At 67.0% G+C, this 57,671-nt stretch carries 55 protein-coding genes, 1 tRNA gene and 1 other RNA gene (1 of these 57 running past the window's edge); 14 read left to right on the top strand and 43 right to left on the bottom strand.

Annotated elements, in window-relative coordinates:
• The 3 genes from EDL96_RS12155 to EDL96_RS12145 all read right to left on the bottom strand — a co-directional run.
• Positions 1-54: the start of a hypothetical protein gene (locus tag EDL96_RS12155; protein WP_123826505.1), read on the bottom strand. It extends 732 nt beyond the left edge of the window; the window shows 54 of its 786 coding nt (coding positions 1-54); the start codon lies at positions 52-54; the stop codon falls past the left edge of the window.
• Positions 55-205: 151 nt separating this feature from the next.
• Positions 206-1,018: a shikimate 5-dehydrogenase gene (locus EDL96_RS12150; RefSeq protein ID WP_123826504.1), complete on the bottom strand. Its 813-nt coding sequence runs from the start codon at positions 1,016-1,018 to the stop codon at positions 206-208.
• Positions 1,019-1,094: 76 nt separating this feature from the next.
• Complete coding sequence (locus EDL96_RS12145; RefSeq protein WP_123826503.1) at positions 1,095-1,478, bottom strand: arginase family protein; 384 nt, start codon at positions 1,476-1,478, stop codon at positions 1,095-1,097.
• A 239-nt stretch (positions 1,479-1,717) separates the two neighbouring features.
• Between EDL96_RS12145 and EDL96_RS12140 the strand changes: the two genes are divergently transcribed.
• Entirely contained in the window at positions 1,718-2,368 is a 651-nt protein-coding gene (locus tag EDL96_RS12140) for a hypothetical protein (RefSeq protein WP_123826502.1), read from the top strand.
• 46 nt (positions 2,369-2,414) lie between these two features.
• On the opposite strand, the gene EDL96_RS12135 is transcribed toward EDL96_RS12140, so the two are convergent.
• The 3 genes from EDL96_RS12135 to EDL96_RS12125 are packed head-to-tail and all read right to left on the bottom strand — an operon-like array spanning position 2,415 to position 6,698.
• A complete protein-coding gene (locus tag EDL96_RS12135; protein WP_233568876.1) occupies positions 2,415-3,896 on the bottom strand; it encodes a type III PLP-dependent enzyme domain-containing protein in 1,482 nt (493 codons plus the stop codon).
• Between the two features lie 8 nt (positions 3,897-3,904).
• Positions 3,905-5,680, bottom strand: coding sequence for an FAD/NAD(P)-binding protein (locus EDL96_RS12130; protein WP_158609612.1), 1,776 nt, complete (start codon positions 5,678-5,680; stop codon positions 3,905-3,907).
• Positions 5,673-6,698, bottom strand: coding sequence for a pyridoxal-phosphate dependent enzyme (locus EDL96_RS12125; protein WP_233568875.1), 1,026 nt, complete (start codon positions 6,696-6,698; stop codon positions 5,673-5,675). Before EDL96_RS12125 ends, EDL96_RS12130 begins: the two co-directional genes overlap by 8 nt.
• Before the next feature lie 124 nt (positions 6,699-6,822).
• Here EDL96_RS12125 and def point away from each other — a divergent pair, with 124 nt between their 5' ends.
• Entirely contained in the window at positions 6,823-7,401 is a 579-nt protein-coding gene (gene def, locus EDL96_RS12120) for a peptide deformylase (protein ID WP_123826498.1), read from the top strand.
• Between the two features lie 12 nt (positions 7,402-7,413).
• Here the strand turns inward: def and EDL96_RS12115 are convergent, their stop codons facing one another.
• On the bottom strand, positions 7,414-8,205 hold the full coding sequence (locus tag EDL96_RS12115; RefSeq protein ID WP_158609611.1) for a YaaA family protein: 792 nt from the start codon (positions 8,203-8,205) through the stop codon (positions 7,414-7,416).
• Between the two features lie 48 nt (positions 8,206-8,253).
• Here EDL96_RS12115 and rnpB point away from each other — a divergent pair.
• Positions 8,254-8,638: RNase P RNA component class A (rnpB, locus tag EDL96_RS12110), an RNA gene on the top strand.
• 107 nt (positions 8,639-8,745) lie between these two features.
• On the opposite strand, the gene EDL96_RS12105 is transcribed toward rnpB, so the two are convergent.
• Complete coding sequence (locus EDL96_RS12105; protein WP_123826494.1) at positions 8,746-9,474, bottom strand: zinc ribbon domain-containing protein; 729 nt, start codon at positions 9,472-9,474, stop codon at positions 8,746-8,748.
• A gap of 60 nt (positions 9,475-9,534) precedes the next feature.
• Complete coding sequence (locus EDL96_RS12100) at positions 9,535-10,494, bottom strand: Nif3-like dinuclear metal center hexameric protein (RefSeq protein ID WP_123826492.1); 960 nt, start codon at positions 10,492-10,494, stop codon at positions 9,535-9,537.
• Between the two features lie 53 nt (positions 10,495-10,547).
• On the opposite strand from EDL96_RS12100, the gene msrA reads away from it, so the two are divergent.
• The 3 genes from msrA (at position 10,548) to epsC (ending at position 12,929) form a co-directional block, all read left to right on the top strand.
• On the top strand, positions 10,548-11,111 hold the full coding sequence (gene msrA, locus EDL96_RS12095; RefSeq protein WP_123826490.1) for a peptide-methionine (S)-S-oxide reductase MsrA: 564 nt from the start codon (positions 10,548-10,550) through the stop codon (positions 11,109-11,111).
• Positions 11,112-11,204: 93 nt separating this feature from the next.
• Entirely contained in the window at positions 11,205-12,140 is a 936-nt protein-coding gene (cysK, locus tag EDL96_RS12090) for a cysteine synthase A (RefSeq protein WP_123826488.1), read from the top strand.
• Positions 12,141-12,344: 204 nt separating this feature from the next.
• Entirely contained in the window at positions 12,345-12,929 is a 585-nt protein-coding gene (epsC, locus tag EDL96_RS12085; RefSeq protein WP_123826486.1) for a serine O-acetyltransferase EpsC, read from the top strand.
• Between the two features lie 97 nt (positions 12,930-13,026).
• Here epsC and gndA read toward each other — a convergent pair whose 3' ends face one another.
• The 3 genes from gndA to EDL96_RS12070 form a co-directional block, all read right to left on the bottom strand.
• A complete protein-coding gene (gene gndA, locus EDL96_RS12080) occupies positions 13,027-14,478 on the bottom strand; it encodes an NADP-dependent phosphogluconate dehydrogenase (protein ID WP_123826484.1) in 1,452 nt (483 codons plus the stop codon).
• 69 nt (positions 14,479-14,547) lie between these two features.
• Positions 14,548-17,298 carry a multicopper oxidase domain-containing protein gene (locus EDL96_RS12075; RefSeq protein ID WP_123826482.1) on the bottom strand — a complete coding sequence of 917 codons (2,751 nt, stop codon included), beginning with the start codon at positions 17,296-17,298 and terminating at the stop codon, positions 14,548-14,550.
• Entirely contained in the window at positions 17,295-18,530 is a 1,236-nt protein-coding gene (locus EDL96_RS12070; protein ID WP_199732608.1) for a hypothetical protein, read from the bottom strand. Before EDL96_RS12070 ends, EDL96_RS12075 begins: the two co-directional genes overlap by 4 nt.
• Positions 18,531-18,582: 52 nt before the next feature.
• Here EDL96_RS12070 and EDL96_RS12065 point away from each other — a divergent pair, with 52 nt between their 5' ends.
• On the top strand, positions 18,583-19,299 hold the full coding sequence (locus tag EDL96_RS12065) for a helix-turn-helix transcriptional regulator (RefSeq protein WP_123826480.1): 717 nt from the start codon (positions 18,583-18,585) through the stop codon (positions 19,297-19,299).
• Between the two features lie 2 nt (positions 19,300-19,301).
• On the opposite strand, the gene EDL96_RS12060 is transcribed toward EDL96_RS12065, so the two are convergent.
• Entirely contained in the window at positions 19,302-20,105 is an 804-nt protein-coding gene (locus EDL96_RS12060; RefSeq protein WP_123826478.1) for a thioesterase family protein, read from the bottom strand.
• Positions 20,106-20,175: 70 nt separating this feature from the next.
• On the opposite strand from EDL96_RS12060, the gene EDL96_RS12055 reads away from it, so the two are divergent.
• On the top strand, positions 20,176-21,018 hold the full coding sequence (locus tag EDL96_RS12055; protein WP_123826476.1) for an HAD family hydrolase: 843 nt from the start codon (positions 20,176-20,178) through the stop codon (positions 21,016-21,018).
• 42 nt (positions 21,019-21,060) lie between these two features.
• On the opposite strand, the gene EDL96_RS12050 is transcribed toward EDL96_RS12055, so the two are convergent.
• From EDL96_RS12050 to EDL96_RS12035, 4 genes are all read right to left on the bottom strand, one after another.
• Positions 21,061-21,133 (bottom strand) — tRNA-Val (locus EDL96_RS12050).
• Between the two features lie 294 nt (positions 21,134-21,427).
• On the bottom strand, positions 21,428-22,339 hold the full coding sequence (locus EDL96_RS12045) for a Sir2 family NAD-dependent protein deacetylase (protein WP_123826474.1): 912 nt from the start codon (positions 22,337-22,339) through the stop codon (positions 21,428-21,430).
• Complete coding sequence (locus tag EDL96_RS12040; protein WP_123826472.1) at positions 22,340-22,810, bottom strand: peroxiredoxin; 471 nt, start codon at positions 22,808-22,810, stop codon at positions 22,340-22,342. It abuts the gene before it with no gap.
• 115 nt (positions 22,811-22,925) lie between these two features.
• Entirely contained in the window at positions 22,926-23,342 is a 417-nt protein-coding gene (locus tag EDL96_RS12035) for a DUF3052 domain-containing protein (protein WP_123826470.1), read from the bottom strand.
• A 412-nt stretch (positions 23,343-23,754) separates the two neighbouring features.
• On the opposite strand from EDL96_RS12035, the gene aceE reads away from it, so the two are divergent.
• The 6 genes from aceE (at position 23,755) to EDL96_RS12005 (ending at position 31,955) form a co-directional block, all read left to right on the top strand.
• Positions 23,755-26,490, top strand: coding sequence for a pyruvate dehydrogenase (acetyl-transferring), homodimeric type (gene aceE / locus EDL96_RS12030; RefSeq protein WP_123826468.1), 2,736 nt, complete (start codon positions 23,755-23,757; stop codon positions 26,488-26,490).
• Between the two features lie 65 nt (positions 26,491-26,555).
• Positions 26,556-27,896 (top strand): PucR family transcriptional regulator, encoded by a 1,341-nt coding sequence (locus tag EDL96_RS12025; protein ID WP_123826466.1) that lies wholly within the window; start codon positions 26,556-26,558, stop codon positions 27,894-27,896.
• A gap of 96 nt (positions 27,897-27,992) precedes the next feature.
• Positions 27,993-28,904 (top strand): ACP S-malonyltransferase, encoded by a 912-nt coding sequence (locus tag EDL96_RS12020; protein ID WP_123826464.1) that lies wholly within the window; start codon positions 27,993-27,995, stop codon positions 28,902-28,904.
• A gap of 48 nt (positions 28,905-28,952) precedes the next feature.
• Positions 28,953-30,020, top strand: a complete 1,068-nt coding sequence (locus tag EDL96_RS12015) for a beta-ketoacyl-ACP synthase III (RefSeq protein ID WP_123826462.1) — start codon at positions 28,953-28,955, stop codon at positions 30,018-30,020.
• 296 nt (positions 30,021-30,316) lie between these two features.
• A complete protein-coding gene (locus EDL96_RS12010) occupies positions 30,317-30,562 on the top strand; it encodes an acyl carrier protein (RefSeq protein ID WP_006215098.1) in 246 nt (81 codons plus the stop codon).
• A 133-nt stretch (positions 30,563-30,695) separates the two neighbouring features.
• The gene (locus EDL96_RS12005) at positions 30,696-31,955 is read left to right on the top strand and encodes a beta-ketoacyl-[acyl-carrier-protein] synthase family protein (protein WP_123826460.1); all 1,260 of its coding nucleotides are present in this window, start codon (positions 30,696-30,698) and stop codon (positions 31,953-31,955) included.
• 140 nt (positions 31,956-32,095) lie between these two features.
• On the opposite strand, the gene EDL96_RS12000 is transcribed toward EDL96_RS12005, so the two are convergent.
• The 26 genes from EDL96_RS12000 to EDL96_RS11875 form a co-directional block, all read right to left on the bottom strand.
• Positions 32,096-32,599 (bottom strand): DUF3145 domain-containing protein, encoded by a 504-nt coding sequence (locus tag EDL96_RS12000; protein ID WP_123826458.1) that lies wholly within the window; start codon positions 32,597-32,599, stop codon positions 32,096-32,098.
• A 320-nt stretch (positions 32,600-32,919) separates the two neighbouring features.
• Positions 32,920-33,909 (bottom strand): tyrosine recombinase XerC, encoded by a 990-nt coding sequence (locus tag EDL96_RS11995; RefSeq protein ID WP_233568874.1) that lies wholly within the window; start codon positions 33,907-33,909, stop codon positions 32,920-32,922.
• A 107-nt stretch (positions 33,910-34,016) separates the two neighbouring features.
• Complete coding sequence (gene dprA / locus EDL96_RS11990) at positions 34,017-35,222, bottom strand: DNA-processing protein DprA (RefSeq protein WP_123826456.1); 1,206 nt, start codon at positions 35,220-35,222, stop codon at positions 34,017-34,019.
• A complete protein-coding gene (locus EDL96_RS11985; protein WP_123826454.1) occupies positions 35,219-36,766 on the bottom strand; it encodes a YifB family Mg chelatase-like AAA ATPase in 1,548 nt (515 codons plus the stop codon). Before EDL96_RS11985 ends, dprA begins: the two co-directional genes overlap by 4 nt.
• A gap of 204 nt (positions 36,767-36,970) precedes the next feature.
• Positions 36,971-37,411, bottom strand: a complete 441-nt coding sequence (locus tag EDL96_RS11980; RefSeq protein WP_123826452.1) for a YraN family protein — start codon at positions 37,409-37,411, stop codon at positions 36,971-36,973.
• Positions 37,412-37,527: 116 nt separating this feature from the next.
• Positions 37,528-38,223: a ribonuclease HII gene (locus tag EDL96_RS11975; protein WP_233568873.1), complete on the bottom strand. Its 696-nt coding sequence runs from the start codon at positions 38,221-38,223 to the stop codon at positions 37,528-37,530.
• Positions 38,220-39,065, bottom strand: coding sequence for a signal peptidase I (gene lepB / locus EDL96_RS11970; protein ID WP_123826450.1), 846 nt, complete (start codon positions 39,063-39,065; stop codon positions 38,220-38,222). Before lepB (EDL96_RS11970) ends, EDL96_RS11975 begins: the two co-directional genes overlap by 4 nt.
• The gene (lepB, locus tag EDL96_RS11965; protein ID WP_123826448.1) at positions 39,062-39,859 is read right to left on the bottom strand and encodes a signal peptidase I; all 798 of its coding nucleotides are present in this window, start codon (positions 39,857-39,859) and stop codon (positions 39,062-39,064) included. The genes lepB (EDL96_RS11970) and lepB (EDL96_RS11965) overlap by 4 nt, the downstream gene beginning before the upstream one ends.
• Positions 39,860-39,931: 72 nt before the next feature.
• Positions 39,932-40,663 (bottom strand): signal peptidase I, encoded by a 732-nt coding sequence (gene lepB / locus EDL96_RS11960; RefSeq protein ID WP_325049559.1) that lies wholly within the window; start codon positions 40,661-40,663, stop codon positions 39,932-39,934.
• A 44-nt stretch (positions 40,664-40,707) separates the two neighbouring features.
• A complete protein-coding gene (rplS, locus tag EDL96_RS11955; protein ID WP_123826446.1) occupies positions 40,708-41,067 on the bottom strand; it encodes a 50S ribosomal protein L19 in 360 nt (119 codons plus the stop codon).
• Between the two features lie 267 nt (positions 41,068-41,334).
• On the bottom strand, positions 41,335-42,213 hold the full coding sequence (gene trmD / locus EDL96_RS11950) for a tRNA (guanosine(37)-N1)-methyltransferase TrmD (protein ID WP_123826517.1): 879 nt from the start codon (positions 42,211-42,213) through the stop codon (positions 41,335-41,337).
• On the bottom strand, positions 42,213-42,827 hold the full coding sequence (gene rimM / locus EDL96_RS11945; RefSeq protein WP_123826444.1) for a ribosome maturation factor RimM: 615 nt from the start codon (positions 42,825-42,827) through the stop codon (positions 42,213-42,215). Before rimM ends, trmD begins: the two co-directional genes overlap by 1 nt.
• Positions 42,828-43,030: 203 nt before the next feature.
• A complete protein-coding gene (locus EDL96_RS11940) occupies positions 43,031-43,273 on the bottom strand; it encodes an RNA-binding protein (RefSeq protein ID WP_123826516.1) in 243 nt (80 codons plus the stop codon).
• 2 nt (positions 43,274-43,275) lie between these two features.
• Complete coding sequence (gene rpsP, locus EDL96_RS11935) at positions 43,276-43,734, bottom strand: 30S ribosomal protein S16 (RefSeq protein ID WP_123826442.1); 459 nt, start codon at positions 43,732-43,734, stop codon at positions 43,276-43,278.
• Between the two features lie 212 nt (positions 43,735-43,946).
• Complete coding sequence (locus EDL96_RS11930; RefSeq protein WP_123826440.1) at positions 43,947-45,113, bottom strand: ABC transporter permease; 1,167 nt, start codon at positions 45,111-45,113, stop codon at positions 43,947-43,949.
• Entirely contained in the window at positions 45,110-46,141 is a 1,032-nt protein-coding gene (locus tag EDL96_RS11925; protein ID WP_233568872.1) for an ABC transporter ATP-binding protein, read from the bottom strand. Before EDL96_RS11925 ends, EDL96_RS11930 begins: the two co-directional genes overlap by 4 nt.
• A gap of 207 nt (positions 46,142-46,348) precedes the next feature.
• The gene (locus EDL96_RS11920) at positions 46,349-47,143 is read right to left on the bottom strand and encodes a response regulator transcription factor (protein WP_123826438.1); all 795 of its coding nucleotides are present in this window, start codon (positions 47,141-47,143) and stop codon (positions 46,349-46,351) included.
• A gap of 2 nt (positions 47,144-47,145) precedes the next feature.
• Positions 47,146-48,537 carry a sensor histidine kinase gene (locus EDL96_RS11915; protein ID WP_123826436.1) on the bottom strand — a complete coding sequence of 464 codons (1,392 nt, stop codon included), beginning with the start codon at positions 48,535-48,537 and terminating at the stop codon, positions 47,146-47,148.
• Between the two features lie 69 nt (positions 48,538-48,606).
• Entirely contained in the window at positions 48,607-49,986 is a 1,380-nt protein-coding gene (locus EDL96_RS11910; RefSeq protein WP_123826434.1) for a hypothetical protein, read from the bottom strand.
• A gap of 35 nt (positions 49,987-50,021) precedes the next feature.
• Positions 50,022-50,504 carry an NUDIX domain-containing protein gene (locus EDL96_RS11905; RefSeq protein ID WP_123826432.1) on the bottom strand — a complete coding sequence of 161 codons (483 nt, stop codon included), beginning with the start codon at positions 50,502-50,504 and terminating at the stop codon, positions 50,022-50,024.
• 58 nt (positions 50,505-50,562) lie between these two features.
• A complete protein-coding gene (gene ffh / locus EDL96_RS11900; protein ID WP_123826430.1) occupies positions 50,563-52,185 on the bottom strand; it encodes a signal recognition particle protein in 1,623 nt (540 codons plus the stop codon).
• A gap of 220 nt (positions 52,186-52,405) precedes the next feature.
• Positions 52,406-53,068 (bottom strand): GtrA family protein, encoded by a 663-nt coding sequence (locus EDL96_RS11895; protein WP_123826428.1) that lies wholly within the window; start codon positions 53,066-53,068, stop codon positions 52,406-52,408.
• A 187-nt stretch (positions 53,069-53,255) separates the two neighbouring features.
• Positions 53,256-53,594, bottom strand: coding sequence for a P-II family nitrogen regulator (locus EDL96_RS11890; protein ID WP_123826426.1), 339 nt, complete (start codon positions 53,592-53,594; stop codon positions 53,256-53,258).
• Between the two features lie 94 nt (positions 53,595-53,688).
• The gene (locus EDL96_RS11885) at positions 53,689-54,996 is read right to left on the bottom strand and encodes an ammonium transporter (protein WP_123826514.1); all 1,308 of its coding nucleotides are present in this window, start codon (positions 54,994-54,996) and stop codon (positions 53,689-53,691) included.
• Positions 54,997-55,198: 202 nt separating this feature from the next.
• The gene (locus EDL96_RS11880; protein WP_123826424.1) at positions 55,199-56,395 is read right to left on the bottom strand and encodes a zinc-dependent alcohol dehydrogenase; all 1,197 of its coding nucleotides are present in this window, start codon (positions 56,393-56,395) and stop codon (positions 55,199-55,201) included.
• A gap of 177 nt (positions 56,396-56,572) precedes the next feature.
• The gene (locus EDL96_RS11875) at positions 56,573-57,574 is read right to left on the bottom strand and encodes an IS481 family transposase (RefSeq protein WP_123826422.1); all 1,002 of its coding nucleotides are present in this window, start codon (positions 57,572-57,574) and stop codon (positions 56,573-56,575) included.
• Positions 57,575-57,671: the final 97 nt, after the last annotated feature.

Raw genomic sequence — 57,671 nt, 5'->3', positions numbered from 1 at the left:
TGACCATTCAGCCGCGACGGCCGCCTGATCGGATCGAGTCCTCTGACCGAGCATGTTCTTCTCCCCCATAATCGTGAGGCCCCCCGGCATCACGAATGTTCTCCCCAAAGAAGAACATCATAGGGGAAAGGGACATGGGCAGTTCACCGGCCGTTTACTCACCCTGGCATTGCACCTGTAGCAGTCAAGCTGAGGCCGACGACGGTCACGCCCGGGAGATCCGGGAGGCCTCGGCCACCTGCTCGTTGGTGGGGCGTACGCCGGTGTAGAGCACGAACTGTTCGGCAGCCTGCAGCGCAATGACCTCAGCTCCCGTGATCACGGGCTTTCCTGCCGCACGGGCAGCGGTGATCAACGGGGTTTCGGACGGGAAGGCCACGACGTCGAAGATCGTGGCAGACCGTTCGACCACATCCTGCGGGACAGCAAGTTCGTGTTCGGCGGGACCACCGGACATGCCCACCGGGGTGGCGTTGAGGATCAGCGAGGCATCAAGACCGTCGGCGTCCGGGGCCCACGAGTTGCCGTACTGATCTGCAAGAGCCCTACCCGTCTGTTCATTGCGTGCAACGACAGTCCCCGGGCCGAATCCCGCATTCGTCAGGGCAGCGACGGCAGCCTTGGCCATACCACCAGCTCCCAGGACCGCGAATGACCCTCGGGGCACTTGATGGGATTCCAGCAGGTTGTAGATCGCCTGGTAGTCGGTGTTGTAGGCCGTGAGGTGTCCGTCGTCGTTGACGATCGTGTTCACGGACTGGATGGCCGCGGCGGACTCTGCCATGTGGTCGACGAGCGGGATGACCGCTTCCTTCCACGGCATGGACACAGCACATCCGCGGATGCCCAAGCCCCGGACGCCCGCAATGGCCTGTTCGATGTTCGTGGGGCGGAACGCCTTGTAGACATAGTTCAGGTCCAGCACCTCGTACAGGTAGTTGTGGAACCGGGTGCCGATGTTCGTGGGCCGGGCGGAGAGCGAGATGCAGAGCTGGGTGTCCTTGGTGACGTCGCGCATGGGTCCAGCTTGCCACGTGGACATTTCCGCTCGTAGCAGTCTTGGGGTCGGTGGTGTTATCAGGTCCGTGAATCTGTCAGACTCCGAAAACAGGCAGAACAGGGCGGATGGCCCGGACTACCTGGGAAGCCGCGTGAGCAGTCGTTTCCTGATCTTCCCCCGACTCGAATTCTGCGATCTGGATACCTACCACGTCGCCGTCGGCAAGTACGGTCAAGCCAGCATGGAGGTCATCCAGGGTCAGCCCGTTGCCCACGACGTAATCTGTGGAGACAGTACCCGGTTCCAACACATCGCAATCCACGTGGACATACACCGGTCGACCCGCAACTGCTTCACTCAGCCGACGAGCGAAGTCCGGACCGGGTGGCACCACCGGGATGCCGTGCTCGGTGATCATGGTCAAATCGGGAGGATCAATGTCCCGCACACCCGCCAACACCACCTGTTCGGCCGGGATTCCTTCTCCGAAGCCGCTGTCCCACCAGCCAAGGGGGGAGTGGTCACGACGGTTCCTTTCGGCGAGCTGGCTTCACCCGGAACGGGCCTGGCACGAGCCATACAAGACCCACAGAGCACACCACACCTTGACCCACGCCAAGCTTGCGATGTGTTGTGCTTTCTTGCTGCGCTGACGCATGTTGGCCGACTTCCGCATCACCGACGGAACAGCACGGAGATCTGTGCTCCAATAGCGACGTGTCCGCAGTTGGTGTCGTATCGTCCGTCCTTCCGCTGGCCCTGTTGTCGGCTGTCAGCCCCATGGTGTTAGTCAATGCGACCACCCTCCAGGTCAACGACAGCGCCCGGGCCACAGTCCGGTACACCGTCGGCATGTTCGCCGTCGTCACGGTGATCTGTGTGATCGGGGCCGGGTTGCTCGGTGCAGCATTCACGTCGTTCGTGGAGCGCGAGATCGTCTCAACCGGCGTAGACGTCGTGTTGGCCGCAGCCCTGATCGGGTACGGCATTCACCTGCTCCGGCAGGACCGCAACCCACGGCGGCAAAGCGACGGAAACTCGGGCTCCACCATCCGCGGAGTGATCGCCATGGCCACCAACTTCACGTCCATACCGTTGGTCCTGGCTGCCTCTCAGCACTTGGGGGCCTCGAATTGGAGTGTGTGGACGGTTGTCCCGGCGCTGGTCGTAGTCGCCGCCCTAACCTGCGCCCCCGCGTGGCTACCGATCGTCCTGGCCCGCACATTGCCGGGAATGTTGACCAAGGTCCAGGCCCGCCAAGCGAACACTCGGCGCGGGCTCGGGTCCAAGATCTCAGGGGCGCTGCCCGTGGTCACCTGCTTCCTGGGCGCGGCAGCGCTGATCGCCCACGCCGTCACTCACCTGTGAGCGAGGCGCCCTTCCATCAACGGCCTCTTTCACCGCGGCTCAAGAATCAACCCAGGTCAATCCCGTCGCGGACGAATTCCGCCCCGGACCGCACCACGTTGGCGGCCAGCGGGATCTGGTGGGAGGCGCTTTCCAGGATGTGCATGAGATAACCGGCCGTGTTCGGCAGGGCAATCACGTCCCCCACGTCAATGCCGGCCGGGAAGCAGATGCGACGACGCAGGATCAGCTCGGCCTCGATGCAGTAAGCGCCGACCAGGAATGCGCCGTCGTTTCCGTTCCATGCCTCCTTGTGCGAGGCCCCGCGGGCCTGCGACCCGGTCCGGACCAGGACAGGGTCGACCAGGAAGTCCGCGGACGTGGACCGGCACTGGGTCCTGTTCATCTCGAGGCCCACGATCGGCACACCGTCGCTCGTGTGCTTCCGGAACACCACTCGCGCCAGGGTCAGCCCACAGCCATCGAGCATGGACCGTCCCGGTTCGCAGCGCAGGGTGATTCCGCGTTCGTTCAGGGCCTGGGCCACGGTCACCCCTGGCGCGATCTGCGTCGTCAGGACCGCGTCCAACCACTCCCCGCGAACGGGTGACTGGTGGTACGGATACACGTCCCGCACCCCGGTCAGCCGAGGCCCCTCCGAATGGTCTTCCACCCTGAGCCCCAACCCGTCGCCGCGCCACGTCTGGGTGGTACCGCCGTCCAGCAAGTCAGCTTCGTGCTGTTCCCAGAAGGTGGCCCACTGTTCGCCGTCGTTCAGGTAGGACATCGGCACGCCCCCGCCCATGTCGATGAACGACGGCGCGTGGCCGCCCTCGCGCAACCGGTCGATGAACTCGATGGCTTGGGTGAGCGCCACCGCACGGTCCCGTGCCGAATACCCGTGCAGGTGGAAATGGATCCCGTCCACCCGCTGTCCCGCGGCCTCAAGCGGGTGGTCGTCCAGGAAGGAAAGCCAGGTCTCCGCGGATTCCCCGAAACGTGTGGGGGCCAGTCCTTCCGCGGGCTCCGGCGCCATCCTCAAGACCACCGGTGACGGCGCAGGCAGCCCGGAACTCACCTGCTGGGCCAACAGGGCCTCGTCCAGGTTGTCCAGGGCCACCGGTACACCGCGTTCCATGGCCAGGCGTAGCAAGCGCTCCGGTTTGACGGCCGCCGTGAGGATGATGTCGGCCGGGCTCATTCCGAGGTCCAGGACCTGGCGCAACTCACGTTCGCTGGCGACGTCGATCCCGTGCCCCAGGTCCTTGACCGCTTCCACCAGCCCCAAAGTCTTGTTGGCCTTTCGCGCGACGAACACTCGGAGGGGCACCCCGTGACGCGCACCGGACTGCACCATCTCCGCCGCATTGCGCTGAAGGGGTGTGAAGTCGTGGACGTTGACCGGACTGCCGTAGGTGCGGAGCAACCGGTCGCATTCTCCCGGGTCCGAGAGCAGGTCGCGCATCCAGGGTTCGAGCCTGGCGGCCAACGGCGGGGTGCCGTGCGCGGCTGCGCGGAGCGGATCCGTGGCCATCTGTTCCGTGAGCATTGTGACCTTCATTCCGCGGGCGCGGTAGTTGGAGCGGCTGCCGCAATGCTGTCCGTCGGGCAGGTGGCCCCGCGTTCGGTCAGCACTTGAACCACGCGTTCGGCCCAGCGTTGCGGCTGCGGGTGGAGGGACCGGTTGAGGGTGTCATGACCGATCACGTAGTCCTCGGTGGCACGCCCAAGGAGCGACAGCCCCGCAACGGCTTCACCCACGGCATCAACGGCCTGCCCCGATTCCGTCACCCGGGCACCGCGCCGACCCGAGGGCACACTGAGCACCCCTCGCTCAAGCAGGTCCCGGTACAACGGTTGCTGTGACCCGCTGACGCCGGGAGGGGCCAGCACGGCGTCAACCACGACGTCCGGCTCCGGGTCCTCGTCGGACGGGCCGTGCACGCCGTCGCCGTCGATGGTGACTCCCGCACGCATCCAGGAAAGGTCGATGACGCCCGCCTCGACCAGGGCCAGGATCTTCCGTGCATTCACCAGGGGCGGGCCGAAGGCGAACCTCTCCATCGCCCGTGCAAGAGCCGAGAACTCCGCCCACTCCCGTTGCTCGAACTCCCGGAAACTCAGGTTTTCGACGATCGCCGGGTACAGCCCGGCCCAGGCCCGCCCGAGGGCCCAGGCCGGGCCTGTCGACTCCGGGTGTTCGGCCGCGCGGACACTCATGGCCAGGACACGTCGGGCCCGGTCCAGCCGCTCGGATTCCGGTGGACCGCCGTTGCGCAACGTGTAGGAGATCTGCCATTCGGCATCCGATGAGGCTCTGATGGTGCGTTGGTGCAGAATGCTGACCGCCGTTGACTCGACACAGGCCAACACCTGGGACATCTCGCTCGATGCCCGCAGGCGCACGCGCGCCTCGACCAGCAGTGCCTGGACGTCCTCCGGAACGCCACCCACCACCGGCTTGGCGTCCAGCAGGAGTCCGTCTCTGGACACGGGCAGGATCCGTGCCGGTTCGTTCCCGGCACGGAGGTACGTGAACCGATCCTGACCCCGGTCGATGAAGACACCACCCCGGCCCTGCGTCAGTGCCAATGCGGCATCCACGAACGTCAGCGCGGCCCCCCGAACTGCCACGGTGGACCCCGACGGCACCTGGTCTTCGCCCAGGTTGTTCTCGACCGGAAAGACCGCCGGAACCAACGGGGTCGGCGAGCGCCATCCGTGCGACAGGGCCCCGGCGTGGTCGTCGTCGTGTCCGGTGCACAGCAGGACCTCGTGGTAGGGCCCGTACCCCCGAGAGTCCGCCGTGTTGAGGGTCCAGCTGCTGCGTCCATGCTGCGTGAGCGCGGCGGGCTCGGCCGCAACTACCCGCTTAAAGACATGGTCAACCTCCGCCACGGTTGCCATACGGCGTTCCACCACCGCCCATGCCGTGCGCAGGTACCGTCCGACGTCGGCTCGGGGCGGGTAGGTCTCCCGGTGCAGGTGCGGTGCGTTCACCGCGGCCCACCCGAGGAAATCCGGGACCAGGCGCCCCGAGGCTCCGGGTTCGTGGACGTCCACGATCTCAGAGGTCACGTTGAGCCGCAGGAACTCCGGTTGCTCGGGCGAATAAGCGGCACCCACGCCCGGAGAGGGATTGCCGTCGAACACGGTGATCTGCACGCGGGGCTCGTCCTGCGTTCGCTTGGACAGCCGCCGACTCAGGGACTCCAGCGCGAACAACGCCTTGGGACCGGAACCGACGACGGCGATCCGGAACGTCGCGCCGACTGCCGGCTCCACCTGCGCCGCACGGTTCAACTGTCTGCCCGACCGGGGAACGTCAGTCACGATCGGTTCCATCGTTGGTGGGCAGCCCCGCGATCTCGTCCATCGTCGTTTCGATCTCCTCGGGGGTCAGGCCCAGGTTCTCCCGCACCCAGTCGTCGTCGTACACGGTCTCCAGGTACGGCAGGCCGCCGTCGTGAACCATGACGGCCAGGCGACTGAGGTGCGGCCGTTCCCGCAACACCTGGGCCGTGGCACACACGACGCCCCCGGTGGAGGCACCGGCCAGGATTCCTTCGCGCTGAGCGAGTAGGCGGGCACCGGCAATGCATTGGCGTTCACTGACCCGGATGACGCGGTCGGGCCTGACCTCCCGTGAAAGGTCCGTGACGAATCCGGCACCCATCCCGGGCAACAGGCGTGCCCCAGGTGTACCACCGAACAACACGCTGCCCACAGCGTCCACGGCAACAAGTTCCGTCTGCATTCCGTGCTCGGTGATGTAGCTCTGGCATCCGCCGATGGTGCCCGTGGTGCTGCACGCGGCCACCATGACGTCCAGCTGCCCTCCCGTTGCCTCGGCGATCTCTCGCATGGTGCCGTCACAATGTGCGCGAGCGTTGGCGGGATTCCCGTACTGGTACAGGTTGACCGAACCCGGAATCTCTTCGAGCAGCTGCCGGACTCGCGCAAGTCGAGCGGTGAGCAGATCACCGGTAGCGGGGTCTGGTTGGTCGACCACCTCGATCCGCGCACCCAGTGCCCGGATCGCAGCCACCGTGGAGCGGTTCGCGCGCGAATCGACGACGCAGACGAAATGGACATTGCGGAGCGTGCAGGCACGGGCCAGTGAAATGCCCAAGTTGCCTGAACTGGACTCAATGACCGTGCCGCCGGGGGCCAGAACGCCGCGGTTCAGAGCATCGTCCAGCATGGACACGGCCGGCCGGTCCTTGGCACTCCACCCGGGGTTCATGGACTCCACCTTGGCCAGAACCTCAGTGCGAATCTCTGCGCGGGGAAACAGTCGAGACAATCGGACCAGCGGCGTCGAGCCGACCGCCGCGCAGAGATCGTCCACGATGGGACTCCGTGAAATGGACACAGCTATAAGCATACTGCGTATTGCGTCAGGTCGCTGGTAATCGGTGTTCCACTAGGATTCCTTCTCAGCCCCGCAACCACCCCTTTGAGGAGTCGACCGCATGACCGTCCGCCCCGTCGTCATCACCGGTGATCCGGTGCTGCACCGCCCCGCCGGCAAGGTCACCGCCTTTGACGACTCCCTTCGCGAGCTGATCGCCGACATGCACGAAACCATGGACGCCGCTCACGGCGTCGGGCTGGCGGCACCACAGATCGGCGTGGGGCTGCGGATTTTCACCTTCGTCTTCTCCAACGACGACGACGCCCCGGACCGCGGCGAGATCATCAACCCCGTGCTGACGGTGGGCAAGATCTCCGAACAGAGCCCGGACCCGGACGAGGAATCCGAGGGCTGCCTGTCCGTCCCCGGACTGAGTTACCCGCTCAAGCGGGCCGACTGGGTCAAGATCGCAGGCTTCGACCCCCACGGAAACCCCATCGCATGGGAGGCCACCGGCTGGTTCGCGCGCGTCATGCAGCACGAGTACGACCACCTGGACGGCAAGTTGTACGTCGACCGTCTCAACGCCAAGTGGTCCAAGAAGGCCAAGAAGACCGTTCGCGCAGAAGGATGGGGACGCGCCGGGAACACCTGGCAGCCCGGGGTCGACGAGGACCCCTTCGGCCACGACGAGTAAGCCCGGGTGGGGCTAGCCCTGTTCGGGCAGCACCACGGTCAGTTCCCCGGCCTTCTTGGCGCTCGGCTCGGCGAGTTCCACCGTCCACCGCTGACCTGCCACCGCTCGGAGGTCCTCAGCGGTCCGAACCGTCGCTCCCTGCGCTTCGTACCCGATCAGGTGACGTGCCAGTTCGCCGCGGGTGTGCTTGGCATTGTGCGACACGACCTTGCGTCGGCCGTGGACCGGTTGCACCACCTTGACCGTGACGGTGTTCTGTTTGGGTGCGTCAAAGGCGGATGCGTAAGTGGACGAACGGCAGTCCACGATCAGCTGTTCGCCCGCCTCTCCACCGAGGACCTCGGCCAGATGCGGCTTCCAGTAGGTCGACATCTTCAGGCCTCCCGATTTCCCCAGGCCACGCAAGGCCGTTGAACCGGACAGTCGATAGGCGGGGATCCGGTCGGTGGGTCTCAGCGCACCCCACAACGCCGACATGATGACGATGCTCTGTTCTGCTGTTGCCCGCTGAGCCGGAGTGAACGAGTTCCGGGACAACGCGTCGTAGAGAACTCCGTTGTAGACCTCCAGCGCAGGAGCCGTGGGGGCCGAGCTCAGGTTCTGGTTCCTCAGGACTTCCTGCTCCAAGGAGGAGCCCACCCCCAACACGGTCATGGCGTTCCTCTGACCGCTGACCTTGACCAATGCTTTGAGTGCACGTTCCCGGGCAGCCGTGAGCTGCGGCCAGGAGAGCTCGGCCAGGTTCACAGGATCGCCCGTCGTGGGGGCCGTCTTGGTTTCTGAGGGGGGAAGGAGGATCAGCACGCGCTCGATCCTATCCATCCACCCCAGCGGGTAGACTCCTCGGCTGGACAGGACGGCCGGGTGACCGCGCGACGCCGGACAACCGGCGTCGCGAGGAAAGTCCGGACTCCGCAGAGCAGGACGGTGGGTAACGCCCACTCGGGGTGACCCGCAGGAAAGTGCCACAGAAAACAGACCGCCCGCGGCGATTCGTCGTCGTGGGTCAGGGTGAAAAGGTGGGGTAAGAGCCCACCAGCACACCGGGTGACCGGTGTGGCTCGGTAAACCCCGTCCGGAGCAAGGTCAGACAGGACACGTTGGAGGGCTGCTCGCCCGAGTGTCCGGGTAGGCCGCTCGAGCCCATCGGCAACGGTGGGCCTAGATGGATGGTCACCGCCGCGTCCCGGGCAACCGGGCGTGTGCCCAGAATCCGGCTCATAGGCCGTCCTGTCCCCCGCCCGCTTCTCTCCCGCCCGCGACCACACCGCTGATTGCGACCACACCGCGCATACCCGGTGTGGTCGGCAGGAAACGGTGTGGTCGAGCGGTTCCCAGGTCGGGTCAGCCCGCGAAGATCGCCCCGCAGGACGGGCAGGTGGAGACCTCTGCCGGGTCGGCTTCCACCTCCGCCAGTTCGGCGGGGCTCATCGCGGAACCACACGAACCGCAGGTGACCCCGGTGCGCGTGGTGGCCGCCGTGCGGATGGCGTGGCCTCCCGTGCGAATCTTTTCGTAGCGGGCCAGGAGCGGTTGGTTGTCCACGGCGGCCAAGGCGGCGTCCCTCTCCCCCACCAATTGGGCGTGTTCCGCCTGCATGGCAGCGCCACGCTCCTGCGCCGCCGCCACCAGGTTCTTGGCTTCGGCGTCCGCAGCCTGGAGCTTGGGCAGGACGGCCGAGCGCTCGGCCCGGAAGGACTCCAGTTCCTGGGTGGCGGTGGCCAACGCAGTCCGGGCCTTCTCCACCTGCGTGGTGAGCGATTCGATCTGGCGCTGCAGCGCGGAAACCTCCTTGGCGGATCCGCCGGCGTCGCGCCGCTGCCGATCCTTCTCCAGCCGCGCCAGAACGTCGTCGAGCTTCTGTTGCGCAGCCGACTCGGACTTCTCCAGGTCCGCACGACGCGCGTCCAGCTGCTTGGCCGTGTGCACTGCGGCCTGGCGGCGCTTCAACGCGGCCACCAGCTGCGGCTCCTGCTGGAGCGTCTTGAGAGATTCGGACAGGGAGGTCATGCGTGCGTCGCGCCGCTGCAGTTCCAGCAGTGCCGCGTAGTTCTCCGAGGTGGCTCGGGTCATCGTCTGTCTCCTCCGGCCGTGTGCCGTGTCTTGTGTCGTGCCGAAATCTCTTCAGCGATCTCAGGTCCAGCGGTCCTGCGGCTCCGGATGCGGACTGGGCACCCGGAAGTCCCACGGATCCGTGCGTCGTTCGGACACCAGGACCTCGACGTCGTGACCGCGCCCCCGGAGCGCCTCCTCGAGAGCAGCCGCCCCCACGGGCACCCACAGCCACTCGCTGGCCGCGTGGGACAGGTCGATCAGACACAGGCCGTCGTCGCCCCCGTGCATGGCGGCCTCCCGTGCCTCCGACACCGGGTGATGCCGCAGGTCCGCCGTGACGTAGACATCCGCTTCCGTGGCCGCGACGTCGTCGAGCAGCGACCCGCCGGCGCCCCCGCACACGGCCACGGTCCGGATCTCTCGGTCTTTCGGCCCCGCCACCCGTACGCCTTGCGCGGTGGGAGGAACGACGGCAGCCAAGTGCCGGGCGAGGTCCTCGAGCGTCACGGGCTCATCCAGACCGCCGATCCGACCGAGCCCCGTTGCGGGGTCCTCTGCCAGCGGCTGCAAGGGGCGGGCGCGTGAGACCCCGCAGGCCTGGATCAGGACCTCGGACACTCCCGACTCGGCGCTGTCGGCGTTGGTGTGGCAGGCCAGCAGCCCGATCCGGTTCTCGATCAGTTCGTGCACCAACCGGCCCTTGTAGTGATCTGCGGCCACCGAGCTCTGCCCACCGAGCATGAGGGGGTGGTGGGTCAACAGCAGGTCGACGTCCAGGTCCACGGCCTCCTGGACCACGGAGGACACCGGATCGACCGCCACCAGGATGCGCCGCACGGGGGCATAGGGACGCCCCACGACCAGCTCGGAGGCGTCCCAACTCTCCTGGCTCCGGAAGGGCCACAACGCGTCGGCCACCTCGACCACGCGAGCGACCGTCGCCACTGCCTGGGGATGAGTCGGCACGCCGTCAGCACCGGGGTTCCCGGTGGCGATGGACGCATCGGCACGGACGAGGTCATCTCGATCAGCCGTCATGGCTTCATCCTACGAGCGGAATACGCGGGGCGGGTGCTGTGTTGGAGCCACACGTGAGACCAACGACTTTCGTTCTTGCAGGCGGGTGCTTCTGGTGCCTGGACGCGGTGTACCGCATCACGCGCGGTGTGACGGACGTGGTGTCCGTCTACACCGGTGGCCACACCGGCCATCCCGATTACCACAGCGTGTGCACGGGAACCACGGGTCACGCCGAGGCCGTCGCCGTCACGTTCGACCCCGACATCGTCTCCGAGGACACCATCCTGGACATCTTCTTCACCGGGCACGACCCCACGACCCTGAACCGTCAGGGGCACGACGTCGGTACGCAGTACCGCTCGGCGATGTTCCCCGCGGACGCCGAGCAGGAACAGGTGTTCGCCAAAGCGATCGAACGCGCCCGGCCGCTGTTCGAGGACCCGATCGTGACCACGATCGAGCCTCTCGGGACGTTGTACCCGGCGGAATCCTTCCATCAGGACTTCTACGCCAAGCAGCCGTTCAACGGGTACTGCCAGGTGGTCATCAACCCCAAGCTGTCAAAGGTCCGTCAACGTTACGCCGAGTTTCTGGAACCTTCCTTACTTGGTGGTAACGACGGGTGGCCCCGATAGCCTGGCGGAGATGGGGTCCGCGCATTGATCCAGCGCACCCGCAGAGCATTGCAGGCACACAGGCACGTCGAAGGACACGAAAGGAATCACCCCATGGGCAAAATTTACGAAAACGTCACTGAGCTGGTCGGCGGCACACCCCTGGTCCGGCTGCAGGAACTGGACAAGGACCTCCCGGGCGACGTGGCGGTCAAGCTCGAGTTCTACAACCCCGCCAACTCGGTCAAGGACCGCATCGGCAAGGCGATCATCGACGCTGCTGAGGCCAGCGGTGAACTCAAACCGGGCGGAACCGTCGTCGAAGGAACCTCCGGCAACACCGGCATCGCCCTGGCCATGGTGGGTGCTGCCCGCGGCTACAAGGTCATCCTGACCATGCCGGAGACCATGTCCACCGAGCGCCGGGCCATGCTGCGCGCCTACGGTGCGGAGATCGTCCTGACCCCGGGTGCGGAAGGCATGCGTGGTGCAGTCGACCGTGCCCGCGAGATCGTCGAGAACACGGAGAACGCCGTCCTGGCCCGCCAGTTCGAGAACGAGGCCAACCCGAAGGTGCACTACGAGACCACCGGCCCGGAAATCTGGGAGGACTCCGAAGGCAAGGTGGATGTGTTCGTCTCGGGCATCGGCACGGGCGGCACCATCACCGGCGCCGGTCGCTACCTCAAGGAGCAGAGCGGTTCGGTGCGCCTGGTCGTCGTCGAGCCCGCGGACTCCCCGTTGCTGACCGAGGGCAAGGCCGGCCCGCACAAGATCCAGGGCCTGGGCGCCAACTTCGTCCCGGACGTCCTGGACCGCGAGATCTACGACGACGTCTACGACGTCACGATCGACGACTCCATCCGGGTGGCTCGTGACCTGGGCACCAAGGAAGGCATCCTGGGCGGCATCTCCTCGGGTGCCATCGTCTGGGCGGCCCTGGAGGAAGCCAAGAAGGAAGAGAACCGCGACAAGCTGATCGTGGCCGTCGTGTGCGACTTCGGTGAGCGCTACATCTCGACCATCCTGTACGACGACATCCGCGGCTGATTGCACCCTGCGCCTCCGGACCGGATTCGATCCTGGTCGGAGGCCACGGGCCAGCGACAGGACCCGCCATTTCTTCGCCCCGCCTGCCGGTAGGGTCAAGGGGGTGGCGGGTTCGTCCATCCCGCACGTGATCGGTAAACCACCCGCGACTCGGGTACCCCCCCCCAGCGGCAGCACATGGCCGCCCATGATCAAAGGAGTGACGTGAGCTTTCTCGGCAGACTGCGTGAGGATCTGGAGACCGCGCGCAATCATGACCCCGCCGCTCGCACGGATCTGGAGGTCGCCTTGAACTACTCCGGTCTGCACGCCATTTGGTTGCATCGGCTCAGCCATCGTCTCTGGGAACGCGATTCCACCCGTGGCGCCGCTCGCACAGTGTCCCAGCTGGGCCGATTCCTGACCGGCGTGGAAATCCACCCGGGTGCCACGATCGGCCGGCGGTTCTTCATCGATCACGGCATGGGCGTGGTCATCGGCGAGACGGCCGAGATCGGCGACGACGTGATGCTCTATCAGGGCGTGACCTTGGGCGGGACCTCCTTGGCCAAGGTCAAGCGGCATCCCACGATCGACGACGGCGTCACGGTCGGGGCCGGCGCCAAGGTCCTGGGCGACATCCGCGTCGGAGCAGGATCGGCGGTGGGCGCCAACGCCGTCGTGGTCAAGGACGTCCCGGAGGAGTCCGTGGTCACGGGGATCCCGGGCAAGGTCCGCGCACGCACCCCGGACAAACAGGAGCCGCTGGTGGACCCTGCTGCGTACATCGACCCGGCCATGTGGATCTGAACACCGAACCCACAGACTGCACCCCGATGTGAGTTGTCCCGCCCACGAACGTTCGTGGGCGGGACAACTCGCATCCGGACTGCGATCAGACGCTCGCTCAGGAGGTCTGGACCTCGCTCCGGTCACCGCTCCACAGTGTGTGGAAGGTGCCTTCGGCGTCGATCCGACCGTAAGTGTGGGCACCGAAGTAATCGCGCAGCCCCTGCGTGAGCGCCGCGTTGAGACGCGGGCGACGCAGGCCGTCGTAGTAGGCCAGGGACGAGGAGAACACCGGCGCGGGGATGCCACGTTCGGTGGCCTCCACGACGACGCGGCGCCAGGACGGCAGGTACTCCTCGATGACGTCCCGGAAGGCCGGAGCGAAGAGCAGGTTACGCGGCGAGGCCCCGTCCTTGTACGCAGCCATGATGTCTTGCAGCAGCTCGGCGCGGATGATGCACCCGGCGCGCCACAGAGAGGCGATGACGTCCAGCTTGAGATCCCAGCCGTGTTCCTCCGAGGCGGTGCGGAGCATGTCCAGCCCCTGGGCGTAGGCCACGAGCTTGGAGCAGTACAGGGCACGGCGGACGTCCTCGATAAACGCCTCGTCTCCCACGGTGTCGTTTTCGCGGACTCCGGCTGCCAGTGTCTCCTGCGCTTCCAGCCGGGTCTCACGTTCGGTCGAGGACAGTGCTCGGGCGAACACGGACTCGGCGATGGCGGTAACCGCCGAACCCTGTTCCAGAGCCGACATGACCGTCCAGGTACCCGTGCCCTTCATCCCCGCAGCATCCACGACGACGTCGACCAGCGGCTTGCCGGTCTTGGCGTCCACCTGCTTGAGCACCTCGGCGGTGATCTCGATCAGGTAGGAGGACAGCTCGGTCTGGTTCCAGTCAGCGAAGGTCTTGGACTGCTCGGCGGGTTCCAGTCCGGCCACGTCGCGCAGGAGTTCGTAGGCCTCACCGATCACCTGCATGTCCGCGTACTCAATGCCGTTGTGCACCATCTTGACGAAGTGACCGGCACCGTCGGTACCGATCCAGGCGCAGCAGGGCGTGCCGTCGTCGGCCTTGGCGGAAATGTCTTCGAGCAGCGGGCCGAGGGACTCGTAGGACTTGGCCGAGCCGCCGGGCATGATCGACGGCCCGTTGAGCGCGCCTTCTTCACCGCCGGAAACACCGACGCCCACGAAGTGCAGGCCCTTCTCGGCCAGTGCCGATTCCCGGCGGATCGTGTCCGGGAAATGCGAGTTGCCGCCGTCGATGATGATGTCGTCGGCGTCCAGCAGCGGGACCAACTGGTCGATCACGGCGTCGACCGGGGCTCCGGCCTTGACCATGATCAGGATGCGGCGCGGCTTCTCCAGGGAATCCACGAGTTCCTGCAGGGTCTCCGTGCGGATGAAGTCACCTTCGTCCCCGTGCTCGGCCAACAGCGCATCGGTCTTTTCGACCGAGCGGTTGTGCAACGCCACGGTGTGACCGTGGCGGGCCAGGTTGCGAGCCAGGTTGGCTCCCATCACCGCAAGTCCGGTGACACCAATTTGCGCTTTTTTCTCTTCAGCCATGCGGTCAGCCTATCTCCGGATCAACACCGGTTCGATGCAATGTCGGGGTGAGCGAGGCGTGAGATCCGCCTACTCGGTCACTTCCACGACGCCGTGGGCTCCCCGCTCGGCGTCGGTCATCACGTGGTTGACCACCGGGTAGTTCCCGGCCTCGTCGAATTCCAGTTCGACGAAGCCGCCCTGAGCCGCTTCCAGGCCCAGGGCCTGGGACCCGCCGCCGGATTCGCCGAAGGCGTCCGTACCGTCCCGGAGTTGGTAGCCACCCTCCTTGTAGACCGTGTCGAACTGGTCCCCGACGATGTGGAAGCTGAACGGTCGGTTCGGTCCGGCGTCGAGCACCCAGAACCGGACCCGCTCCCCGACCTTCACCTTGAACGGCTCCTGGTCGTACTGGTTGGCCACCCCGTTGAAGACCACGAACGTGGGTTCCTGCCCTTCGGCCACTGCTGCGGCGTTGACGGGGTTGGCGTCTTCCTCCCGGGCGCCGTCGCCGTCCAGGTAGACCTCGGACTGGACCAGGACGTACTCGTGATCCACCTCCGGCAGGCCCTCCGGGTCGATGATCACGGCACCGTGCATCCCACCCGAGATGTGGGCGCTCATGGGCATGGTCGAACAGTGGTACATCCAGATCCCGGACCGGTTGGCCGTGAACCGGTAGACCAGCTTCTCCCCCGGGGGAATGGTGCGCATGTTGTCATCCGGCGCGACCTCCCCCGCGTGGAAATCCACGGAATGGCCCATGGACCCGTTGTTGACCAGGGTCACCTCGAAGGTGTCACCCACCTTGCCGCGCAGCGTGGGTCCCACCCCGGAGCCGTTGAACGTCCAGCGCTGCTGCCACACCCCCGGGGCCACCTCCAGCGGGACTTCCGTGACTTCGAGCGTGACTTCGTGGTCGGCCTTCTCCGTGCCGTCGGTGACTTCCGCGGGTTCGAGACCCGGATTCACGACGTCGGACAGCTCAGCTTCCGGATCTGCCGCGGCTTGGGAGCCACTGGCCTGGGCACCGTGGTCCATCCCGGCCATGGAACCCCCGGCGGACGGGTCCGTGTTCTGCGCCGCGACGCCACCCGCGCCGGCTCCGTCGCCTTCCGGGCCGCCCTGGACATTGAGGTTGAACACCATGCCCATCTGGCGGTGCCCCGCGACCGTGCACCACCCTTCGATCGATTCCCGGACCACGCCCAGGTCCAGCTCCTCGCTCTCCTGGTACCGCAGGCGCTGGGTGCGCTCCGAGCCCATCTGGAGGTCGTGGACGTTGGCCTCGTCCTGGTTGGTCAGTTCGATGATCACGTGATCCCCCGCGGTGACCGTGGCCGTGTTGGGGGTGAAGCTCATGTTCACCGCGTCGACCTGCAACCGCACGGTCTCGCCCGTCGGTGCCACGTCCGTGTCCGAGGTGTTGGACGATCGGCCAACGGCCTGCAAACCGGCAGCACCGGGGTCCACCCCGATGCCCACGGTCACCGCCAGGACGACGGCCGCCACACCGGCCAGTGCCCCGGAGCCCGTGAGTGACCTGGGCAGGTCGGGCTGCCCGGCCTTGGCCCGAGCACCTGCGGCAGCGGCACCCGCACGGTCGGCCACCGCGTGGGGGCGTCCGCCGTCGGCCTTCTCCTGGGCCATGGCCTTACGTTCCTGGACCGCCGCCTTGATGCCCAGCACCATGAGCGGCAGGAAGGAGGCAAGACCTGCCAGGACCACCACGGAGACGGCAACCTTCGCCCAGGACGGGATGGGCAGCAACCACACCGCCAGGCCCAGATTGATCACCGTGAGGCGCGCGCCCGCGTAGCGGTCCAGCCAGGCGGCACCCGCCTTGAGGACGCGCGGGCCGCCTCCCAGAACGGAGGGCAACAGGTAGCTCATGGCCCCGGTGACCAGTTGCAGCAGGAACCCGACCGCCCAGACGCCACCGAGTTTGGGGTAGGCATCGGCCAGGCTCACGTCGTCGAGTCTCAGGACGGCCCATCCCGTGGCCAGACCGGCGATGCAGAACCACACGATCGCGGCCGCGATGGAAGCCGAGGCGAACTCCCGCGGCGGACGCTGGAGCATGGGTGCGATCAGGCTCCGCGCCCACCAGGCCAGGCCGATGGCGTAAAGGCCCAGACCCACGACGGCGACTGGTCGCCACCCGAGAAGAGCCCCCGTGAGCACCACCGCCAGAGCAGTGAGCAGGACGGGCAGGGACTGTTTGGCCAGCAGCTCGGCGCGGGGGTCCATGCGGGTGCGTAGGACCGTGGGCCAGAAGGTCACGAGGGTTCCGACGACGGTCAGGCCGACCCAGCCCAGCAGCATGGTCATGGTGTGGGCGATCAGCAGCCTGGAATGCCAGGTGTCCCCCAGCCCCCAGGCCAGCGCTGCACCGAATCCCGCACCGATCGGCATGCACGCCGCGGCGGCGATGTAGTACCGCACGACCACGCGGAAGCGCATGGGCAGCGCACGCTTGAGATCCCTGATCAGCGTCGCCGCATGCCAGATCACCGCTGCCGAGACCGCGACCACACCGACGGCGACCAGCCACCACTGCACGGACGGCACACCCACGAACACGGCCAAGGACCCGAGGGCCAGTAGTCCGAGCCTGCGGTTCTGCTGTGCCACGGCGTTCTCGTCCGCGCGGACCTTGAGCAGAGTGGACGCGAAATAGGCGCTCCAGACCATGATCGAGTGCGTGATGATGCCCAGACCCACCAGGTGGATCAGCAGCCAGGAAGCCGAGGGGATCCACACGTGGGCCAGGGACACGATCACCGCCATCCCCGCCCATGCCACAACCGCAAAGTCACGCCACCCGCGCCGCCGCCTCATCCGGCTGCTCCGTCCTGCGCGGGAGTTCGGCCCACGCCCTCGTTCTCGTCGGCGTTCGTGCCGCTGTCCGTGCCGTGGTCGTCTTCGTCGTCGCGACCGCCGTTCGCGTCCGTCGCCGATGTGCGGCGCCGTCCCGACCGTGAACGTTCACCGGATCGTGCGACCGAGAGGACCGCGGTCACCGCGAACAGGAGGATGCCCACCACGGTGATCACTCCCCCGGTCTGCCACAGTTCATCGACTCCCACGACGTCACCCATGGCCCGGTAGAGCGTGCCCAGGTGCAGGATCACCAGCGGCCCCCACATGACGGACCGGTACGGCAGTGGCCTGCCCAGAACGGCGGGGAAGATCGTCGGGGCGTGGGCCATGATCATGGAGAACGCGAAGCCGAGGAACACCCCGTGGATCACCAGGTCGTAGGTTCCCGTGGTTTCGGGTCGCCCGGCGATCATCCACGTGAGACCGGCCACCGCCAGCCACAGGTTGCCGGCCAGCAAAGCGGCTCCATTGAAGCGCCGGAATCCCGAAGTCCGGATCATGCGACGGCCGACGTCGTTGCGGATCAACCACACCGCGGTGAGCAAACACACCGCACCGAGCAGCCGAGCTCCCAGGTCCGGCCAGAGGACGGCGCTCGTGGCAGCCAGACTCAACGCAGAGGTAATCAGCAACAACGTGGGAATGGCGCGCGGACCGATCGAGAGCTGTGCCAGCTCGGCGCGTTCGGAGGCGATGGTGACCACCAGGAAGGCCACGAGCACTGGCAGAAGATTCGGCACCGCGGTGGTGAACCACAGTCCGGCCCCCAGAGCGAGCAGCAGCGCCCCCGTCACTTGGGTCGCCACCAGGTCTGCGCGCGTTCTTCTCCACAGAGCGATCATGACGGTCAGGAACGCAACGGCCCCTTCCAGTACCAGAAGTTTCCCCAGCAGGACCGGGGCACCCAGGATCAACAGGACCGATCCCAGGCCGAGAAGTGCGGGAGCGACCAGGGCCAAGGGGTGACGCATGGCCTGCGCACGTTCCAGGGAGATCACGGTGCCAAGGAACCCCAGAACCATGACGGGCCCGTGCAGATCGCCGATCCGATCACTGTCCACCGGCGCCCACAGGCCGAGCCTCACCAGGCCCGCGTTCAATCCCGCCAGAAGGCTCAGCCCGCCCAGCACCAACAGCGCGGTGCGCGCACGACGCAGGCGGAGGGCTGGAGGGCGGGGGGTTGGATCCACACCCTCGATATTAATACACAGGCATCTGTATTAAATCGTGTACGGTGCTGCCATGCAGCAACTCGGCACCGGCTCCACCTCCCCTGCCCCGCAACCGACGCCCGCCCAGATGCGCGTCCTCCGAACGGTCGGGGCACTGGGGGGAAGGGGCGTTCGGCACGCGGACGTTGCCGATTCGGCGGGCGGCCATCCCAACGCGGTGCGTCCGCACCTGGATGCACTCACCCGCGGCGGATTCCTGACAGTCAGCGAGGTGCGCAGCGGCCACCGGGGTCGACCGCCCAGGGTGTACGACATGACCCCGGCCGGACGCACGCTGCTGACCCGCAATCCCGTGGGTGACGGCGGGGCACTCGTGGGGGCGCTGACCTCGTTCCTGGTCGATTCCGGGCACGGCCCCGACGACGCCCGTCGGGTCGGCGAGATCTGGGGAAAGGCCCTCGACGACGACGCAGCTCACCGCACGCCTCCCCCGGTGGTTGACGGCGTGACCGACGACCCCGGGGTCTCTCGGGTCCTGGACGTGATGGATTCACTGGGCTTCGATCCCGATCACGAATCGACCGGGCACGGTGACGGTCACACCGTCACGCTCAGGTCCTGTCCCATGCTCGACCTGGCGCAGGCCAACCCCGAGTTCGTGTGCCGCATCCACGAAGGCCTGATCACGGGTGTCCTGGCCCGATCCGGGACCGTGGCGCAGGTCCGTCTGCAGACACTTCTGGACGGCCGAACCTGCCGCATCCACATCGAGCCCGAGGCTGTCTGAATTCAGTTCCCGGGGCGAACGGTGAGGCACTGGGAGACGGCGCCCACGGGCCCTTCGTCGTCGTGAATGACCGCGTGCGTCAGCCCCAGCCCGGTCGGCCCGAAGGACACGGAAATGTCCAGCCCCACCCAGGGGCCCACGGGCTCGCGGAACAGGTGCGCCGTGAGGTCGAGATTCGGGAAGGAGACCTTGGTGTTGTCGGCCCGCGTCGCCACGCCGTTCATGACGTCCACCAGACCGAGCAGTCGCGCGGTGGGGCTCACGGGTTCCCCCTCGATCAGCGGCAGTTCGGTCGTGATCCACGCGGTCGCCCGTCCTGGCGCGTGTTCGGTCCTGCGGCCCTTGATGGACGCGATGAACCCTCCGGGCCACATCTCGGAACCGTTCCACTGCGGGAGTTCGAACGGCGGATCCACCGGCTCCAGTCCGGTCCCGGCCAGCTCCTCCGTGGCGTAGCGGTCCATGAGCCAGCCCCGGGCGATCACGGCGTCACGCCCGCCGTGCGACAGTCGGGCCTCGACCAGTTCGATGGTCCGTCCGGGGCGCAGCACGTTCACGGTCACGTCGATCTCGCCGATGGGAAAGGTGCCCAGGATGTCGTAGGAGACCCTGCCCAGCTGCAGTGCGTCGTCGCGCCTCGCGTCACGGTCGGTTTCGATGGCGTGTGCCAGGAGTCCAAGCGACGGGGCCACGTGTTGTTCCGCGGGGTTCCAACCTCCACCCACGTGCTCGGTGGCGCGGAACGTCGTCGCCCCGATGCGCTGGAAGTAGGCAACAGCTGAGGATTCTGAGGGTGTCGCGGTCATACTGACCATGATCACCCAGTGCCCGCCTCCGGGCACGCAAGTCATCGAAAACACGTGGAGGGCGCTTCCCATGACCGACCGCAAGCTCGTTTTCCTGGACGTCGACGGCACGCTGGTGGATTACCGGAACACCATTCCCGCGTCGGCGGTGGATGCCGTCCGGGAGGCGCGCGGACGTGGGCACCTGGTCTTCCTCTGCACGGGCCGCAGCAAGGCCGAGGTGTACGACGAGCTGTGGGAGATCGGTCTGGACGGGCTGGTCGGCGGCAACGGCAGCTATGCGGAGTATCGCGATGAGGTGGTGCTGGAACAGACCATGACCGCGGAGCAGTGCCGCCGGGTGGTGGACTGGCTGCACGAACGCGGCCTGGAGTTCTACCTGGAATGCAATGCAGGCCTGTTCGGCAGTGAGAACTTTGAAACGGCGGCTCAGCCGACCATCCGCAACTACGTGCGCGGCAAGGGGACGACCGACGTCGAGTCCCTCACCGTCCGGGACGTGTTCCCCGACATGATCTTCGGCGCCGACTTGTACCGGACCGACGTCAACAAGATCAGCTTCATCCTGAGCTCCGTCGAGGACCATCACGCCGCCACCCGGGACTTCCCCGACCTGCTCTCGGGGACGTGGGGCGGGCGCGGTGCCGCGGCCTTGTTCGGTGACCTGGGCGTCCCGAACATCTCCAAGGCCTACGCGATCGAGCGCTTGGTGGAGCACGTGGGCGCCCGGGTCGAGGACACCATCGGTTTCGGCGACGCCACGGTGGACATCCCCATGCTGGAGGTGTGTGGTCTCGGGGTCGCGATGGGCAACGGGAGCGAGGAGATCAAGGCCGTGGCGGGCCATGTGACGGACGACGTCGAGGCGGACGGCCTGGCCAACGCCTTCCGGCATCTGGGGCTCGTCGGCTGAGACTCGAGCCGTGAACTTCCTCCGAGGAAGCCTGATGAGTCGTGGGCCCTACCGGGATCGAACCGATGACACCTGCGGTGTAAACGCAGTGCTCTACCAGCTGAGCTAAAGGCCCTGATGCACGGTTCCGCTCGACGGACTGTCGTGGTGAACCTGCGCGGGAGACTCTACCGGACCCGCTGGACGCGGGGAGCGAGGCACCCGCCCATGGCGAGACCCGGTCTAAAACGGGAGTCTTGGATGCACCGGGTGGACGACTTCTACAGACGCCAGCACCCGATGCTGACGGATACAGTACCCCGCCCCGGATGACGCGGAATACGCTGAGCGCATAGAACTGTGTCGCGCCGGGTATGAGCTTGGTCACATATGTGACATCTCGAGTTGTCCTCCCGTTAACCCGGGCACCTCACCCGCGGATCCACGACGGTTCGGCCTGCTCCAGGAACTGCGCCACCCCCGAGTCGATCTTCACGGCGGCATCCGCATCCGAGCGGGTCCTGCCGTGGTTGACGATCACCACCGGCTTGTTCGAACGCACGGCCCGGCGGACGAAGCGGCGTCCCGAGTGCACCGTCAGCGATGAACCGAGCACCAGGACAGCCTCGGCGACGTCCACGGCGGCAGTGGCCCGGGCGACGTCGTCGGCCTGAGCCTGTTCACCGAAGAACACGACGTGGGGCTTCACGATGCCGCCGCAGACCGGGCAGTCCGGGACCAGGTACTCACCGTCGGTCTGAATCTCCGCGTCGGCGTCCGGGGCGAATTCGATCTCGTTCGGGTCCTGGGAACGGCGGGCGACCTCCGGGTTGAGCTCATCGAGCATCCGGCCCCAGATCCCCCGAGGGATCAGGCTTCGGCAGGACGTGCACAGCACCTGGTCGTAGCGTCCGTGCAGATCGACGACGGCGAAGGACCCCGCCCGCTGGTGCAGCCGGTCGATGTTCTGGGTGATGACGCCGTTGACCCGCCCCGCGGCTTCGAGGCGCGCGAGTGATCGGTGCGTGGCATTCGGGGCCGACAGTTCCAAGTGGTGCCAACCCACCTGGTTCCTGGCCCAGTAGCGCGAGCGGTTGGCGGCAGATGCCATGAACTCCTGGTACGTCATGGGCTCACGGGGCAAGGAATCCGGCCCGCGGTAGTCCGGGATCCCGGAGTCCGTGGACACACCCGCCCCCGTCAGGACGGTGACGCGGCGCCCCACCAGGACGTCCAGTGCGGGACGGAGACCGGAGGCGAGGGTTGCGGCGTCGGGATCGGGGAACACGTCCTCCGCGCCACGCGGTCCGTATCCGGCGCCAAGGGTTCGGATCGGGCTCACTTAGGCGGGTTGCCCCTCCAACTTGGCCAACGCGCGACGGTAGGCCTCGGTGTCCCGTGGGGTCCCCATCTCCGCGGAGGTGAACCGGTCGAGAATCAGTCCGTCGGCGTCGATCAAGAACGTGGTGCGGCTCGGCACACCCTTCTCCGGGTCCAGCACCCCGTAACTCTCCGCGACCTGACCGTGCGGCCAGAAGTCCGAGAGCAGGTCGAAGTCCAGGGATTCCTGATTGGCGAAGGCCTTGAGAACGTGGAAGGTGTCCGTCGAGACGGCCAGGAGCAAGGCATCGACCTCCTGGACCTCCTCCAACATGTCCTGGAGGCTGCACATCTCACCCGTACACACGGACGAGAAAGCGAAGGGGTAGAACACCAGCACCACGGGACGGCCACGGTGTTCGGAGAGTTGAACTTCCTCCCCGTACTGGTTGGTCAGGGTGAAATCCGGGGCGAACTGACCGACGTCGAGCATTTTTTGACCTCACAAGCTGTACACAACGAAACGTCGGCAACGTCTCGCGATCCACGTCCAGGCAGGGTTGTTTCCTCCACCCCACAACGGGGCGCCTGAAAATGACTGTTTGTTTCTAGAAGTTGCGTTTGGGTGCCAACCGCACGGCCGACCAGTCGGCACTGACCCCGGCGGTCGTGGTCCGGTGGAGTCCGGAGGTGGACGCAGCACCCTCCACCTCCGCGGGATTCACGTACCCGTCGCGACCGGACTTGGGGGTCAGCAGCCACACGACGCCACCCTCGTCCAGTTGGGATTGGGCATCGACCAAGGCGTCGACCAGATCTCCGTCACCGTCACGCCACCACAGCAGCACGGCGTCGACGACTTCCTGGTCCTCCTCGTCGAGGATTTCTTCCCCGGTGAGGTCCTCGATCCGTTCGCGCAGGTCGAAGTCGACGTCGTCGTCGTAGCCGAATTCCTGGACGATCGAATCCTCCGTGAGCCCCAGCTCGCTGATGGAATCCTCAGCGGTGGCCTTGGCCTCGCTCACTTCTTCACTCCTTACCGCGGGTCCGTTGACCCCGAATCGATTTCCCGGTGGTGCACCCCGTAAGGGTGTCGGTCACGACGACTCAGGGGTCGCCGTCGGGGGGTGATGGCCCTGACGAACTGTCGTGCGCATAGCGGCCACGATCACCAGACAACACCGGATTGACCCCTGGTGCAAGCAGAGAGCGGGCAACACGGCAACTTGCATGGCGCACCGAAGTCACCCCATCCGACGTCGGATGCGACCAAAAACACTCTGCTGGTCTCCCCCACGAGTGAGGTCACCATCGCAGATCATGAGAACCTGCCTACACGGTGTGCGGAGGCCTCCCCGGATGTTGGATGATAGGAGCCAGTCTGTACGACCGACCCCACGCGCATCTGCCGCGGAACTCGACGAAGAGAGGTTGAACGTGGCTTCCGAAAGCAACAACCACATTCTCAGTGGACTCACCAACGAGCTGAAGGACTCGAACACCGAGGAGACCCAGGAATGGATCGAGTCCTTCGAGGATCTGGTGGAGACCCAGGGCACTGAGCGGGCGCAGTACATCATGCGCGCACTGCTCCAGTACGCCGGGGCCAAGTCCGTGGGCGTGCCCATGGTTACCACCACGGACTACATCAACACCATCCCCGTGGACCAGGAGCCCGAGTACCCGGGTGACGAGGAGATGGAGCGTCGCTACCGCGCACTGATGCGCTGGAACGCGGCCATGATGGTGCAGCGGGCGCAGAAGCCCGAGATCGGAGTGGGCGGGCACATCTCGTCCTTCGCCGGCGTGGCCACCCTGTACGAGGTCGGCCAGAACCACTTCTTCCGCGGCGCCGACCACCCCGGCGGTGGCGACCAGGTCTTCTTCCAGGGCCACTCCTCCCCCGGTAACTACGCCCGGGCGTTCCTGGAGGGTCGTCTAACGGAGGAGGATCTGGACGGCTTCCGCCAGGAGAAGACCAAGGAAGGGCACGCGCTGTCCTCCTACCCGCATCCCCGTCTGATGCCGGACTTCTGGCAGTTCCCCACCGTGTCCATGGGCCTGGGCCCCATGAACGCGATCTACCAGGCGCAGTTCAACCGGTACCTGCACAACCGCGGTATCAAGGACACCTCCGACCAGCACGTGTGGGCCTTCCTGGGCGACGGAGAGATGGACGAGCCCGAATCGCGCGGCCTGCTCCAGGCCGCGGCCAACGACAAGCTGGACAACTTGACCTTTGTGGTCAACTGCAACCTTCAGCGCCTGGACGGACCCGTTCGCGGTAACGGCAAGATCATCCAGGAACTCGAGGCGTTCTTCCGCGGTGCCGGATGGAACGTCATCAAGGTGGTCTGGGGCCGCGAGTGGGACGCCCTGCTGGAGAAGGACACCACCGGCAACCTCGTCAAGATCATGAACGAGACCCTTGACGGTGACTACCAGACCTACAAGGGCGAATCCGGCGGCTTCATCCGGGATCACTTCTTCGGCCGCACCCCGGAGACCAAGGAATTGGTCGCGGACATGACCGACGACGAGATCTGGAACCTCAAGCGCGGCGCGCACGATTACTTCAAGATCCACGCGGCGTACAAGGCAGCTTTGGAGTTCAAGGGCCAGCCGACGGTCATCCTGGCCCAGGGCGTCAAGGGTTACGGCCTCGGCCCGCACTTCGAGGCCCGCAACGCGACCCACCAGATGAAGAAGCTCACGGTGGAGGATCTCAAGACCTTCCGTGACGCGCTGCGCATCCCGATCGAGGACAGCCAACTCGAGGACCAGTACAACGCCCCGTACTACCACCCGGGCCCCGATGCACCGGAGATCAAGTACCTGCTGGAACGGCGCGAACAGCTCGGTGGGTTCCTCCCCGAGCGCCGCCACCCGCAGAAGGAGATCACCCTTCCGTCGGACAAGGCCTTCAGCTCCGCCAAGAAGGGCTCCGGCAAGCAGCTGGCCGCCACCACCATGGCGCTGGTCCGCGTGCTCAAGGACCTCATGCGGGAGAAGGACTTCGGTCACCGCATCGTCCCGATCGTCCCCGATGAGTCCCGCACGTTCGGCATGGACGCGTTCTTCCCGACGTCCAAGATCTACAACCCGAACGGTCACAACTACCTGTCCGTGGATCGGGAGCTCATGCTCTCTTACAAGGAGTCCGAGAAGGGTGTGATCCTGCACCCGGGCATCAACGAGGACGGCGCCAGCAGCCAGTTCATCGCTGCGGGCACCTCCTACGCGACCCACGGCGAACCGATGGTCCCGTTCTACATCTTCTATTCGATGTTCGGGTTCCAGCGCAGCGGCGACAACTTCTGGGCCGCCGCCGACCAGCGGGCCCGCGGGTTCATCGTCGGCGCGACTGCCGGGCGCACCACCCTGACCGGTGAGGGCACCCAGCACGGCGACGGGCACTCCCCCGTGTTGGCCAACACCAACCCCGCCGTCATCACCTACGACCCGGCCTACGGGTACGAGATCGGGCACATCGTCCGCCGCGGCATCGAGCAGATGTACGGCAACAAGGACGAGGACCACGACGTCATGTACTACCTGACGGTCTACAACGAGCCGATCCAGCAGCCCGCTGAACCGGAGAACGTCGACGTCGAAGGCATCCTCAAGGGCATCTACCTGCTCAAGCCCGCCGAGAACGAGGGGCCCCGCGCCCAGTTGCTGGCCTCCGGCGTTGCCGTGCCGTGGGCGCTCGAGGCGCAGAAGATGCTGGCCGAGGACTGGGGTGTGTCCGCAGACGTCTGGTCGGTCACCTCCTGGACGGAGCTGCGCCGTGACGCCTTGGCCGCGGAGAAGGAAGCCTTCCTGAACCCGGGTGAGGGTGCCCGCACCCCGTACGTGACGCAGGCCCTGGCCGGGGCCACCGGCCCGATCGTGGCGTCCACGGACTACGTCTCCGAGCTGCCGGACATGATCCGTCAGTACGTCCCCAACGATTTCGCCACGCTGGGAGCCGACAACTTCGGCTTCGCGGACACCCGCGCCGGGGCTCGCCGTTGGTTCCACATCGACTCTGCCTCCATGGTGGTCCGCACCCTGGAGATGCTGGCCAAGCGCGGTGAGGTCGACTGGTCCGCACCGCAGCAGGCCATCGAGAAGTACGACCTGTTGAACCCCAAGGCGGGGACCTCCGGCAACGCTGGCGGCGACGCCTGAGTCGGTGAACCGGCCGATACGGCACCGGAACAGCTCGACTGTTCCGGTGCCGTATTGTTTTGGCCATGCCAAAGGAGACTGCACCGGAGCCGGAGAGCACGGCCACTAGGGGAAAGGACCAGAAAGGGTCCGGCCTCCTGGGCTCCGGGTCCCGCTGGATCCTGGGCGGGCGCACCTCGCGCCCTCACCAGCAGCGCACCGCCCGGACAGGGGCTCCCCTTCCGTCCAAGAAGACCTTGGAGGGCATTCGTTCCAATGTCGGAGCCATGTCCGGGGTGGCCGTCCAACGCCTCGAATCGGAACTGCCGTGGTTCCGCGACCTGCGTCCCAAGGATCGTTCGGAACTCGGGCTGGTTGCGCAACGCGGGATCGCAGCCTTCGTCACCTGGTACGAACAGCAGGACGACGACGGCTTGCTGCTCAACCGTCTGTTCCGGGACGCACCCACCGATCTAGCGCGCGCCATCTCCTTGCAGCAGGCGCTGCAGGTCATGCGCGTGGTGGTGGAAGTCGTCGAGGACAAGGTTCCCGAACTGGCCTCCGGTCACGACGAAGCAGTTCTGCGGGAAGGTGTGCTGCGGTATTCGCGGGACATCGCGTTCGCCGCTGCCGACGTCTACGCCCGGGCAGCCGAGAACCGGGGTTCCTGGGACGCACGCCTGGAGGCGCTGGTGGTCGACGGCGTGTTGCGCGGTGAACACACCGACTCCCTGCGCTCCCGGGTGGCCGCACTGGGTTGGACGAGCACGGGGCCCGTCACGGTCATGGTCGGCTACGCACCCGAACAGACCAGTCCCGCCGGAGTGGCCCGGATCCGACGTACCCTGTCCAAGCACACGACGGACGCCCTGGTCTCCATCCAGGGCAACCGCCTGGTGCTGATCCTGGCCGGGCTCAGCACCCTGGACCGCTCCCTGGAGCGGATCGTGGGACTCTTCGGCCCCGGCCCCGTGGTGCACGGACCGGAGGCGGTCAATCTTTTTGCGGCGGCCGATTCCGCCGAACCCGCGCATGCAGCCCTGTCGGTGGCTCCGGCCTGGCCGGAGGCGCCCCGACCGGTGGACTCCGAGGAGTTGTGGCCCGAACGGCTCATGGCCGGTGACGCCACGGCTCGCACGGCGCTCGTCGAACAGATCTACCGCAAGCTGTCGGGGAGTTCGACCGGGCTGACGGAAACCCTGTCCACGTACGTGTCCGTGGGCCACTCACTGGAGGCCACAGCACGGGAGCTGTTCGTTCACGCGAACACCGTGCGATATCGTCTCCGGCGCATTTCCGATCTCACGGGTTGGGATCCGCTGGTGCCGCGGGACGCGTTCGTCCTGCAGTGCGCGATCGTCGCGGGGCGCCTCGTGGACGACTGCGCACCCGACGGGGACGCCCCCGCCGCCGACCGGGGAGCATGAACACACGGTCTTTGTGCGACCCCTACAAAGGCGGCCGCCGGGCTTGGTCCGTCACGCTCCCCCTCCCACGGCCCCACGATTTGGTGCAATGGTCTGGTGATTGCGATCGTCTGCCCTGGACAGGGCGCTCAGAAACCCGGTTTGTTCAACGAATGGCTCGAACTCGACGGTGTGCGGGAGCACTTGGCCGCCCTCTCCGAGGCTGCGGGCCTGGACCTCGTGCACTACGGCACCGAGGCCGACGAGGAGACCATCAAGGACACCGCCGTCGCCCAGCCGCTGATCGTGGCGGCCGGTCTGATGGCCGGGCGCCTGCTCAAGGAACAGCTCGCCGGGCGAGACGACCTCGTGTTCGCGGGGCACTCCGTGGGTGAGATCACCGCGTCGGCGCTGTCCGGTGCCCTGAGCGAGTCCGAGGCCATGACCTTTGTCCGCACGCGCGCCACGGCGATGGCGGCTGCCGCCGCCACGTTGCCCACCGGCATGTCCGCGGTTCTCTCGCCCAAGGAGGACGAGGTGCGCGCTGCGATCGAGGCCGCCGGTCTGACCGCGGCCAACTCCAACGGCGGTGGCCAGATCGTGGCCGCCGGAACCTTGGAACAGTTGGAGGCGTTCGCCGCCGAGCCGCCCGCTCGGGCCCGGGTGATCCCGCTCAAGGTCGCGGGAGCCTTCCACACCCAACACATGTCCCCGGCCCTTGCACCGCTCCGGCAGCTGGTGCAGGACCTCTCGCCGCGGGACCCGGACTCCGTGCTGCTCTCCAACTACGACGGTCAGCCCGTGGCCGACGGTGCAGCCAACCTGGGCTCCCTGGTGGAACAGGTCTGCCGTCCGGTGCGGTGGGACCTCTGCATGCAGCAGCTGGTGGAGATGGGAGTGGAGCAGATGGTCGAACTCCCGCCCGCCGGCACGCTGGTCGGTCTGGCCAAGCGCGGTATGAAGGGCGTGCCCGCCACCGCCGTCAACACGCCGGAAGAACTCGACGCAGCCCGTAAGATCTTGGCCTGAGGCGTCTCCCACGCCGGCCGTCACTTCGTTCGAAGGAGCTTCCACCTCGTGGTGACTCTCAAGCAGTACACGCCCACCGCCTACTCCCGGATCCTGGGAATGGGTGCCTACCGTCCCGACACGATCGTCACGAACGACGACGTGTGCCAGTGGATCGATTCCTCGGACGAATGGATCCGTCAACGCACGGGCATCGTGACCCGTCACCGTGCCGACGCCGACACCAGCGCCCTGGACATGGCGCTGGCCGCCTCGAAGGAAGCGATCGAAGCGGCGGGAATCGAACCCTCCCAGGTGGACACCGTCCTGGTGTCTTCCATCTCCTACCCGTACCTGACGCCGTCGATGTCCGCCGTGCTCACGGAGCGGCTGGGCGCCACCCCGGCGGCCGCCTACGACATCTCGGCAGCCTGTGCCGGTTACTGCTACGGGATCGGCCAGGCCGACGCGATGGTCCGCTCCGGCATGAGCACCTACGTGCTGGTGGTCGGCGTGGAGAAGCTCTCCGACGTGATCGACAACGGGGAACGCTCCATCAGCTTCCTCCTGGGTGACGGCGCGGGCGCGGCCGTCGTCGGACCCTCCGACACCCCGGGCATCGGCCCCACGGTGTGGGGCTCGGACGGGTCCAAGCACGAAGCCATCCGCATGACCCACCCGCTGACCGACATCCGCGACGCCGAGGCGGGGAAGCCGCGGCCGTTCCGCAAGGATCTGGCCGACCCGGAGACCGGGACCATGCCCGAGGACGCTCCCCTGTGGCCAACTCTCCGACAGGACGGCCAGACGGTGTTCCGTTGGGCCTCCTTCGAGGCTGCCAAGAAGGTCACCGAGGCCCTGGAAGCCGCGGGTCTGCAGCCGGAGGACCTGGGCGCCTTCATCCCGCACCAGGCGAACATGCGGATCATCGACCAGATGGCCAAGGTCCTCAAGCTCCCCGAGTCCGTGGTGATCGCCCGCGACATCGCGGACGCCGGCAACACCTCCGCCGCCTCGGTCCCGTTGGCCGCACACCGGTTGCTGCAGGAACACCCGGAGCTCTCCGGCAAGCCTGCCCTGCAGATCGGCTTCGGCGCCGGTCTGGTCTACGCGGCCCAGGTAGTGATCCTGCCCTGACCCGCCCCGTGTTCCGGTCCGGTCCCGCACCGATACCACGAACACCCCACGACGACGGTCCTGCGGCCGTGGTGGAACGCATCGACTGCGCAACATTCGCAACAAGTCGGACGTAACCGCCCGGGGACCGGCCACGGACACCAGGCACGGCCTGGTCGTCGTACAGTGGCACCGCACTGCACTCCCGGTCGTCCCGGGGCGGAAACCCGCCCGTGGCAGACGATCCACCGGTCGTCCTCCGTCGACCGAAACCACAGCAGGTCCCGCACAGGGGCCGCGAGGAAAGGAATGCCGACATGGCGAGCAAGGAAGAGATTCTGGCCGGCCTGGCCGAGATCGTGAACGAGGAGACCGGCCTGGAGACCGAGGCCGTTCAGCTCGACAAGAACTTCACCGAGGACCTGGACATCGACTCCATCTCCATGATGACCATCGTGGTCAACTGCGAGGAGAAGTTCGAGGTCACCATTCCGGACGAAGAGGTCAAGAACCTCAAGACCGTCCAGGACGCCGTCGACTTCATCGACAACGCCCAGGGCTGAGTCCGTCCCCACGCGTCGCGGTGCGTGGGTCGGCTCCCGCCGGGTCCGTCACGGATCAGGCCGACCGCAGCCCCACGCACCGCGCCACGCACCAGGCGTCAGCCCCTAACCGGACCCCAGGAGTAGTGCACACATGGCCCGCAAAGTAGTCGTCACCGGTTTGGGTGCAACCACACCCATCGGTGGCACCGTTTCCGAACTCTGGCAGAACGCCCTGGCCGGCGTTTCCGGTGTGACCAAGCTCGACCAGGACTGGGTCGAGACCTACGATCTCGCTGTACGTATCGCGGCAGCCGTTTCCACCCCCGCTTCCGAGGTCCTCACTCGGGTCGAGGCCAAACGTCTGGACCCTTCGGGACAGCTCTCCATGATCGCCGCCCGTGAGGCCTGGGCCGACGCAGGTTTCTCCGCCGCCAACGCCGACGACGCCGAAGAAGTGGACCCCACCCGCGTTGCAGCCGTCTTCGGTACGGGCATCGGCGGGGCCTGGACCCTGCTCAGCGGATGGGACACCCTGCGGGAGAAGGGCCCGCGTCGCGTCATGCCGCTGACCGTGCCGATGCTCATGCCCAACGGCAACGCCGCGACCGTGAGCATGGAACTCAAGGCCCGCCGCGCCGCCATCACGGCCGTCTCCGCGTGTGCTTCCGGTACCGAGTCGTTCTACCAGGGCCTGGACCTGATTCGCCTGGGCAAGGCCGACGTCGTGATCGCCGGTGGTGCGGAATCCGCCAACCACCCCATCAACTTCGCGGCCTTCGGTGCCATGCAGGCCCTGTCCCGCCGCAACGACGAGCCCGAGCGCGCATCGCGCCCCTATGACATCGACCGTGACGGCTTCGTCATGGCCGAAGGCGCGGGTGCCGTGATCCTCGAATCGGAAGAACACGCCAAGGCTCGTGGCGCGCGGATCTACTGTGAATTGGCCGGCGCCGGGCTCTCCGCGGACGCCTTCCACATCACCGCCCCCGACGACGCCGGGACCGGCGCCACGCGTGCGATCGTCGAGGCCATGGAGTCCGGTGAGTTCGTCGCTGAGGACGTCATCCACGTCAACGCCCACGCGACCTCCACCCCGAAGGGCGACATTCCGGAGGCCGGGGCCGTGCGCAACGCCTTCGGTTCCGCCACGGACAACATCCCGGTTTCGGCGACGAAGTCGATGACCGGCCACATGCTGGGCGGGTCCGGTGCCGTCGAGGCGATCCTGGCGATCAAGGCCCTGACGGAGCGCACGGCACCGTGCACCATCAACCTGGACAACAAGGACCCCCAGATCGACCTGGACGTCGTGACCACTCCCCGCGAACTCCGCAAGGACGGCGGCGTGGTGGTGTCCAACTCGTTCGGCTTCGGCGGGCACAACGCCGTCGTCGCTTTCCGGGACTACTGAGCCGATGAGCCCCGGTCTCTGATTGAGGCCGGGACCACCCCCGATTTCGGGCATGAGGAAGGCCCCCACCACGGTGGGGGCCTTCCTCATGCCCGAAAGTCCTGCCGGAAAGGACCGGGGGGCTCAGTTGCGCGTGAGACTCAGGAGACGCGGTGCAGCCAACGCACCGGGACGCCCTCAGCGGCCAGCCGGAAGGGTTCGAGTTCCTCGTCCCAGGCTTCGCCGAGGGCCAGGGAGAGTTCGTTGACCACCAGGCTGGGGTCGCCCTTGGCGTTCTCGTACGCGAATCGAATGCGGTCCTCCGAGACCACGACGTTGCCCGCGGCATCGGTGGTCGCGTGGAAGACACCCAGGTCGGGTGTGAAGGACCAGCGTGACCCGTCGTTGCCCGGTGAGGGCTCTTCGGTGATTTCGAAGCGGATCTTACCCAGGGTGCGCAAGGCGGAGGCCATGAGTGCCCCCGTTCCGGCGGGACCGGCCCATTCGAGTTCGGCACGGACCGCCCCGGGCGCTGCCTCCTGGGGAACCCAGTGCAGCCCGGTTCGGCCACGCGAAAGGGACTCCAGTGCCCACTGGACGTGAGGGCACAGAGCCTGCGGCGCGGAGTGGATCTGCAACACTCCTCGCGTGATGGATGACGACATGACCTGTTCCTCCGGCGTGTAGGTGCGTCTTCCCCAACGACCTGCCACGGATCTGGCGGAAGAACCTGGTGCGGTTCGGTCCGGTCCATCGGTGTCTTGCGGTGATCGCGGCCGGGATTCGAGGCCCGGTCGGACACGGCACGACCTATGAAGTTCTGGAATGTCCCGGCGACGTGGATTCGAGGCCACAGGACGGGACACGGCAATCTTTCTCGATTCGGGGCACTTCCGTCAACCTGAGACGGGAACTGAAACAGTGAACATCAGTCCTGAACTGGACAGAGTGTTGTGTCCAAATGGACGTCGTGACGAATCCGCGCCTATGCGCGCGGGTGGGCCTGCTGGAAAGCTGCGCCGAGGCGGTCGACGGAGACGTGTGTGTAGATCTGCGTGGTGGACACGGATTCATGACCCAGGAGTTCCTGCACACTACGCAGGTCCGCTCCACCGTCCAGGAGGTGAGTGGCCGCCGAGTGCCGCAGCGCGTGCGGCCCGGTCGCCGAGACGTCGGGCCGTCGCCCCAACTCACGATTGACCACGTCCCGGATCTGGCGGACACCCATGCGTTTCCCTCGTGTGCCCAACAGGAAGGCCGCGCCGGAGCCGCTGCCCGCCAGGTGGTCACGTCGGCTCAGCCACAGACGCACCGCATGGTCGGCGGGGCCCCCGAACGGGACGGTCCGCTGCTTGTCCCCCTTGCCCGTGACCCTCATGGTCCGGCGTTCCAGGTTGAGGTCGGGTAGGTCCAGACCCGCCAGTTCCGAGACCCGGACACCGGTGGCCCAGAGCAGTTCGACGATCACACGGTCCCTGGCGGCCACCGCCAGGTCGCGCGGTTCCAGGTCAGTGCTGTCGCTGCGTGCGGCCAGGTCCTGGGCGATCTCCTGCAGGTCCCGTGGTGAGACCGTGTCTGGCAGGTGTGACCCGCGTTTGGGCGAGGTCAGACGCAAGGTCGGGTTGGTGCTGGTCCGCCCCGTGGCGGTGGTCCAGGCAAAGAAGGTCCGCAGGGCAGAGGTCCGGCGCGCCGCTGAGCTGGCGCTGCTGCCTTGGGTGAGGCGTTGTGCGAGCCAGGCCCTGATGACGTCCAGGTCGATCAGGTCGAGGTCGCTCGGCCCGGGAGTCTGCCCCGCTTGCTGGTCGCCGTCGTCCATCAGGTCCGAGGCGAACGAGAGCAGGGAACCCACGTCCCCCGTGTACGCCGCGACCGTGGCCGCGCTGCGGGAGCGTTCGAGGCTGAGGTGATCCGCGAAGTCTCGCAGCAGGTCCTGGTGTTTGCCCGTTGCGGGAGGTCGCTGGGTGCCGCGCATCATGGTTCACCTCCCTCGGCCAGTCACTTCAAGGGGCCGGTTGGACCAGGCCCTGTCCTACTCGTGCAGTGTAGTCAGCGGTGTCACGGTCGACCCTCAGCTGGGGGCCGTCAGCGTCTGCGCGGCCTGACCCACACTCCCCCGCGGTCGATGGCAAGGCCCGCGCGTTCCAGACGCCGAAGCCCACCCAGGACCGCGCCGACGGGCAGCCCAGCGACTTTGGCCAGGGAGTCCACGGTGGCGCCGGAGGTCACGGGAAGGGCGTCCGCCAGGTGTTTGTCGGTTTCGTCGAGCCCGTCGAAGATCTCGGTCTGGTGGCCCTTGTCGGACTCCGGTTGTGCCCCCAGAGGCCCGGCGAGCGCCAGGAAGTCGTCAATATCGGTCACCAGCACCGCAGCACCCTCACGAATCAGCCTGTGACATCCCGCGGAGGTCGCGGACTGGACTGAACCGGGAACCGCGCCCACGGGCCGGGACAGGTCGTTGGCGTGGTGCGCGGTGCTCTGGGCCCCTGACCGCCACCGGGATTCGGTGACGAGGGCGGCCGTGGCAAGTGCCGCGATGAGCCTGTTGCGGTCCAGGAACCTGAAGCGCGCCGGCATGGTGCCCGGTGCCGCCTCGGAGAGCACCAGCCCGCGATCCACGATCTCGTGCAGGAGTTCCTGGTTGCCGCGCGGGTACAACCGGTCCACGCCGCCGGCCATGACCGCGACCGTGGGAACACCGGCGGTTCCCGCGGCCAACGCGGCCCGGTGCGCGGCTTCGTCCACGCCGTAGGCACCACCCGAGATGACGGTCCATCCCCTTGTGGCCAGTCCCCCGGCCAGGTCGAAGGTCACGGTGCGCCCGTAGCTGCTGCAGTCCCGCGAGCCGACGACGGCGACCGTGGCGGCTCCGATCGCCGACAGCCGGTACCGTTGCCCTCTCCCCCACAGGCAGACCGGTTGTTGGAGTCCGAGGTCACGGAGGCCGTCCGGCCAGTCGTCGTCCTCCGGGGTGCACTGCCAGATCCCGATGCGCTCGGCCCGAGCCAGATCAGCGGCCGGATCGATGCCTGCTGCGCGGGTCTTCCACCGCGCGGCGGCCCTGGCCACGCCGGTCTGCATGGCCGCACCGTGCTCCCGAACGGTCTTCTCCAGACGGTCGTGCTCAGCCCCGGTCACTCCCCTGCGCCCGGAGATGACCTCCCAGGCCGCGCACGGACCCAATGCGGCCAGCACCAGGTGCCCCGTGAGGTCCCGCGGTTCCAAGACCGTGGACAAACCGGCACGAGCGACCGCGATCTCCTGTGCACTCCGACCGACGCCGTGTGTCATGACAGGGCCGCCGATCGGAAGTAGAGGGCCGTGTCCACGTCCTCGGCAGTGGGGGCGTCACGGCCGTCCAGGTCGGCCACCGTCCAGGCCACTCGGAGCACGCGCTGCATTCCGCGGGCGGTCAGTGCCCCGCGCTCCATCTCGTGCTCCAAGGCGGCGGTCACCTTGGGCGGTCGTCTCAGTCGGCCGGTCAGCAGGGCAGCCCCGATTTCCGCATTGCACCGGAGACCGAACGGCCCCAGACGGTACCCCTGGGCCGCCCTGGCCGATGCCACCCGCGCGGCCACGGTGGCAGAGTCCTCTCCGCCGTGGCCCGCCGTCAGTTCCGCGTAGCTCACGGGTGGCACCTGGATTCGCAGGTCCACCCGGTCCAGGAGCGGCCCGGAGAGTTTGCCGAAGTACGAACGGCGTTCCCGCGGGGTGCAACGGCATTCCTGGGCCTTCCCCGTGGCACGTCCGCACGGACACGGGTTGGCGGCAAGAACCAGCTGGAACCGGGCCGGGTAGCGGGCGCTGGCGGCCGCGCGGTCGATCCGCACCGTCCCTGTCTCCAGGGGCTGCCGTAAGGCGTCGAGGACCCCACGATCGAACTCCGGGGCCTCGTCCAGGAACAGCACGCCCCTGTGCGCCCTCGACACCGCCCCTGGCCGTGGGATGCCGCTGCCACCGCCCAACAGAGCCGCTGCGGAGGCCGAATGGTGCGGGCTCTCGAAGGGTGGACGACGGATCAACTCGTGGCGCGGTCCGACCCGGGCTCCCAAGGATCTGACGGCGGTCACCTCGGTCGCGGCGTCGTCGTCGAGAACGGGGAGGAGGCCCGGGAGTCGCTCGGCCAGCAGCGTCTTGCCCGAGCCCGGCGGGCCACTCATGAGCAAGTGATGACCACCCGCTGCCGCCAGTTCCACCGCCGCTCGGCCGTCGTACTGGCCCGCCACGTCGGCAAGGTCCGGCGGTTCGGGCTCCAGATCCTCCGGGACGGCAGACGCGACCTCCTGCTCCGACGCCACGGGCCGGACCAGATCCTTGGGGTCGGCCCCGGCGGCTTCCAGGACGTCGGCCAGGCAGTCGAAGCCCTGCACCTGTACTCCAGGGACCAGTGCCGCCTCGGCAGCATTGGCGGTTGCGACGACGATCCGAGGGAAGCCCTCACGCACCGCGGCCAACACGGCCGGCAGAACGCCCCGCACCGGCCGTAATGCACCATCCAAGGCCAACTCGGCCAGATAGATCACCTGCCCGGTGCGCGGCATGACGCCGTCGGCCTGCAACACGGACACCGCGATGGCCAGGTCGAAGTGCGAACCCTTCTTGGGCAACATGGCCGGGGTGAGATTCACCGTGATCTGTCGCGGACTCAGCGCCACCCCGGAGTTGCGCGCGGCCGATCGCACCCTGTCCTTGGACTCCCGGACCGACAGATCCGGCAGGCCCAACACGTTGAAACTGGGCAGCTGAGACCCGATGTCCGTCTCGACGTCGACGACCGTTCCCTCCAGGCCGATCAAGGCGACCGAAAGCGCCCGGGCAAATCTCTGCGCAACCATGGTCCCGCTCCGCTCCTGAGTCGACCGTTACCGGCGGCGCCCTCTCGAGGCGCCGACCCGCTCAGCATGGAACACGGGAGCCCATCGCCGAGGTGCCTTTGATCTCGACCCAGCAGAACACCAGGACGCCGGACAGGAAGTCCACCTGTGGAGCCACATTTGCGCGGAGGCACTGTTTCCAGGGCACGCACCCGGCAGCCACGATCACTCGATCAACCCCGGACGGTGGTGCAGCCGCACCGTCGCAGCAGAGTGCCCGGCACCGCCGGCCGGACGTGTCACGAGCACTGCCACCGCGTCCACCCGCCGCGGGCGAGTCTGCTCCCCCTGTTCACGGGCCCAGGCCGCCAACAGGCGGTGCAGTCGTCGTAGTTTCACCGGGGTGATCGAGTCCAGAGGGTGACCGAACCCCGTCCCGCTGCGGGTCTTGACCTCCACACCGACCAGCGTGTCTCCGATCAGCACCACCAGGTCCAGTTCACCCTTCACACCGTGCTCGGAGAGCCTGGCACGCCAGTTGGTCGCCAGTACCCGCGCGCCGCGGCACTGCAGGTACTGGGCGGCCCAACGTTCCCCGGCGCGGCCGAGAGTTTGACGGGGATCCCGGTCAGGGAAGGATCCGTGGCCGGTGGGGTTCTCTGGCACGTGAGGTCCTCACGTCGGCGGGGCTGGTTTTGATTCCCAGCATCACCGCGCACCGCAGTTCGGCCGGCACAGGAGCGGGTCTTGTGGAAAACCCCTCCCGCACCCGCAGAGCTCTCTCAGCGGGTGGGCACACCCAGGTTCCAGGAACGCCGATGCTGCTCCGAGGCCCCGAGCCGCACCAGGGCGTCACGGTGCTGAGCGGACCCGTAGCCCTTGTTGCGTTCCCACCCGTAGGCCGGGTGCTCCGCGGCCAACTGCGCCATGACGTCGTCGCGTTCCACCTTGGCGACCACGGACGCTGCGGCAATGGACGCACACGTCAGGTCACCCTTCACAATCGTGCGAATGGGACCGTCCCAGACCGGAGCTGCACCCGCTGTCAGTGCCGGGTCGCCCGGCAGCCCGCTCAGGAGGTCCGTGTCCGGCGTCGTGAGCCAGTCGTGCACCCCGTCCAACAGGACGACGTCGGGCCAAGCCTCGGGTGCAATTGCGGCCAGGGCCCGGCAACCTGCAAGCCGAAGGGCACCGATGATTCCGAGCGCGTCGATCTCCTGCGGAGTGGCCGACCCCGTCGTGAGGCTCACGGCCCACTCCCTGAGCTCCGGGACCAACTCCGTCCGGACGGCTGGTCGCAGCAGCTTGGAGTCACGCAACCTCGACGGCGCGAGTCCCACGTCGGCGTCCATGACGGCAACCCCTACGGTCACGGGGCCCGCCAGTGCACCGCGGCCGACCTCGTCCATCCCCGCCACTCGGACAGCACCCTCGGCCAGCAGACGATGCTCCGTGTCCGAGGTCGGTGGGACACTCACCACCAGCCGCCTCCGGAGGTGTCGGTTCTGTCCGGGACCTCGTCGAACACCGCGTGTTGGTCCCCCAAGGGGCCCATCCGCGAGACCGGCAGGGTCACCACGAACGCGGTCCCCACCACGTCATCCTTGCTCACGAAGGCCTTCTCCTCCGGCAGGTAGAAGCGGGAGTCCCCGGACGAGGAACGCCGGTCCCCGAGCACGAAGTAGTGGTTCTCGGGAACGATCACGTCGAAGGCGATGTCTGACGGCGCTTCGGAATCGGACAGATACACACCTGTTTCGTTGAGGGCGACGTCGTTGACCACGATCCTCCCCCGCGCATCACAGCACGTGACACGGTCGCCACCGACGCCGATGACGCGTTTGACCACGTGGTTGTCCGAGTCATCGACGGTCACGCCGAGAAAGGCCAGCCCGTCCACCACCCAGTCACCGACGGAGGCGGGTTCGTCCGCGGGCGGCAGCCATCCCTGGGTGTCTTCGAAGACGATGACGTCGCCGCGATCGGCGCTGCGCAGCGTCGAGTCCAGGACATTGACGAACACGCGGTCGCCCGTCATCAAGGTCGGCTCCATCGCATCGGACGGAATGACGAACCCGCGAACCAGTAGGTGCTTGGCGACGAACGCGATGAACAGTCCCCACACCAGAACCACGGCGATTTCGCGCAGAACCGTGACCACCCGTCCCGGTCGGCCCGGGGGCAGGTCTGGTTCATCGGTTCGGCCTCTCGGCCGACGTCGATACATCGGCACGCCGTCGGCACGGACGCTCGGCGCGTCACCGAGGTCTTCCCAGCGTTCGGGCACCCACGCCGGGGGCTCCGAACCGCGGAAAGTCACTGGGTGCTCCCGGACTCTTTCTCGATGCGGGCGAAGGTGTCGTCCTGGCTGGAAACACCCTCCCAGCGATCGATCGGCCAGACGATCGCGGCGGCCTTGCCCACGATGTCCTCGTCACGGATGAATTCTGTGCCCTGTTCGATGTGGTAACGCGAGTCCCCCGAGGCCGAACGGTGGTCGCCCATCATGAAGTACTCGCCCTCCGGCACGGTGACCTCGAAGGGAATCTCGGAGGCGGCGTCACCTTCATAGAGGTACGGCTCCTCGAGTGCCACACCGTTGACGGTCACCCGTCCGTCGGCGTCGCAGCAGGCCACGGTGTCCCCGCCCACGCCGATGACACGCTTGATCAGATAGTTGGTCGTGGTGTCCGGAGCCAGGCCCACGAACTCCAGACCGCGGCGCACGGGGCTGGTCTGGGCGCCCGTGGAAGGCATCCACCCCTGGGTGTCCTCGAAGACCGCGACGTCGCCCCGTTCCAGGTCGCCGTACCAGGACTGGGCAACGTTGACCCCGATCTTGTCGTCGAGCTGCAGCGTGTTCTCCATGGAACCGGAGGGGATGAAGAAGATCCGGAACAGGAAGGTCTTGACCAGGAAGGAGATCACCAACACCACGACGACGGTGATCAGGATTTCCTTGAGGATCCCCCCGCTGGACTCCTTCTCGGTACCCGGCTTCCGGTCCTTCGATCCCCGGCGGGTCTGCTCGGCCTCTGGGGCGGTGCCGTCGGAACGGCCGTTGATCGGGGAATCGGGGGTCTCCCCATGGGAAGCGGTGGGGTTCTCGCTCACGAGAGGTCCTTCCGGAAACGTCGGACGGGGACGGCGGCCGCTCCGGGCACGCCTTGGACTGTTGGTCGGGCGCTACAGCGGGTCTGTGCGCCCGAGAGGCCACAGTACAGCGGTCGGCTCACCGATGACTCTATCCGCCCGGACCAGTCCACCGCCCGGGGCGCCCAGGAGGGATCGAGAGTCCACGGACACGGAACGATGGTCTCCCAGGAGCCACACACGGCCTTCCGGCACGACGACGTCGAACTTCGTGTCACTGGGTGAGTCGCCCGGGTAGAGGTAGGGCTCGTCCAGGGGTTCGCCATTGACCAGCACGCGGCCGTCGTCGTTGCAACAGGACACGGTGTCACCGGGGATGCCGATGACTCGCTTGACGAAGACGTCCTCACTGGGGCGCAGTCCCAGCCAAGTACCGACCTGCTGTGCGGCGTTGACCAGGGGCGGGTCCTCGTCGAGCGGGGCGAAGGAGCCGCGCCCGTCGAAGACGACCAGTTGCCCGCGATCGAGCTCATCCGGGTCCAGGGTCTTGGTGACCAGCAGCCGGTCCCCGGGTTCCACGGTGGGCTGCATGGACGTGGAGCCGACGTAGTAGACATCGACCACCCACATCCGCAGACCAAGCACCAGGAGCAGGGCGAAGGCAACGGCCAGGGTGACCAACCGCCACCCGTGGGTCCAACGGGTCAACGCGTCGCGGACGGACTCAACCGGCCGGTCGCCGGAGGGGGAACCCTGCTCGGACGCCGAGAACCCGGCCGCAGCAGGATCTGCGACCGGGTTCTCGTGAGGTGAGTGCTCGAGCAAGGCGGTGGTGAACCGGGAACGGCGTCACCGCCGAGCCCTTGGGGTCACTTGCCCTCGGTGCCGCGCTTCTCTCGGATACGAGCGGCCTTTCCGTGACGATCGCGCATGTAGTACAGCTTGGCGCGGCGGACGTCACCGCGGGTCAGGACCTCGATCTTCTCGATGACCGGGGAGTGCACCGGGAAAGTACGCTCCACGCCCACGCCGAAGGACACCTTGCGGACGGTGAAGGTCTCGCGGACGCCGTCACCCTGGCGGCCGACGACGAAGCCCTTGAAGACCTGCACACGGGAGCGGTTGCCTTCAACGATGTTCACGTGCACGTTGAGGGTGTCGCCCGGGCGGAACTCGGGGATGTCGTCGCGCAGGGACTTGGCATCGATCTGGTCGAGAATGTTCGTCATCTTGTTTCTCCTGGTGAACGCCGCAGGCCGTCCACGTGGGTCATACGGCACACCGAAGCACTCCGCCCGGTGAGCACCGGGCCGGTGGTGGTTGGCTGCCGCAAAGTCAGTCACCCGCCGGTCCCTTCGGGACCTGACGGGGTGTGTGCTGTGTGGTCGCTCTTCCCCCTGCGGCGAGGGCGTGCCCAGCACACACGCAACGCACGATTATGCCACATTCACGACGCCGCACGACAGTCTCGTTCGGCGCCGGGAGCGTGAACTGGGTTACGACGCTTCCGGTTCCGGAGGGAAGCAGCCGGGAGGCCGTTCGAGCACCGGAGGGGTCACGGCACCGTCGTCGTTGACCTGCCAGCCCTCCTGCCGGAGAACGTCCCGGTCCTGCTTGTCCAACAACGCCGGATCAAGGTCCTCGATGAGGTCGGGCCGACGCCGAGCGGTGCGGCGCAGTTGCTCGTCACGGCGCCACCGTGCGATCCGCCCGTGGTGACCCGACAGGAGGACCTCCGGGATCTCCCGGTCCCGCCAGGACGCCGGCTTGGTGTAGACGGGGTACTCGAGCAGGCCGTCGGAATGCGATTCCTCGACCAACGACTCGGGGTTGCCGATCACTCCCGGGACCAGTCGACCGATGGCCTCGACCATGGCAAGGACGGCCACCTCACCCCCGTTGAGCACGTAATCCCCCAGGGACATCGGGCGGACCTCGAAGGACTCACGGGCCCACTCGATGACGCGCTCGTCGATCCCTTCGTACCGTCCGCAGGCGAAGACCAGGTGCTCGCGTTCCGAGAGTTCGCGAGCCACCTCCTGAGTGAAGACCTGCCCCGCGGGTGAGGGCACGATCAGCACCGGGCGCTGATTCACGGCGGGAGAGGTCGGTTCCTCGGCACCGCCCGTGTGCCCGTCCGCGGCGCCCCGGTCCAAGACGTCCTGGAGTGCCAGTGCCCACGGTTCCGGCTTCATGACCATGCCCGCTCCCCCGCCGTAGGGGGTGTCGTCCACGGTACGGTGCCGGTCGGTCGCGTAGTTGCGCAGGTCCGTCACGGTGAGCTCGAGCAGCCCGTCGCGCCGCGCCTTGCCGATCAGGGACAGGTCGAGGGCGGCCAGGTACTCGGGAAAAATGCTGACGACGTCCAGCCGCATCACGCCTGGGCACCGCCCGTCCCGGGGTTCGGCTCCGTCGCCGATTCCGCACCGGGTCCGGCCTCGTCGGGATCCTCCAGCCCCAGTTCGAGCAGTCCCGGCGGCGGGGTCACCAGGACGGTCCGTGCGTCCTCGTCGATCTCGGCGACGATCTCCTGGACGAACGGCACGTCCACTTCACGCCCGTCCGCGTCCAGGGCCACCTGCAGAAGGTCCTGGTGCGGCATGGTGCGCAGCCCCGTGACCACGCCGATTCGCCGACCTTCACCCGGTACCAGGACCTCCATGTCCAAGAGCTCGTGTTCGTACCAGGCGTCGTCGCCGTCGTCCTCGGACTCGCCGTCCACGAACAACTGGCTGCCCCGCAAAGCCTCCGCGGCGTTGCGGTCGGTGACCGCGGTGAATCCCACCACCAGGATCTGCTTGTTCCACCGTGCCTTGGAGACTTCCAGCTCCCCGGAGGGGACGACGGCGGCACCCTCCGCCGTGGCCGTCTGCACGGTGAGACGGGCGCCGGGTGCGAAGCGGGTGTCAGGGTCGTCCGTGAACAACTGGACGGTCACTTCCCCGCGGATGCCGTGGGGCTTGCCGATCCGGGCGACTTTGACCTGCATCAGGGACTCCCTGGGTTGAGAACTGGTTGAGAACTGGGTGGACAAGCGGTGGGACCTGGAAAAAACGTACCGGACGGCCCGCCGCGGGTCGGCGTGGGCCGGTCGAACTCCGTCGCGGGCCATCTGGAACGGAACGTGGCCCCCGCACCCTGGGCGGGTGCGGGGGCCACGGAACTCGCGATCAGCGAGGAAGACGGCTCGCGTCAGCGTTGGCGGTCGGTGTCGATCACGTCGACCCGCACCGGCTCGTTGTCGGCCAGCGCGGTGACCACGGTGCGCAGGGACTTTGCCGTGCGCCCCTGGCGGCCGATCACGCGCCCCAGGTCGTCCGGGTGGACCCGGACTTCCAGGGTCTCGCCCCGGCGGCCGTTCTTGACCCGGACGTCGACGTCGTTGGGATTGTCGACGATGCCGCGGACCAGGTGCTCCAACGCGTCAGCGAGCATGGTCACTCGGCCTTCTCGGCGTCGTCCGCAGCTTCGGTGGTTTCCTCAGCGGCGGCGTCGGCCTTGACGGCCTCCTCGGAGGGCTCCTCCGCGGCCTCTTCGGCCTTGGGGGTGATGGCCTCGGGCAGGATGACCGAGCCCTTGTCCGGGGCCACGAACTCTTCCTTGGCCTCGGGGGACTTCAGCGTGCCTTCGGCACCGGCCTCGCCCTTGAACTTCTGCAGGTCACCGGTGATCTTGAGGATCGCGGCAACGGCCTCGGACGGCTGCGCGCCGACGCCGAGCCAGTACTGCACGCGCTCGGAAACCACGCTGATGTAGGACGGGTTCTCCGTCGGGTGGTAAATACCGACTTCCTCGATCACACGACCGTCGCGCTTCTTGCGGGAGTCGACGACGACGACGCGGTAACGGGGATCGCGCATCTTGCCCATGCGCTTGAGACGAATCTTGACTGCCACTGGTGCAATCTCTCCTGGTTCTTTGGTGTGTCGGGGCATCGGTCACGCTCCCGTGGGGCGGGCCGTTCACGATGTCCCTGTGGACACGAAGTACGTGCGGAGAGAGGGTCCGCACGCATCGAGTACCCGGCCATTGTGCCAGAGATGTCAATTTGGCGCAGGATCCGCGTCCCCGGTGTCGGAGAGATCACGTGGGGGTGCGGATCAGGCTGCTAGTCCTCGAGCTTGAGGGCCTGGCGCCAGGTGAGGGCCCGCCCGCCCTGGAACACAGCCCGCTGGTACACCTTTTCTCCCAGCCGCAGCATGAGCCACCCGGAGACCAGGCACACCACGAGTGCTGCGAAGGGCTCCCAGATCATCGCTTGCTCCTGGAGGACGCGGGCGGGCATGGCGATCGAGGAGAGGATCGGAACGTAGGAAGCCACGACCAGCCACGGTCCTTGGGCGAACAGTCCGGCGAACATGGCGACCACCAGGACGGTGGTGATCACGGTCGTGTTGGACTGCAGGTCCTCGGAGCGAGATGCCAAGGATCCCAGGACCGCCCAGATCGAGGCCTGCGCGCCGAAGCCGACGACGAAGAACGCGATGAACCACCCGGAGGCCGACAGCGCCCAGCCGAACTCCCCGGTGACGTCCAGAATGTTCGCGGTCAACAGCCCAACTGCGGCGTAGAGCCCGATCTGGGCGAAGGCCACCAGACAGTTCCCCAGCACTTTGCCGTACAGCAGCTCTCGGATGGGGATGGCCGTGGCGAGGATCTCGACCACTCGATTCTGCTTCTCCTCCAATACGGAGTTGGCGATCGCCATCCCGAAAATCAGGGCCGCCATGTAGAACAGGAAGGCGAAAGCGAACCGGAGCAGGTACGTGGCCAGACCTCGGTCCTCGCCGGCACTGAGGAACGTGGTTTCCAGCGCCGACCCCTTGTTCAGCTGCTCCACGGTGGTGCCGTGGTCCCCGGCGTTGTCCGCAACGGTCACTTGGGAGACGGCCTGTTCGATCGCCGTCTCCAGGTCCGACTCGATCTCTGTGTCGGCCACGAGGGACCACGAGTCGCCGTCATGAATGAGCGCCGCGTCCACCTCCTCGTCACGGACCAGGTCCTCGGCCTCCACGGGTTGCACCTCGCGTCCCGTGACCGTGGTCTTGTCCCCCATGGCGGCGTCGGCCTGCTCGACCGCCTCGGCCGCCAACGGACCGCTGGTGGCAAGGTCGTGCTCCGTGGTCCGATCTGCCATGAACGCGTTGAACGCAATCATGGCCGCGATGATCACCATGGTGGACAGCGTGGAGATGACGAACGTCTTGTCGCGGACCTTGACGGCGATCTCTCGGGTCAGCACGGTGCGCCAGGCAGCTTGGGTCCGGGTGCTCATCGGGTCACCTCGCGGTAGATGTCGGACAGGGACGGTGCCAGGTCGGTGAACTCCAGCAGACCTCGGTCAACCGCCCTGCGCAGCAGATCGGATCGGACACTGTCGTCATCGAGCGTGACGACGGCCGAGCACCCCTCGAGGTCCTCGACGCTGACACCAGGGACGTCCCGGACCCACCCGACGTCGGCCGAGCAGGTCAATCGGTGCCGCTTGGGCTGCGTGGCCCGCAGTTGCTCGGCGGTCCCGGACGCCAGGACCCGGCCGTCGTGGAGAATCACCATGGCGTCGCACAACCTGTCGACCAGATCCAGCTGGTGGGACGAGAAGAGCACCGGGACTCCCCGTGCCGTGTACTCACGCAGTAGGTCAACCATGGAGTCGACGGCCGTGGGGTCCAGTCCGGAGAACGGTTCGTCGAGCACGAGCGCCTGCGGTTGATGCAGGAGGGCGGCGGCGACCTGGACGCGCTGCTGATTACCCAGGGACAGGGTCTCCAACTTGTCCTTGACGCGGTCCCCCAGGTTGAAGTGGTGCAGGAGTCGTTGGGCCTCGGCCAGCGCGGCCTGTCGGGACATCCCACGCAACTGACCCAGGTAGCCCAATTGATCGAGGATCCCCTGTTTGGGGTAGAGCCCGCGTTCTTCGGGCATGTACCCGAATCTGACACGGTCCTGCGCGGTGATGGCGTCCCCGTCCCAGAGGACCTCTCCGGAGGTGGTCCTGAGAACCCCCATCATCATGCGCATCGTGGTGGTCTTGCCCGCACCGTTCGCCCCGATGAACCCGGTCATGTGACCCGGCTCCACGGTGAAACTCACACGGTCCACCACCGTCGTGTCACCGAAGCGACGGGTGAGGTCCCGTACCTCGAGCCGATGCCCGTGGACCGGCCGGCCGAAGGTGGTCGAGGCTCGTCGCCACTGTCCGCCTCCAGAGCCTCCGGGTGCCATCTCCCCGGCGGTCTCGGGGCGGGTGCTCTCGGGGCGGTTCGGCGTCTCCGGGTCTCGGTGCGACGAGTCCGTCGTCATCTTGTCTCCTCGATGCTGAATACGGCGTGCGCTGCCCGGGGACGTCGGGCCTGCGACTGCCGTGCGGTGGCCTCCAGCCTAGGAATACGCATCGTTCGAAGAATCCCCCGCAAGGGTGAACGTGACGCTCAATCAACGAGGCGCAGGGCGTACAGGTCCGTCAAGTCCATCGCAGGGCGGATTCCCGGCCGCTTTCTCGGTCAGGCCTCAGACCCCTCGCACGAGTCCGGTCCGGTAGGCGAAGACCACGGCCTGTACCCGGTCCCGGCTCCCCGTCTTGGCCAGCAGGTTGGACACATGGGTCTTGATCGTGGCCGAGCCGAGGAACAGCTTCTGCGCAATCTCGGCATTGGACATTCCCTGTGCCATGAGGGTCAGGACCTCGGATTCGCGGTGTGTCAACGTATCGATCATGCGCTGGTCCTCCGCGTCCAAACCTGCGCTGGTCGTCGGCTCGACAGTGGCCGCCGCGGGAACGGCCGAACCGTCGGGGTCGGTCTCCCGCGGTTGCTCCGCGGTCGGGGCCTGACCACCCGGGGCATGACCACCCGGTGCCTGACCTGCCGGTGCCGGGGGATGCGCATTGTGGTCGGTCAGTTGCCGTATGACCTTGAGTGTCGCCTCGGGGGCCAGGAGGGCATGCCCGTCCGCCACCGCGTGCACAGCGGCGATCAGGTCGTCCGGATCTGCGTTCTTCAGCAGGAACCCGCTGGCCCCGGCCCGGAGTGCGGCGAACAAGTAGTCGTCACGGTCGAAGGTGGTCAGGATGATGACCTTGGTTCCGCCGGCCTCGACGATGCGTCGGGTGGCCTCGATGCCGTCCATCACGGGCATTTGGACGTCCATCAGCACGACGTCCACGTCACCGGTGGTCACCAGATCGACGGCCTCCTGGCCGTTGGCGGCTTGACCCACCACGTGGAGGTCCTCGGCAACGGAAAGCACCATGGCGAAACCCGATCGCACCAGGGCATGATCGTCGGCCAGCAAGACGGAAACCATGGTCAGGATCCTCCCACGCGCGTCGTCAAGGGGAAGCGAGCGCGGACCCTCCACCCGGGGCCGGGCCGTCGCGGCCCGATCTCGCAGGTGCCTCCGTGGAAATCAACTCGCTCCCGCAGGCCCACCAGGCCGTACCCGGTACCGGAGGTGCCGTCACGGGGCCGGCCGCGGTCAAGGACTTCCAGTTCCAGCGCGGGTCGGCTGAGCTCCTCGACGCTGCGCAAGGTGACCGTGACGTCGCGTCCGGTCGAATGCCGCAGGACATTGGCCAGGGACTCCTGAACACACCGGTACACGGACAACCCCAGGGCGGGTGACAGGCTGCCCGGTTCCACGTCGTCGTCGATCGCGGTGGTCAGCGTGACGGACAGACCGCGATCGGCGTACTCCTGGACAAGGGCAGGTAGCTCACCGGTGGTGTGCAGGCTGAAGGCAGACGGCTCGTGTTCCTCCTCGCGGAGCACCCCCAGAAGCTGACGGGTCTCCGCCACGGCCTGCCGGCTGGACTCCTCGACCATGCGCAAAGCCTGCTCGGCCGCCTGCGGGTTGCGGGGCAGGATCTTGCGGGCCGCCCCGGCCTGAATGCCGATCGCCGAGACGTGGTGCGCCACGACGTCGTGCAACTCACGAGCGATGCGCAGACGTTCCTCCACGACGGCGCGGCGAGCCAGCTGCGCCGACTGGTCGGCGATCTTCTCGGCCTGTTCACGCAGTTGGTGCCGCCGCAGCGCCGCGCGCCAGGAAGCACGCCCCGCGTACACGGCACCGCCGAAAAAGCCCAGATTGTTGATGATCGAGAACACCGCGTAGGCCGTCACGGGGTTGAACGGCCCGTCCTGGCTGTCGAACTGATCGACGAAGTCTCGGAAACTGGACGAGACCGTCAGGTCGATCGTGAACCACACGGTCATGGACACGGCCAACATGGCAACGGCGATGGCCGTGACCTGTCGCGACCGGGTCCAGGCAACCGCCGCGTAGACCGACGCGAAGTAGGCCACCTGGGTGACCAGCTGGGCGGTGGCCATCATAGAGAGGTAGGTGCCCCACACGAAGGCCACCGTGGTGAAGGCCAACACCACGATTGGGTATCGGCGTCTCCATGCCAGCGGGAGTGTCACGGCGGCGACGACGGCGTACCCACGCCACCGACCGGTGTCCAGATCCGTTCCGTTGAAGCTTTCGATCAGCGCCAGGGAGAACAGTGCCACGACGGTCAACGCAACCGCACCCACGGCATCACGCCGGTAGCCTTGGGGGCCGGGGTTCGGGCGTTCCCAGTCGGGGTGAGCGGGATCGCCGAACACCTGTGACCAACCGCCGTGCGGTGCGAACCTGCGTGACCCACCTCGGCTCGGCGGGTCAGGGAGCATCGTCTGGGTAGGCGTGGTCACGCGTTCACGGTAACCCGCGAGCGACTCCCTGGGATCCGCCGCGAGGGGGAACTGTCCCTGGCGGTGCCGTCAGTTCTCGGTCAGGGAAGGGTCCTCTGACCCTGGCTCACCCGATGTCGAACCGCCCGGCCGCTGGTCCCGTGGGGTCTTCCGGTTCTGCCCGCGGCGGTTCTTGCGACGTCTCGCGGCCGTGTACCACGCGGTCGTACTTGCAGCGTCCGTGAAGGCCAGCGCGGAGAGTGCCCCCAAGGCGGGCGCAACCTGCCCACCACGGCGGGCGAGCGCGGCCAGTCCCGTGCCGGCGGCCAGTTCCAAGCCCGCCATGGCCAGCAGGAGCTCCGGGCGCCGCAGCAGCGCCCGGTGGACCGCCGGAACGACGCCCTCGGCGGTGGGGCTCTCCGTGAACGCCTTGAGCAATGCATCGCGGACGGTTCCCGGTTCCACCCGGGTCATGCCCTCGATCTCCTCAAGATCCCGGGCGCCCTCCACGATCTTGGCCGCCAGGGCGGGCAGGCCCAGCAACTGGAGGACCGATTCGAGGACGAGCGGAGTCGATGGGCCGTCGACGTAATTGGCCAGACGTTTGGTGTCCACAGGATCCAGGTCGAACACGGAGGCCACGGATTCGATCTGCACGCGGCTGGTGTCTGCATCACAGATACCCACGACCTCACGGGTCAACTGCCCCGCGGCGGTGGTCGCGTCGTCGTCGGATACGGCCTGCCACCGGGGTCCCCAGGACAGCCCGCACACCGCGTCGGTGTCGATCAGCTCGGTGTGGCCGGCCGGGTCCACGTCACCCAGGAGCACCTCCAGCGAGCGCGCGGCACCGTCGGAAGACAGCGCCACACCGACCTCCATGAGTCCCGTGCGCAGGAGCCACCAGGCGTTCTCGTCGTCCGGAACCACGATCGACCAGCCGTCACGGGACACGGCCCGGAACCCGACTTTGGCAGTGGCGGCCAGCAGCGGGAGGTCCGGGGCGTCAAGGTTGATCACCAGGGCACGGCGCAACTGTGGGTGAACAGCCTCGAGCCGTTGACCGGTCATGCGGTGCACGGTGGCTACGAGTTCTTCGACGGCGTCCCCGGGCACCACACTGCCGTCCTCGGCCACGGTGGCCGTACGGCCGTCGTCGTCGACAAGCACCGCGACCTGGAGGTAGGAAGGGCCTTCGGCGCAGGCCGCCACGGCACGGTGGTGATCCAGGACGGTCCGGATGCCGCGGGCCGTCGGCACCAACTCGGCGGGCTGAGAGGGGTCCTTGACCTGCGGATCCCCGGGCTGGCTGTAGGGCTGGACGCCGTCGATCCGCACCGCCAAAGGAACGAGTGACCAGCCGGAAAGACCGTGGCCCACCGGTTGATTCGGAGGGGTGAAGTCCTGCCCGGGACCTTGCTGCGGGGTACGGTCCGGCCCGTCGGTCGAACCCGAAGTAGGCGTGGTCATGCGGGACATCGTACTCGCGAGTCCTGTGACACGGCTCAGTGCAGCGGGCCGACCTCGGCTGTTGTGCCATCAGCGATACAGCCGATCGCGGTGCGCAGTCGATCCGCGACCCGGGGCGACACGTAGCCGTCCAGATCCTCCGGTGCCACCCACGCGTAGCCCAACAACTCCTCTTCCTGGACCGTGATCTTGGTGTTGGAAGGGATCTGGCCGCCGTCGTAGAGGAAGGACACGGAATCGCCCCACATGCCCTGGTTGACTCCGTGGGCAATCAACAGGAGTCGACCTGCCGGCAGCTGGAGGCCGACCTCCTCGAGCACCTCCCGGAAGCAACCTGTTCGCGGGTCCTCCCCCGCTTCCGTGGTGCCACCGGGCAGGGTCCACCCGTCCTTGTAGTTGGGTTCGACGACCAACACGCGCCCCGACTCATCCCGGATGATCGCCGCCGACGCCAGGCGCCGGGTCGGCAGGGTCGCGATGAAGGCGCGCAGTTCGTCGTCGGGGAGGTGAGAGCTCATGGACGGTCAACCAACTTTCCTCGTTGCGGGTCCACGGACCCGAACCTGACGGAACCTACTACTTGAGGAACTTCTCGAATCCCTTGGGGAGGTCCTTGAGGTCGGGCTGCTGTTCCTGGGCAGCGCCGAAGGCAGAGCCCGTGGCGGCCTTCTGCCTGGTCGCGGCGGCAGCGTTCTCCTGCGCACGCTTGGCGGGGTTGCCGGACCGGGAGCCCTTCTTCTTGCCCTTGGCATTCTTGCTCTTGCCCTTGGCCCCGGCGGCACCGGGCATCGCGGGCATGCCGCCCATCCCTGGCATACCGGCCGCGCCACCGCCACCGGCACCCATGCCGGGCATCCCCGGCATTCCGGGCATTCCCTTGCCCTGGGCCATCTTCTTCATCATCTTCTGGGCCTGCATGAAGCGTTCCATGAGCTGATTGACCTCGGAGACGGTCGCCCCGGAGCCCTTGGCGATACGGGCACGCCGCGACCCGTTGAGGATCTTGGGGGCCACGCGCTCATGCGGGGTCATCGACTGGATGATCGCTTCGATCCGTCCGATCGAGGACTCGTCGAAGGCCTCGATCTGCTCGCGCATCCCGGCCATGCCCGGCATCATGCCGAGCAGCTTCTTCATGGAGCCCATCTTCTTGAGCTGCTGCATCTGGGCCAGGAAGTCCTCGAACGTGAAGTCCTCCTGATCGGCGAACTTCTGGGCCATCTTCTGGGCCTCTGCCCGGTCCCAGTTCTGCTCGGCCTGTTCGATCAGGGTCAGAACGTCGCCCATGTCCAGGATGCGGCTGGCCATGCGGTCCGGATGGAACTGTTCGAAGTCCTTCACGCCTTCGCCCGTGGAGGCGAACATGATGGGCTTGCCGGTCACCGAGGCGACGGACAGCGCGGCACCGCCACGGGCGTCGCCGTCCAGCTTGGAGAGTACGACGCCCGTGAAGTCCACACCCTCGTTGAAGGCCTGGGCGGTCTGCACGGCGTCCTGACCGATCATCGCGTCGATCACGAACAAGACTTCCTGCGGGTCCACGGCGTCGCGGATGTCCCGGGCCTGGGCCATGAGGGCCTGGTCCACGCCCAAACGACCCGCGGTGTCCACGATGACGACGTCGAAGAGCTTGGCTCGCGCGTGGGCCACACCGTCGCGGGCCACCTGCACGGGGTCACCCGTGGGGTCGTCGAACTCGGAGGTGGTTCCGGGGTGCGGGGCCCATACGGGCACACCGGCCCGGTCGCCGACCACCTGGAGCTGGGTCACGGCGTTGGGGCGTTGCAGGTCGGAGGCCACGAGCAAGGGACGGTGTCCCTGGGACTTGAGCCAGTAGCCGAGTTTGCCGGCCAGCGTGGTCTTACCCGCGCCCTGCAGGCCTGCGAGCATGATGATCGTGGGGCCGTTCTTGGCCATCCTGATGCGGCGGGTCTCGCCACCCAGGATCTCCTGGAGCTGGCTGTTGACGATCTTGACGATCTGCTGGGCAGGGTTGAGGGCCTCGTTGACCTCCGCGCCCAGCGCGCGTTCCTTGACGGCGGCCGTGAATTCACGGACCACGGGCACGGCGACGTCGGCATCGAGCAGCGCGCGACGGATCTCGCGCACCGTGGCGTCAACGTCCGCCTCGCTGAGCTTGCCCTTGCCCCGCAGGTTCTTGAACGTGGCTGTGAGGCGATCGGAGAGGGAGTTGAACACGGAGTCCTCGCTGTTGCGGTACGTGGAGTGCGGCGGATGTAACCGGTGCACAAGACTAACAACCCTGGGTGACGTCCCGGGGACCGGGCCGGAGCGGGAAGCCGAGTTCAGTCACGGGCGGACACGGGACGCCCGCAGTGCGTGCCGGGTTGATGCCGATCAGATCGGGGCCGCGGTCACGCCGCTCCCCGGCAGACCGACGCCAGCCGGGCAGGGCCGCTCAGGCGGAGAGGCGTTCGCCGTCGTCGTTCCGGGACTGCCGCGTGGCAGGCATGGCGGACTCCGTGATCGGCCCGCCCATGGTTCGGTCCGTGCCGCCCGGAAGGTGGATCTCCCCCGTGTTGAGGGTGATCACGGTGGCCACACGTTCAGGCGCATCCCCAGACTGTCCGTCGGAGGCTTGCCCGACAGGCACGCCGGTCACGACTTTCCGGACCTTGGGAAAGACGAAGCGATCCATGGCCCACCAGCGAAAGACCATGGCAATCGCCGTGCCGATCACGGGCCCGGCGACGAAGTCGGCGACTTCCTGGACCAGAAAACTGTGCGTCGGTGCTTCCAGTCCCAGGACGTAACGGGACACGTACACGGGAGCGCTGTTGAGCAGAATCCCCACCCCACACACGACCGCGAACAGAAACATCTCCAAGACGGAATGGTGCTTGCCCTGCTGGTCGAAGGTCCAGGTCTTGTTGAGCAGGTAAGACACGACACTTGCAACCGTGGTGGCCACGATCATGGCCGTGGTGGGTTTGTCGCTGAGCACCGTCCATTTCAAGACGAAGTTCAGCGCGACGGTGAGGGCGAAGCAGGCCCCGCCGACCGCCAGAAAGCGCAACTGCCGGTTGTACTTCTCGCGCACCCGAGCCGTGCGTTGCGCCATGTGTGTCACGTTCCGGACCCGTTTCTCCCGTGTTCGGCCCGGCATCTTCACCGTGCGGGGCCCTGTCCCGTACCTGGTCCGGCCTGGTCCATCGGGGGTGACGACAGTCCGGATGACCCCAAGTTTAGATACAAAGCACGCTGTCCTACGGGTGGTTTCCGTGATCTTGACAACTCCGTGGTGGAGTTCAGATGGCGGTTTCGTCCCGTTCACCGGTACGGACACGGACCACCTGGTCCACGGCCATGACCCAGACCTTCCCGTCTCCCGCCCGTGCCGTGTTGGCCGCGGCGACCAACACGCCGACCACGTCGTGTTCCTGAGCGTCGTCGACCAGGATCTCGATCCTGATCTTCTCCAACAGGTCGACCGTGTACTCCGCGCCTCGGTACACCTCCGTGTGCCCGCGCTGCTGGCCGTAACCGTGGACGTTCTGGACGGTCATCCCCTGGATGCCGTACTGCTCCAAGGCCGTCTTGATCGTCGGGAATTTCTCGGGTCGAATGATCGCCGTGATGAGCTTCATCGCTGTGCCTTTCTCGAGGACGTTGTCTCTGCCCGGGGCCGGGTCCGTCCGACCGTGCCCGGGAGGTGATGACCTGTGGGGTCTGGTGCGGGCCTCAGCGTGCGCCGTCGTCGGCTGCTCCCTGCGGCACCCGCAGGCTGGCGCCCATGGTGGTGCGCGGCAGGAAGGAGCCCGAGGCGTCACCGGCCAGGTTGTACCCGGATTCGGCGTGGGTGGTCACGTCGACGCCCTGGATCTCGTCGTCCTCCGAGATACGGAAGCCGATGGTCTTGTCGATGACCACGGCGATGACAGTGGTGAGCACCGCGCAGTAGAGCACGGAGACCACGACGGCGAGCACCTGCGTACCGAGCAGTCCGAAGCCCCCGCCGTAGAACAGGCCCGCGGTGCCCTCGGACGGCAGCGCGATGAACCCCAGGGCCACCGTGCCGATCAGGCCGGAGACCAGGTGAACGCCGATGACGTCCAGGGAGTCGTCCATCTTGAGCCGGTACTTGAGTCCCACAGCGATCGCCGAACAGATGCCGGAGACGAAACCCAGGACCATGGCCCACACCGGGGACACGTTGGCGCAGGCCGGGGTGATGGCCACCAGCCCGGCGACGACGCCGGAGGCTCCGCCCAGGGAGGTCGCGTGACCGTCACGCAGGCGTTCCGTGAGCAACCAGCCCAGCATCGCGGCGGAGGGTGCCGCCATGGTGTTGACCAGGATCAGGCCCGCCTGTTCCGGCGAGGACGCGGCACCGACGTTGAAGCCGAACCAGCCGAACCACAGGATCGCCGCACCCAGCATGACCAGCGGGAGGTTGTGCGGACGCTGGTTGGGATCACTTCCGAAGCCCTTGCGGGCCCCCACGATCAGGATGAGGATCACGGCCGCCACACCGGCGTTGATGTGGACCACCAGCCCGCCCGCGAAGTCGATGGCTTCACCGAAGCGGGAGCCGATCGCACCGTCCTCGGTCAGCAGACCACCGCCCCAGACCATGAACGCCAGGGGCGCATACACCAGGGTTGCCCAGATCGGGACGAACACCGCCCAGGCCCCGAACTTGGCGCGGTCGGCGATCGCCCCGGAGATCAGTGCCACGGTGATGATCGCGAAGGTGGCGCCGAAGGCCGCACCCAGCAGGTCGCCGCTACCGATCAGGTTGTTCAACCCGAAGTCGGCGGTGGGGTCCCCCACCAGACCACCCAGGATGGCGTCACCTCCGGACATCGAGTAGGCCCACAGGACCCACACCACGGTCACCAGACCGATCGAGATGAAGCTCATGAGCATCATGTTCAGGACGGCTTTTGCCCGGGTCATGCCGCCGTAGAACAGTGCCAGGCCCGGCGTCATGAACAGGACCAGGGCGGATGCCACCACCGTCCAGACGTCTGCTGCTGTCAGCGTGATCTCGTCCACGCTCGTCTCCCTTCACGCCCCGTCCATACAACGGGGCGGGTCTCCTACGGATACGAATTCCACGTGGGAAACAGTCAACGGGACCGGTGTTTCGGGCGCGGGCGGTGTGTGTTGCCCACGTGTTTCACCAGCACCGGGGATGTGACAACCAGATTTCGACCGTGTGACGGCCTCGCGACGGTGGGCGGAGCGGCTAGTTCGCCCGGTCGGTCGCGGTCGGGTCCAGGACGACCTTGATGCAGCCATCGGTCTTCTTCTGGAACATCTCGTAGGCGGCCGGGGCCTGTTCCAGGGGCAGTCGGTGGGTGACCAGGTCCTGCACGCCCAGTGGATCCGCGGGGTCCTCGACCAGCGGCAGCAGGTCGTCGGTCCAGGACCTGACGTTGCACTGGCCCATGCGCAGGGTCAGCTGCTTGTCGAACATCCGCAGCAGCGGCATGGGGCTGGCGGCCCCTCCGTACACTCCGCTGAGGGACACGGTTCCACCGCGGCGCACCAGGTCGATCGAGGTGTGCAGTGCGGAGAGGCGGTCGCTGCCGACCGTCGACATCAGTTTGCGCCCCAAGACGTCCGGCAGAATTCCGACAACGTGCTGGGCGCCAGCCGCCACCGGATTGCCGTGAGCCTCCATTCCGACCGCGTCAACGACGGCGTCCGGGCCTCGACCTTCGGTGGCCTCTCGAATGGTCGCCAGGGCTTCGTCGTCGGGAGCCATGACCTCGACGCCGTGGCGCGCTGCCATGTCCCGGCGCTCCCGCAGGGGCTCGATGCCGTACACGCGCGCGCCCAGGTGCCGGGCGATCCGAGCGGCGAACTGACCGACTGGGCCGAGGCCGACGACCGCGACGGACTGACCTTCGCCCACCCCGGCATGCTGCACGGCCTGCCACGCGGTCGGAAGGATGTCGCTGAGGAACAGATACCGTTCGTCGGGAAGCTGGTGCCCGATCTTGATCAGCCCGTGGTCGGCGTGAGGTACACGGAGGTACTCAGCCTGCCCGCCCGGGACCTGACCGTAGAGCTTGGAATAGCCCAGTAGCGCCGCTCCACAACCGGATTCGGTGACCTGGGTGGTCTCACACTGGGACTGCAGCCCACGGCGACACATCCAGCAGTGCCCGCAGGCAATGTTGAACGGGACCACCACGCGATCTCCGGGCACCACGTGTGTGACCCCCGCCCCGACCTCTTCCACGATTCCCATGGGTTCGTGCCCGACCACGTCCCCGGGGGTCATGTAGGGACTGAGTACCTCGTAGAGGTGGAGATCCGATCCGCAGATGGCGGTGGAGGTGACGCGTACGACCGCATCGGTGTGTTCCACGATCTGGGGATCCGGCACCTCCTCGACACTGACCGTGCGCTTTCCCTGCCAGGTGACTGCCTTCATGATCTGCCCTTCCTGAGACCGGACCTCGGGCCCAGGACCATACAATCAGGTTACTTATGATTTTGTCACGTGGGTGCTTTCACTGCGGTGCTCCGCGAGATGCCGGATCCTCGAACTGCGCGATCTTCTGGTGCCGTCGATGTTCTGGTGCCGTCTGTGTCTTGGTGCAGGGGCGGCCTAGTTGTACTTCCCCGTGACGTTGTGAACGCGTTGTGAGGGTGTTTGGCCGCCGATGCCGGTGTGGGGTCTGTGGTGATTGTAGTGCTTGAGCCACCGCGTGTAGGCGGCTTCTCGTTCGGCCTCACTGGTGTAGGGCTGCGCGTAGGCCCATTCAGCGGCCAGCGTCCGGTTGAACCGCTCAACCTTGCCGTTGGTCTGCGGCCTGTAGGGTTTCGTCCATCGGTGCTTGATGTCCTCACCCAGTGCCTCAGCGAAGGCATGGGAACGGTAGCAGGCACCGTTGTCCGTCATCACTGCCGTCACGCTCACTCCGAGGCTGGCGAAGAACGCTTCGGCCCTTCTCCAGAACGCCGCCGCAGTCTCCTTGCGTTCATCGTCGAGGAGCTCGGAGTATGCGACCCGCGAGTGGTCATCCACCGCATGGTGGAGATACCGGTAGCCACGTGAGCCCGCTGCTCCGTGTCGGTTGGCTCTATCCCGCACGACGCCGGCGGCACGGTCCTGGGCGGAGCCTCGACCGTGGACCCGCCAACCACCGCCGTCAGGAATACGGCCTTGCTTCTTGATATCCACGTGCACCAGCTGGCCCGGTGAGGCGACTTCGTAGCGCACTGGTTTCGGCTTTCGAACCGGTAGCCCGGTGGTCTGGTCGATGTTGACCAGCTTCGGCATCCGGAACCGGGCCAGAACCCTCCCCACCGTAGAGCGGTGCAGGTGCAGGTGATACGCAATTCGGTGCGGACCCCAGCGGCGGGTGAACCGTAACGCGATGATCCTGCGCTCCGTCTTGTGCGGCAGTCGGTTCGGGCACGTGCGTGGTCGTGAACCGCGGTCGGTGAGTGCTTCCCCAGCGCGGTACCGGTCCGCCCATCGCTTCGCTGTAGCCGGGGAGCACTGGAAGCGTTCGGCTGCTCGGCGTAACGGCCACCCCTGCTTCACGACGAGGATAGCGAGGCGACGACGTCCCTCGGGCGTCAAAGGTGCGTTAGCGTGAGTCACGAAGGCCTCCGTGGTGAAGATGTTGAGTGTGGTAACCCACATCTTGCCCGGAGGCCTTCATCTACCCCGCGTGTTCACAACCTGCCGGGGAAGTACA

Origin of the sequence: Kocuria soli (assembly GCF_003797835.1) — a bacterium.
Taxonomy (GTDB): Bacteria; Actinomycetota; Actinomycetes; order Actinomycetales; family Micrococcaceae; genus Kocuria; species Kocuria soli.
This window is presented reverse-complemented; position numbering and strand designations above follow the sequence as displayed.

Bases quoted from the DNA above. Each gene is read 5' to 3' on its own strand.
- EDL96_RS12150 (WP_123826504.1), bottom strand. From the start codon at position 1,018: ATGCGCGACGTCACCAAGGACACCCAGCTCTGCATCTCGCTCTCCGCC.
- EDL96_RS12135 (WP_233568876.1), bottom strand. From the start codon at position 3,896: ATGCTCACGGAACAGATGGCCACGGATCCGCTCCGCGCAGCCGCGCAC.
- def (WP_123826498.1), top strand. From the start codon at position 6,823: ATGACCGTCCGCCCCGTCGTCATCACCGGTGATCCGGTGCTGCACCGC.
- EDL96_RS12105 (WP_123826494.1), bottom strand. From the start codon at position 9,474: ATGACCCGAGCCACCTCGGAGAACTACGCGGCACTGCTGGAACTGCAG.
- EDL96_RS12100 (WP_123826492.1), bottom strand. From the start codon at position 10,494: ATGACGGCTGATCGAGATGACCTCGTCCGTGCCGATGCGTCCATCGCC.
- cysK (WP_123826488.1), top strand. From the start codon at position 11,205: ATGGGCAAAATTTACGAAAACGTCACTGAGCTGGTCGGCGGCACACCC.
- gndA (WP_123826484.1), bottom strand. From the start codon at position 14,478: ATGGCTGAAGAGAAAAAAGCGCAAATTGGTGTCACCGGACTTGCGGTG.
- EDL96_RS12075 (WP_123826482.1), bottom strand. From the start codon at position 17,298: ATGAGGCGGCGGCGCGGGTGGCGTGACTTTGCGGTTGTGGCATGGGCG.
- EDL96_RS12065 (WP_123826480.1), top strand. From the start codon at position 18,583: ATGCAGCAACTCGGCACCGGCTCCACCTCCCCTGCCCCGCAACCGACG.
- EDL96_RS12060 (WP_123826478.1), bottom strand. From the start codon at position 20,105: ATGACCGCGACACCCTCAGAATCCTCAGCTGTTGCCTACTTCCAGCGC.
- EDL96_RS12055 (WP_123826476.1), top strand. From the start codon at position 20,176: ATGACCGACCGCAAGCTCGTTTTCCTGGACGTCGACGGCACGCTGGTG.
- EDL96_RS12040 (WP_123826472.1), bottom strand. From the start codon at position 22,810: ATGCTCGACGTCGGTCAGTTCGCCCCGGATTTCACCCTGACCAACCAG.
- EDL96_RS12025 (WP_123826466.1), top strand. From the start codon at position 26,556: ATGCCAAAGGAGACTGCACCGGAGCCGGAGAGCACGGCCACTAGGGGA.
- EDL96_RS12010 (WP_006215098.1), top strand. From the start codon at position 30,317: ATGGCGAGCAAGGAAGAGATTCTGGCCGGCCTGGCCGAGATCGTGAAC.
- EDL96_RS12005 (WP_123826460.1), top strand. From the start codon at position 30,696: ATGGCCCGCAAAGTAGTCGTCACCGGTTTGGGTGCAACCACACCCATC.
- EDL96_RS12000 (WP_123826458.1), bottom strand. From the start codon at position 32,599: ATGTCGTCATCCATCACGCGAGGAGTGTTGCAGATCCACTCCGCGCCG.
- EDL96_RS11995 (WP_233568874.1), bottom strand. From the start codon at position 33,909: ATGATGCGCGGCACCCAGCGACCTCCCGCAACGGGCAAACACCAGGAC.
- dprA (WP_123826456.1), bottom strand. From the start codon at position 35,222: ATGACACACGGCGTCGGTCGGAGTGCACAGGAGATCGCGGTCGCTCGT.
- EDL96_RS11985 (WP_123826454.1), bottom strand. From the start codon at position 36,766: ATGGTTGCGCAGAGATTTGCCCGGGCGCTTTCGGTCGCCTTGATCGGC.
- rplS (WP_123826446.1), bottom strand. From the start codon at position 41,067: ATGACGAACATTCTCGACCAGATCGATGCCAAGTCCCTGCGCGACGAC.
- trmD (WP_123826517.1), bottom strand. From the start codon at position 42,213: ATGCGGCTGGACGTCGTCAGCATTTTTCCCGAGTACCTGGCCGCCCTC.
- rimM (WP_123826444.1), bottom strand. From the start codon at position 42,827: ATGCAGGTCAAAGTCGCCCGGATCGGCAAGCCCCACGGCATCCGCGGG.
- EDL96_RS11940 (WP_123826516.1), bottom strand. From the start codon at position 43,273: ATGCTCGCTGACGCGTTGGAGCACCTGGTCCGCGGCATCGTCGACAAT.
- EDL96_RS11930 (WP_123826440.1), bottom strand. From the start codon at position 45,113: ATGAGCACCCGGACCCAAGCTGCCTGGCGCACCGTGCTGACCCGAGAG.
- EDL96_RS11925 (WP_233568872.1), bottom strand. From the start codon at position 46,141: ATGACGACGGACTCGTCGCACCGAGACCCGGAGACGCCGAACCGCCCC.
- EDL96_RS11920 (WP_123826438.1), bottom strand. From the start codon at position 47,143: ATGGTTTCCGTCTTGCTGGCCGACGATCATGCCCTGGTGCGATCGGGT.
- EDL96_RS11910 (WP_123826434.1), bottom strand. From the start codon at position 49,986: ATGACCACGCCTACTTCGGGTTCGACCGACGGGCCGGACCGTACCCCG.
- EDL96_RS11905 (WP_123826432.1), bottom strand. From the start codon at position 50,504: ATGAGCTCTCACCTCCCCGACGACGAACTGCGCGCCTTCATCGCGACC.
- EDL96_RS11895 (WP_123826428.1), bottom strand. From the start codon at position 53,068: ATGGCGCAACGCACGGCTCGGGTGCGCGAGAAGTACAACCGGCAGTTG.
- EDL96_RS11890 (WP_123826426.1), bottom strand. From the start codon at position 53,594: ATGAAGCTCATCACGGCGATCATTCGACCCGAGAAATTCCCGACGATC.
- EDL96_RS11880 (WP_123826424.1), bottom strand. From the start codon at position 56,395: ATGAAGGCAGTCACCTGGCAGGGAAAGCGCACGGTCAGTGTCGAGGAG.